57 protein-coding genes (2 of these 57 only partly in view) are annotated in these 54,611 nt (G+C 69.3%); 31 read left to right on the forward strand and 26 right to left on the reverse strand.

All coding sequences use genetic code 11. The features are described from left to right. From GY170_RS07965 to GY170_RS08000, 8 genes are all read right to left on the reverse strand, one after another. On the reverse strand, window positions 1–208 hold the beginning of the coding sequence (locus tag GY170_RS07965) for a DUF4167 domain-containing protein (protein WP_235937815.1). Its footprint begins 296 nt before the window's first position; 208 of the gene's 504 nt are visible here — the first part of the coding sequence; it begins with the start codon at window positions 206–208; its stop codon lies off the left edge, out of view. 319 nt (window positions 209–527) lie between these two features. Further along, window positions 528–1,358, reverse strand: coding sequence for a peptide chain release factor N(5)-glutamine methyltransferase (gene prmC, locus GY170_RS07970; protein ID WP_163891863.1), 831 nt, complete (start codon window positions 1,356–1,358; stop codon window positions 528–530). Beyond that, window positions 1,355–2,410: a peptide chain release factor 1 gene (gene prfA, locus GY170_RS07975; RefSeq protein WP_163891866.1), complete on the reverse strand. Its 1,056-nt coding sequence runs from the start codon at window positions 2,408–2,410 to the stop codon at window positions 1,355–1,357. The genes prmC and prfA overlap by 4 nt, the downstream gene beginning before the upstream one ends. A 29-nt stretch (window positions 2,411–2,439) precedes the next feature. Then, complete coding sequence (locus GY170_RS07980) at window positions 2,440–2,883, reverse strand: DUF1499 domain-containing protein (protein WP_235937816.1); 444 nt, start codon at window positions 2,881–2,883, stop codon at window positions 2,440–2,442. Further along, the gene (gene speB / locus GY170_RS07985; RefSeq protein WP_163891870.1) at window positions 2,880–3,842 is read right to left on the reverse strand and encodes an agmatinase; all 963 of its coding nucleotides are present in this window, start codon (window positions 3,840–3,842) and stop codon (window positions 2,880–2,882) included. The genes GY170_RS07980 and speB overlap by 4 nt, the downstream gene beginning before the upstream one ends. Beyond that, a complete protein-coding gene (locus GY170_RS07990) occupies window positions 3,842–5,221 on the reverse strand; it encodes an aminotransferase (RefSeq protein WP_163891873.1) in 1,380 nt (459 codons plus the stop codon). Before GY170_RS07990 ends, speB begins: the two co-directional genes overlap by 1 nt. Before the next feature lie 47 nt (window positions 5,222–5,268). Then, complete coding sequence (locus tag GY170_RS07995) at window positions 5,269–5,742, reverse strand: hypothetical protein (protein ID WP_163891876.1); 474 nt, start codon at window positions 5,740–5,742, stop codon at window positions 5,269–5,271. 86 nt (window positions 5,743–5,828) lie between these two features. Next, window positions 5,829–6,983 carry a M20 aminoacylase family protein gene (locus GY170_RS08000; RefSeq protein ID WP_163891879.1) on the reverse strand — a complete coding sequence of 385 codons (1,155 nt, stop codon included), beginning with the start codon at window positions 6,981–6,983 and terminating at the stop codon, window positions 5,829–5,831. A 54-nt stretch (window positions 6,984–7,037) separates the two neighbouring features. Here GY170_RS08000 and mazG point away from each other — a divergent pair, with 54 nt between their 5' ends. Both mazG and GY170_RS08010 read left to right on the forward strand, forming a co-directional pair. Beyond that, complete coding sequence (mazG, locus tag GY170_RS08005) at window positions 7,038–7,865, forward strand: nucleoside triphosphate pyrophosphohydrolase (protein WP_163893771.1); 828 nt, start codon at window positions 7,038–7,040, stop codon at window positions 7,863–7,865. Between the two features lie 56 nt (window positions 7,866–7,921). Beyond that, on the forward strand, window positions 7,922–8,914 hold the full coding sequence (locus GY170_RS08010; RefSeq protein WP_163891882.1) for a Fe(3+) ABC transporter substrate-binding protein: 993 nt from the start codon (window positions 7,922–7,924) through the stop codon (window positions 8,912–8,914). A 28-nt stretch (window positions 8,915–8,942) separates the two neighbouring features. Here the strand turns inward: GY170_RS08010 and proS are convergent, their stop codons facing one another. The 5 genes from proS to GY170_RS08035 all read right to left on the reverse strand — a co-directional run bounded on the left by proS (window position 8,943) and on the right by GY170_RS08035 (window position 12,661). Then, window positions 8,943–10,283, reverse strand: coding sequence for a proline--tRNA ligase (proS, locus tag GY170_RS08015; RefSeq protein WP_163891885.1), 1,341 nt, complete (start codon window positions 10,281–10,283; stop codon window positions 8,943–8,945). A gap of 164 nt (window positions 10,284–10,447) precedes the next feature. Beyond that, the gene (locus GY170_RS08020; RefSeq protein WP_163891888.1) at window positions 10,448–11,017 is read right to left on the reverse strand and encodes a putative glycolipid-binding domain-containing protein; all 570 of its coding nucleotides are present in this window, start codon (window positions 11,015–11,017) and stop codon (window positions 10,448–10,450) included. Between the two features lie 152 nt (window positions 11,018–11,169). After that, window positions 11,170–11,649 carry a DUF411 domain-containing protein gene (locus GY170_RS08025; RefSeq protein ID WP_163891891.1) on the reverse strand — a complete coding sequence of 160 codons (480 nt, stop codon included), beginning with the start codon at window positions 11,647–11,649 and terminating at the stop codon, window positions 11,170–11,172. A gap of 61 nt (window positions 11,650–11,710) precedes the next feature. Further along, window positions 11,711–12,181 carry a cupredoxin domain-containing protein gene (locus GY170_RS08030; protein ID WP_163891894.1) on the reverse strand — a complete coding sequence of 157 codons (471 nt, stop codon included), beginning with the start codon at window positions 12,179–12,181 and terminating at the stop codon, window positions 11,711–11,713. A gap of 108 nt (window positions 12,182–12,289) precedes the next feature. Then, complete coding sequence (locus tag GY170_RS08035; protein WP_163891897.1) at window positions 12,290–12,661, reverse strand: hypothetical protein; 372 nt, start codon at window positions 12,659–12,661, stop codon at window positions 12,290–12,292. Window positions 12,662–12,861: 200 nt separating this feature from the next. Here GY170_RS08035 and GY170_RS08040 point away from each other — a divergent pair, with 200 nt between their 5' ends. Together GY170_RS08040 and GY170_RS08045 are read left to right on the forward strand one after the other, a co-directional pair. Then, window positions 12,862–14,025, forward strand: coding sequence for an AI-2E family transporter (locus GY170_RS08040; RefSeq protein WP_163891900.1), 1,164 nt, complete (start codon window positions 12,862–12,864; stop codon window positions 14,023–14,025). A 13-nt stretch (window positions 14,026–14,038) separates the two neighbouring features. Further along, window positions 14,039–14,698: a DnaA/Hda family protein gene (locus GY170_RS08045; protein WP_163891903.1), complete on the forward strand. Its 660-nt coding sequence runs from the start codon at window positions 14,039–14,041 to the stop codon at window positions 14,696–14,698. 24 nt (window positions 14,699–14,722) lie between these two features. Here GY170_RS08045 and GY170_RS08050 read toward each other — a convergent pair whose 3' ends face one another. Next, window positions 14,723–15,010 (reverse strand): DUF2312 domain-containing protein, encoded by a 288-nt coding sequence (locus GY170_RS08050; RefSeq protein WP_163891905.1) that lies wholly within the window; start codon window positions 15,008–15,010, stop codon window positions 14,723–14,725. Between the two features lie 145 nt (window positions 15,011–15,155). On the opposite strand from GY170_RS08050, the gene GY170_RS08055 reads away from it, so the two are divergent. After that, on the forward strand, window positions 15,156–15,371 hold the full coding sequence (locus GY170_RS08055) for a hypothetical protein (protein WP_163891908.1): 216 nt from the start codon (window positions 15,156–15,158) through the stop codon (window positions 15,369–15,371). 101 nt (window positions 15,372–15,472) lie between these two features. Next, the gene (locus tag GY170_RS08060; RefSeq protein WP_163891911.1) at window positions 15,473–15,886 is read left to right on the forward strand and encodes a protein tyrosine phosphatase family protein; all 414 of its coding nucleotides are present in this window, start codon (window positions 15,473–15,475) and stop codon (window positions 15,884–15,886) included. Window positions 15,887–15,902: 16 nt separating this feature from the next. On the opposite strand, the gene GY170_RS08065 is transcribed toward GY170_RS08060, so the two are convergent. From GY170_RS08065 to GY170_RS08085, 5 genes are all read right to left on the reverse strand, one after another. Next, the gene (locus GY170_RS08065; RefSeq protein WP_163891914.1) at window positions 15,903–17,030 is read right to left on the reverse strand and encodes a FliM/FliN family flagellar motor switch protein; all 1,128 of its coding nucleotides are present in this window, start codon (window positions 17,028–17,030) and stop codon (window positions 15,903–15,905) included. Between the two features lie 101 nt (window positions 17,031–17,131). Then, the gene (locus GY170_RS08070; RefSeq protein WP_163891918.1) at window positions 17,132–19,810 is read right to left on the reverse strand and encodes a sensor histidine kinase; all 2,679 of its coding nucleotides are present in this window, start codon (window positions 19,808–19,810) and stop codon (window positions 17,132–17,134) included. Beyond that, complete coding sequence (locus GY170_RS08075) at window positions 19,810–20,100, reverse strand: hypothetical protein (protein ID WP_163891921.1); 291 nt, start codon at window positions 20,098–20,100, stop codon at window positions 19,810–19,812. The genes GY170_RS08070 and GY170_RS08075 overlap by 1 nt, the downstream gene beginning before the upstream one ends. Window positions 20,101–20,104: 4 nt before the next feature. Next, on the reverse strand, window positions 20,105–20,473 hold the full coding sequence (locus GY170_RS08080; RefSeq protein ID WP_163891924.1) for a response regulator transcription factor: 369 nt from the start codon (window positions 20,471–20,473) through the stop codon (window positions 20,105–20,107). A gap of 156 nt (window positions 20,474–20,629) precedes the next feature. Continuing rightward, window positions 20,630–21,913 (reverse strand): short-chain fatty acyl-CoA regulator family protein, encoded by a 1,284-nt coding sequence (locus GY170_RS08085; RefSeq protein ID WP_163891927.1) that lies wholly within the window; start codon window positions 21,911–21,913, stop codon window positions 20,630–20,632. Window positions 21,914–22,146: 233 nt separating this feature from the next. Between GY170_RS08085 and GY170_RS08090 the strand changes: the two genes are divergently transcribed. The 11 genes from GY170_RS08090 (at window position 22,147) to aat (ending at window position 33,185) form a co-directional block, all read left to right on the forward strand. After that, entirely contained in the window at window positions 22,147–23,493 is a 1,347-nt protein-coding gene (locus GY170_RS08090) for a substrate-binding protein (protein WP_163891930.1), read from the forward strand. A 96-nt stretch (window positions 23,494–23,589) separates the two neighbouring features. Beyond that, window positions 23,590–24,621 (forward strand): branched-chain amino acid ABC transporter permease, encoded by a 1,032-nt coding sequence (locus tag GY170_RS08095; protein ID WP_163891933.1) that lies wholly within the window; start codon window positions 23,590–23,592, stop codon window positions 24,619–24,621. Window positions 24,622–24,624: 3 nt separating this feature from the next. Continuing rightward, a complete protein-coding gene (locus GY170_RS08100) occupies window positions 24,625–25,818 on the forward strand; it encodes a branched-chain amino acid ABC transporter permease (RefSeq protein WP_163891935.1) in 1,194 nt (397 codons plus the stop codon). Between the two features lie 9 nt (window positions 25,819–25,827). Beyond that, a complete protein-coding gene (locus GY170_RS08105) occupies window positions 25,828–26,586 on the forward strand; it encodes an ABC transporter ATP-binding protein (protein WP_163891938.1) in 759 nt (252 codons plus the stop codon). Window positions 26,587–26,596: 10 nt separating this feature from the next. Then, on the forward strand, window positions 26,597–27,370 hold the full coding sequence (locus GY170_RS08110) for an ABC transporter ATP-binding protein (protein WP_163891940.1): 774 nt from the start codon (window positions 26,597–26,599) through the stop codon (window positions 27,368–27,370). A gap of 14 nt (window positions 27,371–27,384) precedes the next feature. Then, entirely contained in the window at window positions 27,385–29,352 is a 1,968-nt protein-coding gene (gene acs / locus GY170_RS08115; protein ID WP_163891943.1) for an acetate--CoA ligase, read from the forward strand. A gap of 128 nt (window positions 29,353–29,480) precedes the next feature. Then, on the forward strand, window positions 29,481–29,906 hold the full coding sequence (locus GY170_RS08120; RefSeq protein ID WP_163891945.1) for a GNAT family N-acetyltransferase: 426 nt from the start codon (window positions 29,481–29,483) through the stop codon (window positions 29,904–29,906). A 137-nt stretch (window positions 29,907–30,043) separates the two neighbouring features. Next, window positions 30,044–30,559: a hypothetical protein gene (locus GY170_RS08125; RefSeq protein WP_163891948.1), complete on the forward strand. Its 516-nt coding sequence runs from the start codon at window positions 30,044–30,046 to the stop codon at window positions 30,557–30,559. A 154-nt stretch (window positions 30,560–30,713) separates the two neighbouring features. Next, window positions 30,714–31,214 (forward strand): acetyl-CoA carboxylase biotin carboxyl carrier protein, encoded by a 501-nt coding sequence (gene accB, locus GY170_RS08130; protein WP_163891951.1) that lies wholly within the window; start codon window positions 30,714–30,716, stop codon window positions 31,212–31,214. A 10-nt stretch (window positions 31,215–31,224) separates the two neighbouring features. Then, the gene (gene accC / locus GY170_RS08135) at window positions 31,225–32,577 is read left to right on the forward strand and encodes an acetyl-CoA carboxylase biotin carboxylase subunit (RefSeq protein ID WP_163891954.1); all 1,353 of its coding nucleotides are present in this window, start codon (window positions 31,225–31,227) and stop codon (window positions 32,575–32,577) included. Beyond that, complete coding sequence (gene aat / locus GY170_RS08140; protein ID WP_268960221.1) at window positions 32,547–33,185, forward strand: leucyl/phenylalanyl-tRNA--protein transferase; 639 nt, start codon at window positions 32,547–32,549, stop codon at window positions 33,183–33,185. The genes accC and aat overlap by 31 nt, the downstream gene beginning before the upstream one ends. Here aat and GY170_RS08145 read toward each other — a convergent pair. From GY170_RS08145 to GY170_RS08155, 3 genes are read right to left on the reverse strand one after another with little or no spacing between them, the layout of a single operon-like run. Further along, complete coding sequence (locus GY170_RS08145) at window positions 33,175–33,570, reverse strand: DUF2155 domain-containing protein (RefSeq protein WP_163891956.1); 396 nt, start codon at window positions 33,568–33,570, stop codon at window positions 33,175–33,177. The genes aat and GY170_RS08145 overlap by 11 nt on opposite strands. Next, window positions 33,567–34,019 (reverse strand): outer membrane lipid asymmetry maintenance protein MlaD, encoded by a 453-nt coding sequence (mlaD, locus tag GY170_RS08150; RefSeq protein ID WP_163891959.1) that lies wholly within the window; start codon window positions 34,017–34,019, stop codon window positions 33,567–33,569. Before mlaD ends, GY170_RS08145 begins: the two co-directional genes overlap by 4 nt. Window positions 34,020–34,023: 4 nt before the next feature. Continuing rightward, window positions 34,024–34,404 carry an NADH:ubiquinone oxidoreductase subunit NDUFA12 gene (locus GY170_RS08155; RefSeq protein WP_163891962.1) on the reverse strand — a complete coding sequence of 127 codons (381 nt, stop codon included), beginning with the start codon at window positions 34,402–34,404 and terminating at the stop codon, window positions 34,024–34,026. Window positions 34,405–34,631: 227 nt separating this feature from the next. Between GY170_RS08155 and GY170_RS08160 the strand changes: the two genes are divergently transcribed. Genes GY170_RS08160 through GY170_RS08190 form a run of 7 tightly spaced genes read left to right on the forward strand, consistent with a single transcriptional unit; the run spans window position 34,632 to window position 42,601 of the window. Continuing rightward, window positions 34,632–35,483, forward strand: coding sequence for an alpha/beta fold hydrolase (locus GY170_RS08160; RefSeq protein ID WP_163891965.1), 852 nt, complete (start codon window positions 34,632–34,634; stop codon window positions 35,481–35,483). Window positions 35,484–35,519: 36 nt separating this feature from the next. After that, window positions 35,520–36,773 (forward strand): glucose-1-phosphate adenylyltransferase, encoded by a 1,254-nt coding sequence (glgC, locus tag GY170_RS08165; RefSeq protein ID WP_163891968.1) that lies wholly within the window; start codon window positions 35,520–35,522, stop codon window positions 36,771–36,773. Window positions 36,774–36,814: 41 nt separating this feature from the next. Beyond that, entirely contained in the window at window positions 36,815–38,248 is a 1,434-nt protein-coding gene (gene glgA / locus GY170_RS08170; protein ID WP_163891972.1) for a glycogen synthase GlgA, read from the forward strand. Further along, window positions 38,248–40,350, forward strand: coding sequence for a glycogen debranching protein GlgX (gene glgX, locus GY170_RS08175; protein ID WP_163891975.1), 2,103 nt, complete (start codon window positions 38,248–38,250; stop codon window positions 40,348–40,350). The genes glgA and glgX overlap by 1 nt, the downstream gene beginning before the upstream one ends. A 32-nt stretch (window positions 40,351–40,382) precedes the next feature. Continuing rightward, window positions 40,383–42,014 (forward strand): alpha-D-glucose phosphate-specific phosphoglucomutase, encoded by a 1,632-nt coding sequence (locus GY170_RS08180; protein ID WP_163891978.1) that lies wholly within the window; start codon window positions 40,383–40,385, stop codon window positions 42,012–42,014. Window positions 42,015–42,060: 46 nt separating this feature from the next. Beyond that, window positions 42,061–42,345, forward strand: a complete 285-nt coding sequence (locus tag GY170_RS08185) for a BrnT family toxin (RefSeq protein WP_163891981.1) — start codon at window positions 42,061–42,063, stop codon at window positions 42,343–42,345. Next, window positions 42,320–42,601, forward strand: coding sequence for a BrnA antitoxin family protein (locus GY170_RS08190; RefSeq protein ID WP_163891984.1), 282 nt, complete (start codon window positions 42,320–42,322; stop codon window positions 42,599–42,601). Before GY170_RS08185 ends, GY170_RS08190 begins: the two co-directional genes overlap by 26 nt. A gap of 7 nt (window positions 42,602–42,608) precedes the next feature. Here the strand turns inward: GY170_RS08190 and GY170_RS08195 are convergent, their stop codons facing one another. The 4 genes from GY170_RS08195 to GY170_RS08210 all read right to left on the reverse strand — a co-directional run bounded on the left by GY170_RS08195 (window position 42,609) and on the right by GY170_RS08210 (window position 47,929). Continuing rightward, window positions 42,609–43,559: a magnesium transporter CorA family protein gene (locus GY170_RS08195; RefSeq protein ID WP_163891985.1), complete on the reverse strand. Its 951-nt coding sequence runs from the start codon at window positions 43,557–43,559 to the stop codon at window positions 42,609–42,611. 28 nt (window positions 43,560–43,587) lie between these two features. Further along, window positions 43,588–45,174, reverse strand: coding sequence for an acyl-CoA dehydrogenase family protein (locus GY170_RS08200; RefSeq protein ID WP_163891989.1), 1,587 nt, complete (start codon window positions 45,172–45,174; stop codon window positions 43,588–43,590). Between the two features lie 124 nt (window positions 45,175–45,298). Continuing rightward, a complete protein-coding gene (locus tag GY170_RS08205) occupies window positions 45,299–46,057 on the reverse strand; it encodes an SDR family NAD(P)-dependent oxidoreductase (protein WP_163891991.1) in 759 nt (252 codons plus the stop codon). A 3-nt stretch (window positions 46,058–46,060) separates the two neighbouring features. Then, window positions 46,061–47,929: a feruloyl-CoA synthase gene (locus GY170_RS08210; protein ID WP_163891994.1), complete on the reverse strand. Its 1,869-nt coding sequence runs from the start codon at window positions 47,927–47,929 to the stop codon at window positions 46,061–46,063. A 133-nt stretch (window positions 47,930–48,062) separates the two neighbouring features. On the opposite strand from GY170_RS08210, the gene GY170_RS08215 reads away from it, so the two are divergent. From GY170_RS08215 to alr, 7 genes are all read left to right on the forward strand, one after another. Then, a complete protein-coding gene (locus GY170_RS08215) occupies window positions 48,063–48,836 on the forward strand; it encodes a crotonase/enoyl-CoA hydratase family protein (protein ID WP_163893775.1) in 774 nt (257 codons plus the stop codon). A gap of 11 nt (window positions 48,837–48,847) precedes the next feature. Further along, window positions 48,848–49,339, forward strand: coding sequence for a MarR family winged helix-turn-helix transcriptional regulator (locus tag GY170_RS08220; RefSeq protein ID WP_163891997.1), 492 nt, complete (start codon window positions 48,848–48,850; stop codon window positions 49,337–49,339). Between the two features lie 2 nt (window positions 49,340–49,341). Continuing rightward, window positions 49,342–50,217, forward strand: a complete 876-nt coding sequence (locus GY170_RS08225; RefSeq protein ID WP_163893777.1) for an amidohydrolase family protein — start codon at window positions 49,342–49,344, stop codon at window positions 50,215–50,217. A gap of 21 nt (window positions 50,218–50,238) precedes the next feature. Next, entirely contained in the window at window positions 50,239–51,330 is a 1,092-nt protein-coding gene (dctP, locus tag GY170_RS08230) for a TRAP transporter substrate-binding protein DctP (protein WP_163892000.1), read from the forward strand. A gap of 125 nt (window positions 51,331–51,455) precedes the next feature. Further along, window positions 51,456–51,974, forward strand: a complete 519-nt coding sequence (locus GY170_RS08235) for a TRAP transporter small permease (RefSeq protein ID WP_163892003.1) — start codon at window positions 51,456–51,458, stop codon at window positions 51,972–51,974. Next, window positions 51,971–53,272 (forward strand): TRAP transporter large permease, encoded by a 1,302-nt coding sequence (locus GY170_RS08240; RefSeq protein ID WP_163892006.1) that lies wholly within the window; start codon window positions 51,971–51,973, stop codon window positions 53,270–53,272. The genes GY170_RS08235 and GY170_RS08240 overlap by 4 nt, the downstream gene beginning before the upstream one ends. 374 nt (window positions 53,273–53,646) lie before the next feature. Continuing rightward, a protein-coding gene (gene alr, locus GY170_RS08245; RefSeq protein ID WP_163892009.1) for an alanine racemase crosses the window boundary here: on the forward strand, window positions 53,647–54,611 show its 5' portion. Its footprint extends 76 nt past the window's final position; only the first 965 of its 1,041 coding nucleotides appear in the window; it begins with the start codon at window positions 53,647–53,649; its stop codon lies beyond the right edge, outside the window.

Raw genomic sequence — 54,611 nt, forward strand, 5'->3', positions numbered from 1 at the left:
GCTCCTGCTCCTGCTTCTCGCGGGATTTGTCCATCTCGCGCTGAGCTTCGGCAAGCATGCGCAGGTAATGCTCGGCATGCTGGGCGTAGTTCTCGGCATCCACCCGGTCCCCGGCGAGCTGAGCGTCGCGGTGGAGCTGGGTGTACTTGTCGATGATCTGCTGGGGCGTGCCGCGGACCTTGCCGTCCGGCCCGCTGGAATCGAACACACGGTTGACGATGTTGCCGCCCGAGGGACGATTGTTGCGGTTCTTGTTCCGCGAACGCGATTTCGAAGATCTCATAGGATTACGTGATTTCCAGCCTGATTGCAGTTTCGCGGCCCTCGGCGCCTTATCCAGCGCTGTTCCGGGGCATCGCGATTGTCTGGCGATTGCCAGCGGGGAGTTGCCTCACCTCACCGGTCACCTTGAGTAAACATGGGCGCGCCCGGAGGGCAAGCCTTTATCCGCCTCTGAACCCAGATATGGCAGCAATTTCCCCCGATACAACAGCATAAACGCAGCATCGGCCCCGCGGCGGCGCCGATCAGCCGATCTGCGCCGTCACCACGCGGTCGCGGCCGTCGAGATCGCGGATGATGGCGACCTGCGTGAATCCCGCGCCATAGGCGAGCGCCATGACCTCGCGCCCCTGCCCCGGCCCGATCTCCATGATCAGCCGCCCGCCGGGGAGCAGCCGCTCCGGCGCGCCGGCGGTGATCTCCCGGTAGCTGCCGAGGCCGTCGCCGCCGTCGGTGAGCGCCAGATGCGGCTCGTACTCGCGCACTTCCGGCTCCAGCTCGGGCAGCTCGTCCTGCGCGAGGTAGGGCGGGTTGGCGACGATGAGGTCGTAGTGATCGCCGAGCCCGTCGAACCAGTCGGCGACGGTGAACTCCGTCTTTACGGCGAGGTGCAGCGCCTCGGCATTGGCGCGGGCGACGGCCAGCGCCTCCTCCGATAGATCGGTGCCGAGGCCGCGTGCGCCGGGCATTTCCGCCAGCAAGGTCAGGAGGATGCAGCCCGTTCCTGTCCCGAGGTCGAGCACCTTCTCGAAGGGTCGGGCCAGCGCCGCCTCGATCAGCATCTCCGTCTCGGGGCGCGGGTCGAGCACCTCGGCGGAGACGGCGAACTGGCGGCCGTAGAAGAGTCGGGTGCCGGTGATGTGGCTGACCGGCTCGCGCCGCTCGCGCCGCGCGATACAGGCGCCGAAGGCCTCGGCCGCGTCGGGGGCCACCTGCTCCGGCAGCGCCAGCGTCAGCCGCCCCGGCTCCAGCGCCAGTGCATGGGCGAGGAGGCGGCGGGCATCGACGGCGGGCTGGGCGACGCCGGCGGCGGTGAGGCGGCGGACGGCATCGGTGAGGAGCTCGGTGCCCCTCACGCCTCCATCTCCGCCAGGAGCGCGGCTTGCGCGTCTGCCGTCAGCGCCTCGACGATCTCGTCGAGGTCGCCGTTCATCACCGCGTCGAGCTTGTAGAGCGTCAGGTTGATGCGGTGATCCGTCAGACGGCCCTGCGGGAAGTTGTAGGTACGAATCCGCTCCGACCGATCGCCCGTGCCCACCTGCGCCTTGCGGTCGGCCGAGCGCGTCTCGTCCACGCGCCGGCGCTCCATGTCGTAGAGGCGGGAGCGCAGCACCTCCATCGCCAGCTCGCGGTTGCGGTGCTGGGACTTCTGGGAGGAGGTGACGACGATGCCGGAGGGGATATGCGTGATGCGCACCGCGGAATCGGTGGTGTTCACGTGCTGCCCGCCGGCGCCGGAGGAGCGCATGGTGTCGATGCGCAGATCGTTCGCGTCGATGGCGATGTCGACAGCCTCCGCCTCGGGCAGGACGGCGACGGTGGCGGCGGAGGTGTGGATCCGCCCGCCCGATTCCGTCTCCGGCACCCGCTGGACGCGGTGAACGCCGGATTCGTACTTCAGCCGGGCGAAGACCCCCTGCCCCTCGACGCGTGCGATCAGCTCCTTGAGGCCGCCGATCTCCGTCGCCTGCTCCTCGATGATGTCGAAGGTCCAGCCGCGGGCATCGGCGTAGCGCTGGTACATGCGAAGCAAGTCGGCGGCGAAGAGCGCCGCCTCCTCGCCGCCGGTGCCGGGGCGGATCTCGATCATCGCGGGGCGGGCGTCGGCGGCATCCTTGGGGATGAGGGCGAGCTGCAGCGCGGCCTCCGCTTCGGCGATGCGGCGCTTGATGACGGGCAGCTCGTCCTCCGCCAGCGCCCGCATCTCCGGGTCCGCCAGCATGTCCTCGGCCTCGGCCCGGTCGGCGACCAGCGCACGCCAGGCCTCCGCCGTTTCGTGCACCGGCTTGAGCTCGGCATATTCCTGCGCGAGCTTCACCATCTCGCCGCCCGGCGCGCCAGAGGCCATGCGAGCTTCGAGATACTCGAAGCGTTGGCGGATCTGCTGGAGCTTGTCTTCGGGGATCATCGGGCGGCCTTTTCGTCGGTCCGCCTGAATTACGCTCCCGGCGCCCTCGCTTCAAGCTGGGCGAGCCAGCGCTCCACCCGTTTGCGGTTCACGCCCATGTCGCCGCGGCCGAAGCGCAGGCGGCCATGGATCGTCAGCTTGCCGTCCTCCACCCGGGCCGTGGTGAAATCGGGGAAGCCCCAGAGCGCCGAGCGGCTGACCCAGGTGATCATCCCCTCCGCCGGCGAGCCGGCGACGCGGTGGGTGCGCGGCGTGTCCAGCGCGATGGCGTCGAGGCGGGAGAGCACCTCCGGCCCCGGCTCCGTCACCGGGCGGACGGCGATGAAGGCGCCCTCGGCCGGGTAGTCGCCGGGCGGGGCGTTCGGCGCGGCGATGTGCCATTCCTCCGGATCGGTCGGCGCGAGGCGCACGTAGAGGCCGAAGGCGACGATGACGACGGCGAGGACGATCAGGGCGACGAGGAGCCAGTTCACCGGCGCGTCCACAAAATCAGGCAGAGGATCTCCATCGCCACATGGGCGCCCGCGACAGCGGTGGCGCCGCCGGCATCGAAGGGCGGCGAGACTTCGACGATGTCGCCGCCGACGATGTTGGTGCCCGCAAGGTCCCGCAGGATCGCCGCGGCCTGCCAGGAGGCGAGGCCGCCCCAGACGGGGGTGCCGGTGCCGGGGGCAAAGGCGGGGTCCAGCGCGTCGATATCGAAGGAGAGGTAGGTCGGCCCCTGCCCCACGATCTCCTTCGCTTTGGCCACTGCACCGGCGATACCCCGCTCGTGCACCTCGCGTGCACTGATGACGTTCACCCCGCAGTAATCCTCCGTCTCCGTCCGGATGCCGATCTGCACGGAGCGGGCCGGGTCGACGAGGCCGCTCTTCACCGCCTTGTACATCATCGTGCCATGGTCGATGCGCGAGAAGTCGTCATCCGGCCAGAGGTCGGAATGCGCGTCGAACTGGATGACGCCGAGCGGCCCGTACTTGGCGGCATAGGCCTTCAGGATCGGGAAGGTGATGTAGTGATCGCCGCCGAGTGTGACGGCGCCAGGGACGGAGGAGAGGATCGTTTCCATATGCGCCGTCAGCGCGGAAGGGAACTCGCTGACCATCGCGTAATCGAAGGCCAGATCGCCGTAATCGACGATGTCGAAGCTGCTCAGCGGGTCGAACCCGTCCCAGCCGAAGGGCGGGTCATAGGGCTGGAGGGTGCTCGCCTCGCGGATGGCACGGGGACCGAGGCGGGTGCCCGGGCGGTTTGTCACCGCCTGATCGAAGGGCACGCCGGTGATCGCGAGGTCGGCCCCCGCCAGATCCTTGGTGTAGCGCCGGCGGAGGAAGGAGGTGGCGCCCCCGAAGGCGTTTTCCCCCACCAGTCCACGTGAAGAGCGGGCGGTAAAGGCCTCATCGACCTTGGATTTCGCGTCCTGAAGAGCCATCAGGCGACCTTTTCGCCTTCACGGACCAGTTGGTCGGCCACCTGATCGAGCGACGCGCGCAGTTTGACAATGATTTCCTCGACTTCCGCCTCGGAAATGATCAGCGGCGGCGACATGACGTTGAGGTGGCCCATCGGGCGCACCAGCAGGCCCATCTTCTCGGCGGCGTCGGAGACGCGCTTGCCGATGTCGATCTCGTCGGGGTGCAGCGCCTTCGTCTCCTTGTCGGCCACGTTCTCGATGCAGCCGATCAGCACGTCGCCGCGCGTCTCGCCCACCAGCGGATGATCCTCCAGCGATTTCAGACCCTTCTGGAACAAGGCTCCCACATGCTTGGCATGCGCCAGCAGCCCGTCCCGCTCGATGATCTCGATGCTCTTCAGCGCCGCTGCACAGGCGATCGGGTGGCCCGAGTAGGTGAAGCCATGAGTGAACCAGCGGTCCCCCGACATCTCCTGCCAGAGCTCCTCGGAAAAAATAAGCGCCCCAAGGGGTTGGTAGCCGGAGGTGAGGCCCTTGGCGGAGGTGATCATGTCCGGCACGACGCCGAACTTCGCCTCCGAGGAGAACCACTCGCCCAGCCGCCCGAAGGCGGTGACGACCTCATCCGCGACGACGAGGATGCCGTGCCTATGGCAGACCTCGGCCATCCGCTTGAAGTAGCCTTCCGGCGGGATGATGACGCCGCCGGAGGCCTGAACCGGTTCGGCGAAGAAGGCGGCGATCTTGTCGGCACCCACCTCGGCGATCTTCTCCTCCAGCTCCTTGACCAGGAAGTCGGTGAAGCCCTCGGCGCTCACACCCTCCGGCCGGCGATAGGGGTTCGGCGCCGAGAGGTGGTGGATCGTTTTCTCGAGGTAGCTGAACTCCTCGATCCGGTCGCCATCACGCATCCCGATGGAGGCGGAGGCGAAGGTCGAGCCGTGGTAGCTGGCGTGGCGCGAGAGGATATGCGTGCGCCCCGGGAAGCCCCGGTGATGCTGCACGAACTGCGCCATCCGGTAGGCGCTGTCGACGGCGGTGGAGCCGCCGGTGGTGAAGAGCGTGCGGGTGAAGCCCGTCGGCGCGATCTCGGCGATCTTGGCGGCGAGGCGCGCCGAGGGGGCGTTGCCCATGTCGACGAAGGTGGAGGTATAGGCGAGCGTGCGGGCCTGCTCGGCCAGCGTCTCTGCCATCTCCTCGTTGCCGAGGCCGATCTGCGTGCACCACATGCCGCCCACGGCATCGAGGTATTCTCGTCCATCCTCGTCCCACAGATGGACGCCCTTGCCGCGCGTCATCACCAGCGGGCCATCGCGCTCGGCCTGCTGGAAGTGGGTCCACGGGTGCATGTGATGGTCGCGGTCGAGGGCCGCGAGTTCGGAGATGTTGTTTGTCATGGCTCTCACTTGGCGCCTTGGCAGGCCGAAGGTCAAGTACTGACTGTTTAGTCAATATCGCCGTGCTCGGCATCAAGATCGACTTGCCGTAACACTTGCAAACCTGTTCCTTCGCCGACCACAATTCTCCAACGGCGGAAGCCGACATGGACATTCTGCTTCTCGGAAGAGCAATCCGATATTTCTATCGGATTGGGGCGAGAACTCCGCGCCGGATCCCGTGTCAAAATCGAAACCCGCCCGCCCGACAGAGATATAGCTCCTAATGTGTAATTCCCTAAAAGATCAAAACGGCTATCAGGGTCCACTTCAATTCTCACATTCGGGATCACCAGGCCCTGATCATCAACCTCTTCAGATGTGCCTACATCAACGAATTTATCCGCATCGCTCACAATTACGTAGCGGCGAGTTTTGTTTCCGATCACCAAAAAATCTCGATCTCTGCCGACGCCGAGCACCAAACTATTGACTGGTGCGGAGGTCGCGACCCCTGAATAGCAACCGTTTAGTGATATCATGGTGTGACCTCCATTACCTAAATGACATTTACGACTGCGTATCATGGAGCAGATGTCAGACTCCACTCCATACTGTCAGAACTATTTCACGCGGGCAGCGCCCGCTCGACCAGCCGGGCGAAATAGCTGGCGCCGAAGGGCGCGGTCTCATCTGAGAAGTCATAGGCGGGGTGGTGCACCTCCGCCGTGTCGCCGTTGCCGAGGAAGATGTAGGCGCCGGGCCGGGCGCGGAGCATGTAGGCGAAATCCTCGCCCCCCATTTCCGGCAGCGCCTCGCGGCTCTCCACCCGGCCGACCTCCTCCGCGACGTTGAAGGCGAATTGCGCGCAGTCCGGGTCATTCACCGTCGGCGGCTCCCACTCGATGTAGTCGAGCGTGACCGTCACGCCGAAGGTCGCCTGCACGCCCTCGCAGATCTCCCGGAGCCGCCGCTTCGCCACCGCCTGCGCCTCATCGGAAAAGCTGCGCACGGTGCCGGAGAGCGTGGCGGTGCCGGGGGTGATGTTGTTGGCGGTGCCGGCGTGGAACTGCGTCACCGCCACGACCAACCGGTCGAGCGCGTAGTGATCGCGCGAGAGGATGGTCTGGATGGCGGAATGGAGGGCGACGCCGGCGGTGATCGGGTCTCTCGTCAGGTGGGGATAGGCCCCGTGGCCGCCCCTGCCCTCGATGGTGATGTCGAACTCGTCGATCCCCGCCATGGTCGCCCCGGTGTTGCCGTAGAAGGTGCCGACGGGCGTGCCCGGCATGTTGTGGATGGCGTAGACCTGCTCGACCTTCCAGTCATCCAGCACGCCGGCCTTGACCATCACGTCGGCGCCGGAGCCCCACTCCTCCGCCGGCTGGAAGATGAGCACGGCGGTGCCGGCGAAATTGCGCGTCTCCGCCAGGTATTTGGCGGCGCCGAGGAGCATGGTCGTGTGGCCGTCATGGCCGCAGGCATGCATCGCGCCGGGCACGGTTGAGGCATGGGGCTTGCCCGATTGCTCCTGCATCGGCAGCGCATCCATGTCGGCGCGCAGGCCGATGGCGGGCCCGGGAGACCGGCCGCGGATGATGGCGACGAGGCCGGATTCGGCGATCCCCTCGTGGATCTCGTCGACACCGAACTCCCGCAGCTTTCCCGCCACGAACGCCGCCGTCTGGTGACAATCGAAGCGGGTTTCGGGGTGGCGGTGCAGGTGCTGGCGCCACTCCGCCATCTCGTCGGCGAAGGCGGCGATGCGATTGAGGACAGGCATGGAAATCTCCGGCAGGCTCCGGCATCACGTGACCCAAAGCATTGGGGGATGTCCATGGATGACGCGCTGATCTTCGACGAGACGCCGGACGCCGGCCTGCAGATGCGGCGCCTGCTGGCGATCATGACCCGCCTGCGCGACCCCGAGACGGGCTGCCCGTGGGACATCGAGCAGACTTACCAGACCATCGCCCCCTACACGATCGAGGAGGCCTACGAGGTGGCCGATGCGATTGAACGCGAGGACTGGCGGGCGCTGGAGGGCGAGCTGGGAGACCTGCTGCTGCAATCGGTCTACCACGCGCGGATCGGCGAGGAGGCGGGGCATTTCGACTTCGCCAGCATCGCGAAGACCGTGAGCGACAAGATGGTGGCGCGCCATCCGCACATCTTCGGGCAGGAGAGCCGCGAGAAGAGCGCCTCGCAACAGACGGAAGACTGGGAGAAAATCAAGGCCGCCGAGCGCGCCGGTGCCGGCGAGGCGGGCGTGCTCGACGGGGTGGCGCTCGCCCTGCCCGCCCTGATGCGCGCCGCCAAGCTGCAAAAGCGCGCCGCCCGCGTCGGCTTCGACTGGCCCGAGATCGGCAACGTGCTGGAGAAGCTGCAGGAGGAGGCGGCGGAGCTGGCGGAGGCGCGCGACCGCCTCGGGCCGGAGGAGATCGAGGAGGAGATGGGCGATCTGCTCTTCGTCGCCGCCAACCTCTCCCGCTGGCTGGGGGTGGAGCCGGAGACGGCGCTGCGCAAGGCGAACGACAAGTGCACCCGCCGCTTCAAGGTGATAGAGGATGATTTTCGAGCGAAGGGGCGCAGCCCAGCGGAGGCGAGCCTCGAGGAGATGGACGCGATCTGGAACAAGGTGCGGGCGGCCGACAAGGCCAGTTAAGTATTGCCGAGTCTTTTTGTCGGAGTTATGCGGGCGCCGTAACCAGGGAGACCCACATGACCCGTACTGCCCTCGCCCTCGCGCTGCTGGCCACGCCCGCGGCTGCAGACGTCAACATCTACACCACGCGCCAGCCGGAGCTGATCAGCCCCGTGCTCGAGGCCTTCACCGAGGAGACGGGCATCGGCGTGAACCTCGCTTTCGTCGAGGATGGCCTGCCCGAGCGCCTGCGCGCCGAGGGCGCCCGCTCCCCCGCCGATCTGGTCATGGTGGTCGACATCGCCAACCTCGCCCAGATCGTCGAGACCGGCGCCATCCAGCCCGTGCAATCCGACGTTCTGGAGGCCGCGGTCCCCGAGGCGCTGCGGGACCCCGAGGGCCTCTGGTTCGCCCTCACCACCCGCGCCCGCGTCGTCTATGCCAGCCGCGAGCGCGTGGCCGATGGCGAGGTCACCACCTACGAGGCGCTGGCGGATCCCGAGTGGCAGGGCCGCGTCTGCACCCGCTCCGGCACCCACAACTACAACCTCGCCCTCCTCTCCGGCATGATCGCGCATCATGGCGAAGAATATGCCCGCGACTGGGCCGCCGGCCTCAAGGACAACCTCGCCCGCCGCCCGCAGGGCAACGACCGGGCGCAGGTTCGCGCCATCTGGGCCGGCGAGTGCGACATCTCGCTCGGCAACACCTACTACATGGGCCAGATGCTGGCGGATCCGGAGCAGCAGGACTGGGCGAATGCCGTGCGCATCATCTACCCGGAGTTCGAGGAGGGCGGCACGCATGTCAACATCTCCGGCATCGCGATGACGCAGGCAGCGCCGAACCGGGAGGAGGCGCTGCAGCTCATGGAGTACCTCGTCTCCCCCGAAGCGCAGGCGATCTATGCCGAAGTGAACAACGAATTTCCGGTGCTGGAGGGGGCCGAACTCTCCGATCTCGTGGCGAGCTGGGGCAGCTTCACGCCCGACGACGTCTCGCTCGCCGAGCTGGCCGACCACCGCGGCGCGGCGCTGCGCATCATGGAAGAGGTGGACTTCGACGGCTGATCGCCAGCCGCCGAAGCCCGGCGTCGCCTCAGGCGATGCCCTCGTAGATCTGCGCGAGGCGGTCGATGGCCGCCTCGAGCCCCATCTCCTCGCTCTCGCCGGTCTTGCGGGAGGTCAGCTCGACCACGCCCTTCTCCAGCCCGCGCGGGCCGACGGTGACGCGCCACGGCAGGCCGATCAGGTCCATCGTGGCGAACTTGCCCCCTGCCCGCTCGTCGCGGTCATCGTAGAGCGGCTCGAGCCCCTTGGCCTGCAGCCCGGCATAGAGCTGCTCGCAGGCCGCATCCGTCGCCGCATCGCCCTGGCGCAGGTTCACGATGCCGGCGTGGAAGGGCGTCACGCCCTCGGGCCAGATGATGCCCTTGTCGTCGTGGCTCGCCTCGATGATGGCGCCGAGCAGGCGGGAGACGCCGATGCCGTGGGAGCCCATGTGCAGCGGCACCTTCTGGCCTTCCGCATCCGTCACCATCGCCCCGAGCTTCTCGGAATATTCGGTGCCGAAGTAGAAGATCTGCCCCACCTCGATGCCGCGCGCCGAGCGGCGGCGCTCTTCGGGGATCTCGCCAAAGGCAGCCTCGTCATGCGTCTCGTCGGTGCGGGCGTAGCGGGAGGTGAACTCCTCCAGCACCGCCTGGCACTCGGCCTTGTCGTCATAGTCGATGGCGCGGTCGCCGAAGGTCAGCTCGGTGATCTCGCTGTCATAGAAGACCTCCGACTCGCCCGTCTCGGCCAGCACGAGAAACTCGTGGGTGTAGTCGCCGCCGATGGGCCCGGAATCGGCGCGCATCGGGATCGCCTGCAGGCCCATGCGCTCGTAGGTGCGCAGGTAGGTGACAAGGTGGCGGTTGTAGGCGTGGAGGGCGTCTTCCTTCGTCAGGTCGAAGTTGTAGCCGTCCTTCATCAGGAACTCGCGGCCCCGCATGACGCCGAAGCGCGGGCGGACCTCGTCGCGGAACTTCCACTGGATGTGGTAGAGCGTCAGCGGCAGCGCCTTGTAGGAGCTGACGTAGGCCGCGACGATATCGGTGATCATCTCCTCGTTCGTCGGGCCGTAGAGCATCTCGCGGTCGTGCCGGTCGGTGAAGCGCAGCATCTCGGGGCCATAGGCATCGTAGCGGCCCGATTTCTGCCAGAGCTCGGCCGATTGCAGCGTCGGCATCAGAAGCGGCAGGTGGCCTGCCTTCTGCTGCTCCTCATGGACGATCTGCTCGATGCGCTTGAGCACCTTGTAGCCGAGCGGCAGCCAGGAATAGATGCCGGCCGCCTGCTGGCGGATCATGCCGGCGCGCAGCATCAGCCGGTGCGAGACGATCTGCGCCTCGGCCGGCGTCTCCTTGAGAACGGGCAGGAAGTAGCGGCTGAGACGCATGGCGGAAATGACCCCTTGAAGACGTGCCCGGCAGCTTTAGCGGCGGGCGCGGCGGGAGGGCAAGGGGTGTCTCGGCCGCCCGGCCGGGGGCCGGCGGAGCGGTGCGTGCCGGGCACGCATCCAGTGCGTCCCGCCGGGAGCGCGCCAAAGGCGCCGGCCCGTCCCTACGAGGTTGCGACGCGCCGAAAGGTCTCCGGGTAGTCGAGCACCAGGCCCGCCTCGTCCACCTCCAGCACTGCGGTGAAGCCGCGGAAGAGGCCCTCGTAGCGGTAGCTCTGCCCGGGAGTGAGGCAGGTGTAGCGCTGCTCGGCGCGGCTCGGCAGGAAAGCGCCGTCGATCTGGTGGGGCAGCGGCACGTAGCCGACGACGATCTCGCGGCTCTCACCCGCCGCCAGCCCGAGCCGGCGGATCGGCAGCATGTTGGTGGCCGGCGTCATGCCGATGTCGACGTCGAGGCAGCCCTCCAGCCCCGGCAGCGCCCTGCCCGTCAGCCGGTCATGCCAGTGCCCTGTCCCGTCCGTCTCCACATAGAGCTCTGCCCCGCCGGCATAGGAGACGCGCAATTCGCGGGTGGCGAAGCGGCTATCCGTCCGCACGAGGTAATGGCCGCCGTAGAGCCCGCCGCGCGTCCCCGCCACGGTGCCCTCGAGGAGCAGCCCGTCCGCGGTCTCCCGGCAGACGCAATGCTCCAGCCCCGCGCCATTCCAGTCCTGCCAGCGAACGATCTTGTCCATGGCGCCCTCTCCCTTCCGGGGATGTCCCGAGCGGAGCCTAGAGGCGCCGCCCGGGAAGTGCAAAGGCGTGGTCTGCCGAGCCGAGGCCGGCCTCTCGCCCCGCAGGGCCGCCCCGGGCGAGTCGCCCGGGGCCGCATCATCGACGGGCCTGCTCAGGCGGCGTCGTAGCGCGTGAACACCTCGGTCGAGCCATCCGGCAGAATGAGATGGACGTCGTAGGCGTCTCGCCGGGACTCGGGCCCCATGCCCGGAGAGCCGTAGGGCATGCCCGGCACCGCGAGTCCCACGGCCTCCGGCCGCTCGTCGAGCAGCCGCCGGATGTCGGCGACGGGGACATGACCCTCGATCATGTAGCCCTCGATCTCGCCGGTGTGGCAGGAGATCATGTCGACGGGGATGCCATTCTGCGTCTTGTACTGCGCCAGCGTCGCCCCCCGGGCGGCCTCCACGGTCACGTCGAAGCCCTCCTGCTCGAGAATCTCGATCCAGGCGGTGCAGCAGCCACAGTTGGGGTCCTTCAGAACGTGGATCGCCGGCCCGGCGGCGCGGCCCCGGAGGGGCAGCAGCGCCGAGGCGGCCAAAGCGGTGCCCCCGAAGAGGATGGCGCGGCGTGTGGTGAATGTCCTGATCATGGTGTGTTTCCTTTCGTCCGCCCCTCGGCGGTCGGGCCAGCCGGCCCCCGGGGGCGTGGTCTCAATTGACGGTGATCGGGCCCTGCATGCCGGCCTCCATGTGCCCGGGGATCAGGCAGGCGAACTGGAAGGTGCCGGCGTTGGAGAAGGTCCAGATGAGCTCGCCCGCCTCGCCGGGGGCGAGGCGCAGGGCGTCGGGATCGCGGTGATCCATCTGGCCCATTTGCGCCATCTCCTCCATGTGGGCGAGGTTGCCCTCTTCGGTGCCGAGGACGATCTCGTGATCGAGATCGCCCCGGTTGGTCACGGCGAAACGGATCGTCTCGCCCTCCTCGACCGTAAGCTCGGAGGGCTCGAAGCCCATACCATCGGCGGTCTCCACCATGTCGATCTCGATATCGCGGTCGACCTCGGCGGCCGTGCCGGGCTGGCCGACGGAGTGGGTGTCGTCATGGGTATGGTCGTCCGGGCCGGCGGCGAACGCGGTGCTGGCGGCAAGGGCCAGGGCGGCTGCAAGGATGCGGGTCTTCATTGTGGTCTCCTGAAGGACTGCGCCTCGGTCGGGCGCGAAACGGGATCGCCGGGAACAGCCCGGTGCATGCAGCAGCGCGGGCCGTGGCCCCGGCGAGGGCCTGGAGGGTCAGGAGAGGTGTGTCGGCGGCCGGAGAGGTCGTTCCGCGCGCGCCGGCGGCGATACGGCGGGGCTGGCAGGGGCGTAGACTGTTCTGGTGAGGCGCAGGGGGCGCTCCGCGACGAGCCGCGACACATCGATCCCGTTGCAGGCGTGCAGATCGCAGGACAGGTGCAGGTGTTCCCAGGCGGGCTCGCCCTGACTTTCTGCCGCCGCAAGAGAGCCCTTCGTCGCGGCATCGGCGTGATGAGGCATCAGCGACGCGCCCTCGCAGCAGGCATGTCGCGTCGGCCCGTGGCCCGCCTGCGCCGCGGCCATGACCGCGGCGGGCAGCAGGAGCGCGAGACAGAGCGCCATCAGGAGGCGGACCAGCGATCTCATGACCATCGATCTACCCGCGCGGCCCACCCGCCCGCAAGTCGCCGCGGATCACATCCACGGGGTTCGCCCCAGGGCGCAGCGCGCGTGCCGTGGCCGGGGCACAGCGCCCGGCTTTTCCCCGCAATGCTCCACAGCAACCGCCTTGATTGCCCGGCCCGGTTGCTCCAAGGCTGAAGGCGGATGTCGTGAGGAGGCCGAAGGTGGCGCTGCCCGTTCGCAATCAGCTGATCTACTGGGGGATCGGCGCAATCGTCATCTTCCTGCTCCTCTGGGCGCTCGGCAATGTCATCCTGCCCTTCGTGCTGGCCGGGGCCATCGCCTACCTCCTTGATCCCATCGCCGACCGGCTGCAGCGGCTGGGCTTCAGCCGCATCCTCGCCGTCGTCACCATCACGCTCGTCGCCGTGCTCATCATCGTGCCGGCGCTCGTCCTCCTCATGTGGACGCTGATCGACCAGACGCGGGATCTCATCGCCACGGCTCCGGAGATGTTCGGCCGCCTGCAGGCCTGGGTGGAGGCGCGCTTCCCCGAGCTCGCGGACAGCGAGTCGCAGCTCAGCGAGCAGCTGCGGGGGCTGGGAGAGACGGTCGCCGCGCGGGGCGGCGAGATGCTGCAGGGCGTGATGAGCTCCGCCGCCGGGCTGGTGAACCTGCTGGTGCTGGTCGTGATCGTGCCCGTCGTCACCTTCTACCTGCTGATCGACTGGGACCGCATGGTCGCCCGCGTCAACGACCTGCTGCCGCTCGACCATGCGCCCACCGTCCGCGCGCTGGCGCGGGAGATCGACCGCACGCTGGCCTCCTTCATCCGCGGTCAGGGCCTCGTCTGCCTGATCCTCGGCAGCTTCTATGCCATCGCGCTGATGCTGCTCGGCCTCAACTTCGGCCTCGCCATCGGCGCCTTCGCCGGGCTGATCACCTTCATCCCCTACGTCGGCGCGGTGGTGGGCGGGGTGCTCTCCATCGGCGTGGCGCTCTTCCAGTTCTGGGGCGAATGGTGGTGGATCGGCGCCGTGGCGGCGGTCTTCGTCCTCGGCCAGTTCGTCGAGGGCAACATCCTGACGCCCAACCTCGTCGGCTCCTCCGTCGGGCTGCACCCGGTGTGGCTGCTGCTCGCCCTCTCCGTCTTCGGGGCGCTCTTCGGCTTCGTGGGGATGCTGGTGGCGGTGCCGGTGGCCGCGGCGATGGGCGTCGTCGTGCGCTTCTTCGTCGATCAATACCGCAAGTCGCTCCTCTACATGGGTGTCTCCGCCGCGCCCCCCGTGCACCCCGGTGAGCTGGTGGCCGAGGCGCGGGCAGACGAGGTCGAGGCCGGGCATGTCCCTTCCGATCCGCGCGTGGCGGTGGAGTCGCGGCGCGAGTGATGGGCCGGGCCTGATGCAGAGCCAGCTGAGCTTTCACCTCCCCGGGCTCGTCTCGCAGGGGGCGGAGAACTTCTTTCTCTCCGACAGCAACGCCGCCCTTTGGGAGATGGTGACCGATCCCGCCCGCTGGCCCGCCGGCAAGCTGGCGCTCGTCGGCCCGCCCGCCTCGGGCAAGAGCCACCTCGCGCGGGTGCTGGAGGCCGGCGCGGACGCGCAGGTCATCCCCGCCGCCCGCCTCGCCCCGCTGCCCGATCTGCCGCCGGACGGCACGCTGATGGTGGTGGAGGACATGGGGGGCCTGCGCCCCGAGGGGCAGGAGCCGCTCTTTCACCTGCACAACCACCTCGCCGCCACCGGTGGGCGGCTGATGATGACGGCGCAGGTCCCGCCCCGCGACTGGCCGATCACGCTCAACGATCTGGCGACGAGGGTGCAGGCGGCCTTCGTGCTGCGCATCCCCGAGCCGGACGACGCGCTGCTCTTCGGCCTGCTTCTGAAGCACTTCGCCGACCGCCAGCTGCGCCCGCCGCCGGAGCTGATCCCATGGCTCTCGGGCCGGCTGGAGCGCTCTCATGCCGCGGTAGCTCAGGCCGTCGCCCGGCTGGACGCGGCCGCGCTGGCGGAGGGGCGCAGCCTGACGCTGCCCTTCGCGCGGGAGGTTCTGGAGGGGTGAGGGCGGCCGGCGTGGCCGCCCGGCTCACATGCCGAGCGCGGCCTTGTAGAGCTCCAGCACCGCCTCTTCCTCGGCGATGTCGTCGCTGTCGCGCTTGCGCAGGGCGATGATCTTGCGCAGCACCTTGACGTCGTAGCCGCGGCCCTTGGCCTCGGCCATGACCTCCTTCTGCCCTTCGGCGATGTCCTTCTTCTCCGCCTCGAGGCGCTCGTAGCGCTCGACGAAGGCGCGCAGTTCGGCGCCGGCGACACCGCCCTGCAAGGGCGCGCCGGCCGGGGAGGAGGCGGGGGCGTCGGGGGCGTCGTCTTGCATCTGTCAGGCTCCTTGGCGGGCATCGGGGAGCCCTTGACTAGCGACGCGGCGGCGCTGCCGCAAGTGGGCCGCGGCGGCCCCGACTTGCCAGCGGGGCCCGGCCCGGGTTAGGCGGCGCCAGCAACGGAAGTTTCGGGAGAGCGCCATGGCCATCCTCGTCTGGATCGGCGCCGCGATGGCCGTCATCGGCCTCGCCGGCATCCTCTACAGCCTCGTGCGCGCCCTCGGTGCCCGACGGGCGAAGCTCGATGACGAGGCGATGCGGGCCCGGCTGCAGCCCCTGGTGCCGATCAACATCGGCGCCTTCCTCTTCTCCTTCCTCGGGCTCTGCCTCGTGGTCGTGGGCGTCGTCCTCGCCTGAGGGCTTTCGGGCGAATCGCCGCCGGCCGCGGGATGCCCCCTGCCCGCCTCCCCCCGCGAAGGGGATGGACGGCGGCCCGGCGGCGCGCTAGCCCTGTCGGCATGGACATTCGCCATCTGACAGACACCCACGCCGTCGCCCCGCAGATCCTGCCGGAGGACATGGCGACCTTGGCCGCCGACGGCTTCACCACCGTCATCTGCAACCGGCCTGATGAAGAGAATCCGCCGGAGCTGCAGAGCCCGGCGATGCGCGAGGCCGCCGAGGCGGCCGGGCTGAGCTACCATTACCTGCCGGTCACGCGCCCGACGATCACGGCCGACGTGGCGGCGGAGCAGGCCTCTATCATCGCCTCGGCGGAGGGCAAGGCGCTGGCCTACTGCGCCTCCGGCACCCGCTGCTCGATGATCTGGTCGATCGGCAAGGCCGGCGAGATGTCGGCCGACGAGATCCTCGATCGGACCTCCCGCGCCGGCTACGACCTCTCGCCCATGCGCCCGCTGTTCGGCGGCTGAGCCGCCGGCGCCCGCGCTAGCCCTCCTCTTCTTCGCCGCCGAGGCCCGAGACGCTCATCGGGGCCGGCGCGAAACCGGGTTCACCCGCCGCCGGCAGGGGCGCCAAGCCCGGCCCATCCGCGGTCGGCAAGGGCGGGAGACCGCCAAGGCCGTCACCCGGCAGATCGCCCCCTCCGCCCAGCCCGGGCAGGCCCCCGGGGGCCGCCGGGAACGCGCCCCCGGGCGGCGGCGCCAGGCCGGAGGCCAGCGAGGCGGGCGCGGCCCGGGCGCCGGCCATCGGCGCATCCTGCAGCTCGGCCGGGGCCGGCTCCTCCACTCGCACGGCGCGCAGGCCGGAGGCCTGGCCGAGGCGGGCGCGGGCATGGAGCCGCCCGTCCGCCCCTTCCAGCCGCACCGAGCCGACGGTGACGCCGGGCAAGGGCAGGACCTGCCCCACCTCGAAGGCTGCGACGTCGGCATAGGTCAGCCGCATCCGGTGCAGCACCGCCGTCAGCACGGCCGGGGCGGAGAGGACGGCGCTGCGCAGCGTGGCGTTCCACTCCGGCCCGCTGTCATGCTGGCCGGCAGCCTCCCGCCCTTCGGCGGGCAGCATGAGGAACAGCGCCCCCTGCCGCCCCTCGCCGCCGAAATCCAGCGTCAGCCGCGCCAGCCGGTAGAGCCCCTCGGGCAGAACCAGTCGCGCCGCCTGCGCGCCGGAGAGCCGGCGCAGGCAGGAGGCGCCGTCGGCCCAGCCGTTCAGCGGCGTTTCCCCCGCCGTCTCCACGAGATCGGCGATCAGGCCGTCGATCAGGGGCATGGCCAGCGCCGCATCGGTGGCCGTGATGGGGCGCGGCTCCGCCGGGCGGGCGCGCAGGGCGCCGAGCGTCTGCATCTCCACCACCGCGGCTCGGCTCTCGGCATCGAGCCCGGCAAGGCCTGAGATCATGCCATCGGGGCCGCAGAGGCCGATGAGCAGCCAGTCCTCCCCCAGCGTGTCGAGCGCGGGCTCCAGCTCCAGCAGCTCCTCGCCGACGCCGAGGACGGCGAGGGAGAGGCCCATGGCTGTCTCCGCGGCCCGCGCCATCGACAGGCGCAGGACGCGCGCGACGGAGGGCGGAAACTCCCCCTTCGGCACCTCCCTGCGCCTCGCCAGGCGCCTGAGCATTGGCGTCTCGTCCGTCTGCGACATCCTGTCCGCAATCCCTCGGGGGCGGCACACCCCACCGGCCTGCTTGCTAGAGCAGGTGGCTTAAGGCGAGGTTGACGTCAGGCGCCGCCGAGGGGCCGGGCCGGCAATGTCACGCGGAAGGCGGCGCCCCCCTGCCCCGGAAGGTAGGCGATCTGCCCTCCGAGGCGCTCCATGATCTCCCGGCAGATGGCGAGGCCGAGCCCGGCGCCGCCGGCGCGGGCATGGTCCGACAGGCGCGAGAACTTCTCGAAGATCAGCCCGGCATGCTCGGGCGCGATTCCCGTGCCGTTGTCGATGAAGTCGATCAGCACCGCCTCCCCGGCCCGCCGCGCCTCGATCCGCAGCTCCGGCCGGGCGGAATCGCAGTATTTGCCGGCGTTGGCGATGAGGTTGATGAAGACCTGCGCGAGCCGGTCGTGATCCGTCATCACGCGGATATCCTCCTCCCCCGGCCGGCGCAGGATGCGCAGCCCCTCCGCCCGGCTGCCGGCGGCGCCGAGAGCCCGCTCGATGGTGCGCCGCAGCGGCGCCTCGGCGCGGTTGAGCACCACCTGCCCGTTCTCCAGCACCGAGAGGTCGAGGAGGTCGTCGAGCAGGCGCGTCAGCCGCTCCGCCTCTTCCGAGATGATGGCGGCGTAGCGGCTCTGCACCTCCGGGCCGACGCCGCCCTCGCGCAGGATCTCCGAGAAGGAGCGGATGGAGGTCATCGGCGTGCGCAGCTCGTGGCTGATCTGGCCGAGGAAGGCATCTTTCTGTGCCGAGAGGGAGGTGAGCTTGGCGTTGGCATCGCGCAGGGCGCGGGCCGTGCGCTCCAGCTCGTCGGACTTCGCCTCGAGCCGGGCGGAATATTCCATGATCTGCGCCGCCTCGTCGGCGACGGCCATCAGATCCTCCACCGAGACGGAGACGCCTTCCGTCATCTGCCCCATCATCGCATGGGCCGTCGCCGCGCCGACGGAGCCGGAGAGCTCGCGCTCCAGCGCCTGGATGAACTCGGGGGTGACGTCCGGCAGGTAGCCGGCCTTGCCCTGCGCCGCCGCCGCGCCCTGGAAGATCGCCTGTGCCTCCGCCGCGCCGACGATGCGCTGCGCCATGATGAGCAGATCCTCCGCCTGCGCGGCGCTCTGCCGCCACGTGGTGGCGCCGGCGGCATGCTCGAACACGTTGACGAACTGCGCCCCCTGCAGCCGCTCGACGGGCTGCGGGAAGGTCAGAAGGGAGCCGAGGATGAAGAGGCCGGTGTTGAAGAGCATCGACCAGAGCGTGCAATGCAGGATCGGGTCGATCCCCTCTATCCCGAAGAGCGCCTGCGGCCGCAGCCAGCCGAGGCCGAAGGGCCCCTGCTCCATCACCGAGAGCGGGATGGCCGCGTCGGTGCCGAGCCCGGGGAGGAACAGCGTCCACAGCCAGAGCGCGAAGCCGGCGGTGAGCCCGGCGCCGGCGCCGACCTTGGTCGCCCCCCGCCAGAAGAGGCCTCCGATCATGACGGGAAGCACCTGCGCGACCCCGGCGAAGGAGATGAGGCCGATCGCCGCCAGCGCCTCCCCCCCGCCGGAGAGGCGGTAGTAGAGGTAACCGAGCGCCAGGAGCCCCGCGATGGCCAGCCGCCGGGCGACCAGCACCAGCGCCCGCACGTCGCCCGAGACGGTGGCGCCGGGGCGCCGCAGGCTCAGCCAGAGCGGCAGGGCGATGTGGTTGGAGACCATGGTCGAGAGCGCGATGGTCGCGACGATGACCATGGAGGTCGCCGAGGAGAAGCCGCCGAGGAAGCTGAGCGTCGCCAGCCCGTATTGCTGCTCCGCCAGCGGCACCGTCAGCACGAACATGTCCGGGTTCGAGCCTTCCGGCAGCATGGCGAGGCCGGTGACCGCGATGGGCACCGTGAAGAGCGACATGGCGGCGAGGTAGGCCGGGAAGGCCCAGCTGGCGGTGGCGAGATGGCGCTCGTCGGCATTCTCCACCACCAGCACCTGGAACATGCGCGGCAGCGTCAGGAAGGCGGCGGCGGAGAGGAAGGTCAGGCCGATCCAGCGGCCATGATCCTGCTGCCATTCGGCGATGGGCGAGGCGTCGATGGCCTCCAGCGTCGCCCCAAGGCCGCCGCCGATGCCCCAGACGACGAAGATGCCGAGCGCCATGAGCGCGCCGAGCTTGACCACTGCCTCCACCGCGATGGCCATGACGATGCCGTGGTGGCGCTCGTTGGCATCAAGGTTGCGGGTGCCGAACAGCACGGTGAAGAGCGCGAGGCCCGCCGCTGTCCAGAGGGCCACGCCGCCGAGATCCATCGCCTCGCCGCCGGCATTCTCCGCGAAGACGGCGAAGGAGAGGGTAATGCTCTGCAATTGCAGCGCGATGTAGGGCGTCACACCCACCACCGCCAGCAGCGTCACCAGCACACCGAGCGGGGTGGACTTGCCGAAGCGGGAGGAGATGAGATCGGCCACCGAGGTGATCCGCTGGCTCCGCCCGACACGGACGAGCTTGCGGAGGATCAGCCACCAGCCGGTCATGACGATGGTGGGGCCGAGGTAGATCGTCAGGTATTCCAGCCCCGAGCGCGCCGCGTAGCCGACGGCGCCGTAGAACGTCCACGCCGTGCAGTAGATGGAGAGGGAGAGCGTGTAGACCAGCGGCGAGCGCAGCCAGGCGCTGCGTCCCGCCCGCGCCGCCCGCCGCTCCGCCGCGAAGGCGACGGCGAAGAGGAAGGCTACGTAGGCGATGGCCGCCGCGACGAGGGCGTTGAACGGGGGCATCAGCGCCCCTCCTCTGCCCGCCCCTCGCCCCGGCCCTCGCCCAGCTCCTCCGCCGCCGCCCCGCTGCGGCCGAGCCATGGCGCCAGCAGGCGGGCGATGGCGATGAGCAGCGCCCAGACGGCGAAGATGTAGATCAGCCCCGCCGCCGTGCCCGCCTCCCCCTCCGGCCAGAGGAGCGGCAGCACGAAGAGGATCGAGCCGAGGACGGGCACCATCCGCGCCGCGTCGGCCAGCCGGCGGCGCCTGTAGCTGACGCGCGCCAGGAAGACCGGGGCGGTAGCGCGCGCCATGGCCCTACCCGCCCGCGAGGTCGCGCACGTGGGCGAGGATCTCGGCGTTCGAGAAGGGCTTGGTCATGAAATGCGTGGCCCCAAGGCGCATCGCCATCTCGCGGTCCTTCGTCTGGCCACGGGCGGTGAGCATCATCACCGGCAGCGCCGCCGTCCCCTCCCCCGCCCGCAGGTCGCGCAGGATGTCGAAGCCGGAGCGGCCGGGGAGCATGACGTCGAGGATGAGCAGGTCGGGCGGATGCGCACGGACCCGCTCGGCGGCGGTCTCGCCGTCGGAATGGGTGTGCACCGTCCAGCCATCGCGCGTCAGGATGAAACTGATCGCCTCGATGATGTTCGGCTCGTCCTCGATCAGCAGGACGCGCTTGGCCATAATGATCCCCCCGCGCCGGTCTCCCCGCCGGCTGCGCTGCGCGACTATTGCGGGGAACGGGGGGTAAGTCAAAAGGTCGCAGTCTGGGAGTGCGCCATTGGCGACCCGCCGGGCTGGTTGGGACCAGGGACAGGGGTACCGGTTCTCGGCGTGGCGTCAGGGGGTCGAGGTCATGAGGGAGGGCTCGCGGCGGGCGGGGCAGCGCTCGCGGGGGCAGATGCGGCAAGCGGGCCCGACGGGGGCGGGCTGCGGGCCGTCGGCGGCCGCCGGGCGGACGAGCATGACGGAGGTGAGCGGCGGCGGCGCGCCGAAGCCGGCGGGCGCGGCGGGCGCGGCGGCGGCGTGGACGAGGAGCGGCGGGGCCCGCTCCCCGGGGAGGGAGACGCGCGCCGCGAGGGGCCGGCCGGGCTGGCCGAGCGCCTGGTAGAGCGGCCAGAGCGGGCAGGCGCCGGAGCGGGGCAGCGAGAAGCCGGGCAGCGGGCGCAGGCGCGTCAGCGCGCCGGCGGCATCGCAGATCGCCAGCCCGAAGGCGGGGTGTCCGTCGGCGGGTGGCAGGCAGGCGAGACGGCGGAGGACCACCTGCGCCGGCGCGCCGGTCTCGGCGATGAGCGCGCCCGGCTCATGCGCCGCCTCCAGCGCCTGCGGCCCGAAGCGCGCCAGCGGCAGGGCGGCGGCGTCGGCGGCGTAGCGGCGCGCCCAGGCAAGGGCCAGCGGACGGGTGGCGCGGGAGAGGCCGGGCATGGCCGCCACCGCCTCCTCCGGGGTGCCACCGGCCTCCAGCAGCGGCAGATGCTGGTCCACCTGCTCCAGCGCCGCCTCCAGCTCGTCGAACGGCGTGCGGAGGGCGGCCTCTCCCGGGCCTTCGAGATAGGTCGCCAGCGTCCGGCTCTCCGCCGCGAGGCGCTGGGCATCCTCGAAGATGTTGCGGTGAAAGCGGCCCTGCCAGTCGGCATCCAGCGCCTCGCCCGAGGCGAGGATCGAGGCGGTGGAGCGGATGGCGGTGACGGCGGAGATCACTTCGTGCAGCGAGGCGGCCAGCGCCGGATCATGCGTCAGCCGGTCGGTCAGGGCGGCGAGCTGCTCCTCCAGCGTCTCGATGCGGCCGGCCTGCGCCGCCATCAGGCGCGCCCAGCCGGGGAAGCGGCCGGTCAGATCCTCCGCCCGCTCCTCCTCCGCCCCCGCCTCCGGCAGGGTGCGGGCGGCGGCGCGCAGGGCATCGGCCATCTCGCTGCCGGCGCCCTCTGCCAGCAGCGCCGGGTCGATGCCGAGCTCCCGCGCCAGGCTGTTGAGGAGCGCGCCGCCGATGCTGCGGCGATTGTGCTCGATCAGGTTGAGGTAGGAGCCGGAGATCCCCGTCGCCCGCGCCAGCTCCGCCTGGCTGCGGCCGAGATCGAGCCGCCGCTGGCGGATGCGGGAGCCGGTGAGCGCTCGTCTGGCCATCGCGAATCTCCAAGCGGGAACAGGGGCTTTCTGCACCTGCGGGAAAACTTGTTGACAGATTAACCGCTCCGCCTGTCCACGTCTTTACAAATAAATCCTTTCGTCCTGCAGGCTTGTTGAGAAATTTTCGGTCTCCGCCAATGATACCGGCAGCACTGAGACCAGTGCGCCCGCTGGTGCGGAGGCGAGGAGGCCCCTGCCCGGCGAGCCCCACAAGGGAGGAGAGACAGCATATGACCACACGCAACTTCACGCGACGCGGCGTGATGAAATCCACAGCCGTGACGGCTGGCGGACTGGCGCTTCCGACGATCTTCACAGGCTCGTCCGCGGCCGCCTTCACCAACGAGCCCACCGGCTCCACCGTCACCCTCGGCTTCAACGTGCCGCAGACCGGCGCCTATGCCGAGGAGGGCCTCGACGAGCTGCGCGCCCAGCAGCTGGCTGTCGAGCACCTGAACGGCGAAGGCGACGGCGGCATGCTGAACACCTTCTCCAGCAAGGTGCTGGACGGCACCGGCATCATGGGCAAGCGGGTGGAGTTCGTCACCGGCGACACGCAGACGAAATCCGACGTCGCCCGCGCCACGGCGCAGTCGATGATCCAGAAGGACGGCGCCGTGATGATCAACGGCGGCTCGTCCTCGGGCGTCGCCATCGCCGTGCAGGGCCTCTGCCAGGAGGCCGGCGTGATCTTCATGGCGGGCCTCACCCACTCCAACGACACGACGGGCAAGGACAAGAAGCGCAACGGCTTCCGCCACTTCTTCAACGGCTACATGTCGGGCGCCGCGCTGGGCCCCGTGCTGGAGCAGGCCTATGGCAACGAGCGCCGCGCCTATCACCTGACCGCCGACTACACCTGGGGCTGGACCCAGGAGGAATCGATGATTGCCGCCACCGAGGCCCTCGGCTGGGAGACGGTCGAGACGGTGCTGACGCCTGTCGGCGCGGGGGATTTCTCCTCCTACATCGCCCCGGTGATGAATTCCGGCGCCGACGTGCTGATCCTCAACCACTATGGCGGGGACATGGTGAACTCGCTGACACAAGCGGTTCAGTTCGGCCTGCGGGATCGGCAGGTCAACGGCAACAACTTCGAGATCATCGTGCCGCTCTACTCCGAGCTGATGGCCGCCGGTGCCGGCGAGGCGATCAAGGGCGTCTACGGTTCGATGAACTGGAACTGGCAGCTGCAGGACGAGGGCACCGCCGCCTTCACCCGCTCGTTCGGCGAGAAATACGGCTTCCCGCCGTCCGGCTCGGCGCACACCTGCTATGTGCAGACGCTGCTCTATGCCGATGCGGTCACCCGGGCCGGCTCGTTCAACCCCTGCGCCGTGGTCGAGGCCCTCGAGGGCTTCGAGTTCGACGGCATGGGCAACGGGCCGACGCTCTACCGCGCCGAGGATCACCAGTGCTTCAAGGACGTGCTGGTCATGAAGGGCGCCGAGAACCCGACGACCCCGTTCGACAACCTCGAGATCGTCGAGGTCACCCCCGTCGAGCAGGTCATGTACGAGCCCGATCACCCGATGTTCGCCGGCGGCGACCTCGGCGAGTGCAACCCGGGCGAGTGATGTCGCGGAACGCGGGGGCGGCATCGGGCCGTCCCCGCGGCAACGCAGAGGGGCTGCCCCGGAAAGAGGGCGGCCGCGCCATATGAGGCGGGGGACATGGACGCAATCATCCTTCAGATCCTGAACGGGCTGGACAAGGGCTCGGCCTATGCGCTGATCGCGCTGGGGCTGACGCTCATCTTCGGCACGCTCGGCGTCGTCAACTTCGCGCATGGCGCGCTCTTCATGATCGGCGCCTTCTGCGCCGTCACGGTGCAGCGCCTCATGCAGCTCTCCCACACCGAGATCGACGAGAGCCGGACCGACTTCCTCGGCAACCCGCTGCAGGTCGAGGTGCCGTACCTGGAATCCTGGTTCGGCCCCGAGCTCGGGCAGGCGCTGATCTCCTGGTCGGTGCCGCTGGCGATCCTGCTGGCGATCCCGGTGATGATGCTCGTCGGCTGGATCATGGAGCGCGGGCTTATCCAGCACTTCTACAAGCGCCCGCATGCCGACCAGATCCTCGTGACCTTCGGCCTCGCCATCGTGCTGCAGGAGATCATCCGCCAGTTCTACGGCGCCAATCCGATACCCACGCCCGCGCCCGACGCGCTGCGCGGCTCGGTCGACTTCGGCGTCTGGCTCGGCTTCGGCCCCGGCGTGATCTTCTACCCCGTCTGGCGGTTCGTCTACTTCCTCTTCTCGCTGCTCATCATCGGCGGGGTCTTCGCCTTCCTGCAGTTCACCACCTTCGGCATGGTCGTCCGCGCCGGCATGGCGGACAGGGAGACGGTTGGCCTCCTCGGCATCGACATCGACAAGCGCTTCACGCTGATGTTCGGGATCGCCGCCGCCGTCGCGGGGCTGGCGGGCGTGATGTACACGCCGATCCTCAGCCCCAACTACCACATGGGGATGGACTTCCTCGTCCTCTCCTTCGTCGTGGTCGTCGTCGGCGGCATGGGCAGCCTGCCCGGCGCGGTGCTGTCGGGGTTCCTTCTCGGCATCGTGCAGAGCTTTGCCTCGATGAACGAGGTGAAGGCCATCCTGCCGGGCATCGACCAGATCATCATCTACCTCGTCGCCATCATCATCCTGCTGACAAGGCCGCGGGGCCTGCTCGGCCGGCGCGGCGTGATGGAGGAGTAAGACATGCTGGGTATAGGCAAGCGCGATACCACCATCCTGCTCGTCGTCGCCTTCATGGCGCTGGCGGCCCCGATCATCCTCAACCCCTTCCCGGCGAACAGCGCCATGGCGCAGTTCAACGCCGGCTACCCCGACCTGATGCAGCGGTTCGTGATCTTCGGGATCTTCGCCATTGGCTTCAACATCCTCTTCGGGCTGACCGGCTACCTGTCATTCGGGCACGCGGCCTTCCTCGGCGCCGGCAGCTACGCCGCCGTCTGGATGTTCAAGCTGCTGAGCTTCAACGTCATCCCGGCGGTGCTGCTCTCCATCGTCGTGGCCGCACTCTTCTCGGTGCTGATCGGCTTCATCTCGCTCCGGCGCTCAGGCATCTACTTCTCGATCCTGACGCTGGCCTTCGCGCAGATGAGCTACAACCTCGCCTATTCGGTGCTCACCCCGCTGACCAACGGCGAGACGGGCCTGCAGGTCTACACCTCGGACCCGCAGTACCTGCGCGGCGAGGGGGACCCGATCGTCACCCACCTCTTCGGGCTGGAGATGCGCGCCAAGGAGACGCTGGAGCTGGGGCCCTGGGCCTTCGACTTCTCGGTCGGCTATTACTTCTGCGCCATCCTGATGCTGATCTCCTTCTACATCTCGATCCGCATCTTCCGCTCGCCCTTCGGGCTGATGCTGCGGGCCGTGAAGTCCAACAACCACCGTCTCAGCTACACCGGCCTCAACTCGCGCCCCTATGCGCTGACGGCCTTCATCATCTCCGGCGCCTATGCCGGGCTCGCCGGCGGCCTGCTCGCGGCGATGGACCCCCTGGCCGGCGCCGAGCGCATGCAGTGGACAGCCTCCGGCGAGGTGGTGCTGATGACCATCCTCGGCGGCGCCGGCACGCTGATCGGGCCGGTGCTGGGCGCGGGCTTCATCAAATATTGCGAGAACATCTTCTCCAAGATCAACGAGAACGTCCTGCACTCCTGGTTCGCCGCCCTGCCCGACGGGCTGGAGACGGGCCTCGTCTGGGTCGCCTCGAAGTTCGTCGGCGAGGGCTGGCACCTGACGCTGGGCCTGATGTTCATGCTCGTCGTCATCTTCCTGCCCGGCGGGCTCGTGGAGGGTGGCCAGCGCATCGGCCGCGCCCTCCGCCGTCGCCGCGGGCAGGACGAGCCCGGCCGCAGCGCCGCCAAAGAACCCGCGGAATAGGAGCGAGGCATGGGCATTCTCGAAGTCAAGGGCGTCAACAAGAACTTCGGCGGCCTCAAGGCGCTGCAGGACGTCAACCTCTCCGTGCAGGAGGGCACCGTCCACGCCATCATCGGGCCGAACGGCGCGGGCAAGTCGACGCTGCTCAACGTGCTCGTCGGCAAGCTGCGGCCCGACACCGGCTCCGTCATGTTCGACGGCAAGTCGGTGCTGGGGAGGAAACCGCACGAGATCAACCAGATGGGCATCTCACGCGTCTTCCAGACGCCGGAGATCTTCACCGACCTCTCGGTGCTGGAGAACGTGCTGATCCCCTGCTTTGCCCGCCGCGACGGCGCCTTCCGGATGCATGCCTTCGAGAGCGTCGCCCACGAGGGGACGATCAACGAGGAGGCGGAGCAGATCCTCGCCGACGTCAACATGGCCGACAAGCGCAACCTGCACGCCGGCTCCCTCAGCCGGGGGGACAAGCGGCGGCTGGAGATGGCGATGTGCCTCGTCCAGCAGCCCAAGCTCCTCCTCCTCGACGAGCCGACCGCCGGCATGGCGCGGGCCGATACCAACAACACCATCGACCTGCTGAAGGAGATCAAGGAGACGCGCCCCATCACCATGGCGATCATCGAGCACGACATGCACGTCGTCTTCTCCCTCGCCGAGCGCATCACCGTGCTGGCCCAAGGCACGCCGCTGGTCGAGGACACGCCCGAGAACATCAAGGGCCATCCCAAGGTGCGCGAAGCCTATCTCGGCGAAGCACAGGTGTGAGGAAGAACGCATGACCCATGTCGAGCATCTCAAGGGGCCGCAGCCCTTCGACAAGACCCGCAACATGGCCGCGACGGCGCCGAAGTTCCTCTCCGTCTGGGATATCCAGGCCTATTACGGCGAGAGCTACATCGTGCAGGGGGTGTCCTTCGACATCCACGAGGGCGAGATCCTCGCCCTCCTCGGCCGCAACGGCGCCGGCAAGACATCGACGCTGCGCACGATCGCCCGGCTCGGCAACCCGAGCCTGAAGCACGGCGAGATCTGGCTGGACCACGAGCCCCTGCACAAGATGAAGAGCCATCAGGCCGCGCAGAAAGGCATCGCGCTGGTCCCGGAGGATCGGCGCATCATCTCCGGCCTGACGGTGGAGGAGAACCTCAAGCTCGCCCAGATCAACCCGCCCATCGGCTGGTCGCTGGATCGCATCTACGAGCTCTTCCCCCGCCTCGGCGAGCGGCGCCGGCAGGAGGGGGTCACCCTCTCGGGCGGCGAGCAGCAGATGCTGGCCATCGCCCGGGCCCTGGCGCGCGATATCAAGGTGTTGCTCCTCGACGAGCCCTACGAGGGCCTCGCCCCCGTGATCGTGCAGGAAATCGCCAAGACGCTGGAGCTGATCCGTGATCAGGGCATCACCACGATCATCGTCGAGCAGAACGCCGTCGCCGCTTTGAAGCTCGCCGACCGCGCGGTGATCCTTGACACCGGGCAGGTGGTGTTCGACGGATCGGCGCAGGACGTGCTGGATGACGAGGGCCTGCGCGCCCAGTATCTGGCCATCTGATACGGGAGGACAACATGGCAGACGGTGACAAGGTGGCGGGCAGGACTTTCGCCCCTTCGGCGGAGATGACGGCCGGCGCGCATGTCGACAAGGCCCGCTACGACGAGATGTACGCGGCCTCGGTGAACGACCCCGAGGCGTTCTGGGCCGAGGAAGGCAAGCGCCTCGACTGGATCGAGCCCTACACGAAGGTGAAGAACACCAGCTTCGAGTTCGGCAACGTCTCCATCAAGTGGTACGAGGACGGCACGCTCAACGTCGCCGCCAACTGCATCGACCGCCATCTGGAGACTCGGGCCGACCAGACCGCCATCATCTTCGAGCCCGACGAGCCGGACGGAGAGGTACAGCACATCTCCTATCGGGAGCTGCACGAGAAGGTCTGTCGCTTCGCGAATGTCCTGCTCAGCCAGGGCATCATGCGCGGCGACCGCGTGATCATCTACCTGCCGATGATCCCCGAGGCGGCCTATGCCATGCTCGCCTGCGCGCGGATCGGTGCCATCCATTCCGTCGTCTTCGCCGGCTTCTCGCCCGACGCGCTCGCCAACCGCATCAACGATTGCGGCGCCAAGGCGGTCATCACCGCCGACACCGCCCCCCGCGGCGGCAAGCGCACGGCGCTGAAGTCGAACACCGACGCCGCGCTGCTCCATTGCTCCGACAAGGTGCGCTGCCTCGTCGTCAAGCACACCGGCGACCAGACGACGTGGATCGACGGGCGCGATGTCGATGTGAAGGCGATGATGGAGACGGTGGCCCCTGACTGCCCCGCCCGCCCGATGAATGCGGAAGACCCGCTCTTCATCCTCTACACCTCCGGCTCCACCGGCAAACCCAAGGGCGTGGTGCACAGCTCGGGCGGCTACCTCGTCTATGCCGCGATGACGCAGCAATACACCTTCGACTACCACGACGGAGACGTCTTCTGGTGCGGCGCCGATGTCGGCTGGGTCACCGGGCACACCTACATCCTCTACGGCCCCCTCGCGAACGGCGCGACGACGCTGATGTTCGAGGGCGTGCCCACCTACCCCGATGCCAGCCGCTTCTGGCAGATCATCGAGAAGCACAAGGTCACCCAGTTCTACACCGCCCCCACCGCCATCCGCGCGCTGATGGGCCAGGGGACGGACTTCCCCGCCCGCTGCGACCTGTCTTCGCTCAAGGTGCTCGGCACGGTGGGGGAGCCGATCAACCCCGAGGCCTGGGCCTGGTACGACAAGAACATCGGCAAGGGGCAGCTGCCCATCGTCGACACCTGGTGGCAGACGGAGACGGGTGGGCATATGATCACCCCCCTTCCCGGCGCAACGCCCACCAAGCCCGGCTCGGCCACCCTGCCCTTCTTCGGCGTCCAGCCCGTGGTGCTGGAGGCGGAAAGCGGCAAGGTGGTGGAGGGCAACCCCGCGGAGGGCGTCCTCGCCATCGCCGACAGCTGGCCGGGGCAGATGCGCACCGTCTGGGGCGATCACGAGCGCTTCGAGTCCACCTACTTCCAGCAGTACAAGGGCTACTACTTCTCGGGCGACGGCTGCCGCCGCGACGAGGATGGTTATTACTGGATCACCGGCCGCGTCGACGACGTCATCAACGTCTCCGGCCACCGCATGGGCACGGCGGAGGTGGAGAGCGCCCTCGTCGCCCATTCCAAAGTCGCCGAGGCGGCGGTCGTCGGCTACCCGCACGAGGTGAAGGGACAGGGCATCTACGCCTATGTCACGCTGATGAACGGCGTCGAGCCCTCGGACGAGCTGCGCCGCGAACTCGAAGGCTGGGTGCGCACCGAGATCGGCCCCATCGCCAAGCCGGATCTGATCCAGTGGGCGCCCGGATTGCCGAAGACACGGTCGGGAAAGATCATGCGCCGCATCTTGCGCAAGATCGCCGAAAACGATTACGGCTCCCTGGGTGACACGTCGACGCTGGCCGACCCCTCCGTGGTGGACGACCTTGTCGACAACCGGATGAATCGGGGCTGACGCCCTGCCAAAGGATGAACCGGGGCCCTCCGCCTCGGCTCATGACGCCGGCCACCTCCTCGGCCGGCCCTCCCCGCCGCCGCCGGTTCGCCGGTGGCGGCGACCTCGTTTCGAAGAAGGTCGCTCCCATGATCGAGATCCGCCGCGCCACCCTCCCCGAGGGCCAGCCCCCCGCCGCCCCCGTCATGCGCATCCTCGAGGCGCTCGACACCCACGCTGCCGGCCACGGCATGTCCTTCGAGAGCGAGGAGATCGTGATGGAGGCCTGGGACGGCGAGACATGGGCCGGCGGCATCGACGCCATCTTCGGCAAGGCGTGGGTCTTCGTGAAGCTCCTCGCCGTGGCCGATGGTCGCCGCGGCCAGGGGGTTGGCACGAAGCTCCTCGCCGCGGTCGAGGAGGAGGCGCGCACCCGGGGGCTGACGGGCATCTGGCTCGACACCTTCGCCTTCCAGGCCCCGGCCTTCTACCGCCGCGAAGGGTTCGAGGAGATCGGCTCCATCCCCGAGTATTTCGCCGGCCAGTCCCGCCACTTCTTCCAGAAACGGCTCTGAGGCGGCGCCCGCGCCGCTCCGGCAGGGCAACGACCCGTTTACCAGTCCCGCATATTGGCTCCGCCGATTCACCTCCCGTTTACGCGGGGGGCGCAGGCTCGTCTGTGACACAAAACCAGACGACCCGGAGTATCCCGATGGATATCGCCCCACCCCCGGGCGCCGGCTCCCCCGCCCCGCAGCCGGCGCCGGATCTGCGCCCCACCGCCGGCGCCGCCGCCATCGCGCGCGACACGCGCCCCGAGATGCCCATGGCGCTCCTGCCCGTGCTTCCCGTCGCCCCGGTGGGCACGACGGAGGCCGGCACCGCCGCCCGCGCCCGCCTTGCCGGGCTGGAGACACTGCGCCCCATCGCCGCGCCGGAGCGGGTGCTCAAGCCTTTCGGCATCAACATGCTCCCCGATCTGGAGGCCCGCCAGCGCGAGGCCGCCGCCCGCGCCGAGGCCGAGGCGGAGCGGCAGCAGACTGCCGCCGCCGCCGACGGGCGCGCCGGCGAGGCGGAGGCGGCCCTCGCCAAGGCCGAGGCGGAGGCCTCCCGTGCCGCCGCCGTCGCCGCCGAAGCCCGCGAGAGCGCCGATGCGGCCGCCGCGGCCATGGCCGAGCGCGACCCGCCCTCCGAGAGCGCCGGCCCGGAGGACGCCCCGGCGGCCTGAGGGCGGCCGCCCGGCGCCGCTCCGCCCCTCCGGAGGGTCCGGAAGCCCCTGCTTTCCACAGCTAGCCCGATGGCGTATAAGCCCCCCAAACTGCGGGGCGGCGCCTGAGCGCCTGCCACAGCAGCAAGGGCAGAAGACAAGCCGTGAGGGACAGATGAGCGAACATGACCAGCACGAGGGCGACGTGGAATTCATCCGCGCCCTGGCGGAGCTGCTGCGGGCCAACGATCTGACGGAGCTTCAGGTCAAACGCGACTACGGCGAGAATGACAGCCTGAATGTCCGCGTCTCGCGCCACATGCAGCTCAGCCCGCAGGTCAGCACCCCCGCCGCGCCCGCGGCCCCTGCGACCCCGTCCCCTGCCGCCGCCCCCGCGCCGTCCCCGGCCGCCGGCCTCGACGACAGCGATGCCTCGTCCCATCCCGGCGCCGTCACCTCGCCCATGGTCGGCACCGCCTACACGCAGGCCGAGCCGGGCGCCGCGCCCTTCGTCTCCGAAGGCCAGCAGGTGAAGGAGGGCGACACCGTCCTCATCATCGAAGCCATGAAGACGATGAACCAGATCCCCGCCCCGCGGACGGGCACCGTCAAGCGCATCTTCGTCGAGGACGGCTCGCCCGTCGAATACGGCGCCCCCCTTATGATCATCGAATAAGGCTCACCCCATGTTCGACAAGATCCTCATTGCCAACCGCGGCGAGATCGCGCTGCGTGTGGTGCGGGCCGCGCGGGAGATGGGCATCCGCTCCGTCGCCGTGCACTCCACCGCCGATGCCGACGCGATGCATGTGCGCATGGCCGACGAGGCCATCTGCATCGGCCCACCGCCCTCCGCCGCCTCCTACCTCTCCTTCCCCGCCATCCTGTCGGCCTGCGAGATCACCGGCGCCCAGGCGATCCACCCCGGCTATGGCTTTCTCTCCGAGAACGCCGCCTTCGTGCAGGCGGTGGAGGATCACGGGCTGACGTTCATCGGCCCGACGGCGGAGCATATCCGCATCATGGGCGACAAGATCACCGCCAAGGAGACGATGAAGGCGCTCGGCGTGCCCTGCGTCCCGGGCTCCGACGGCGGCGTGCCGACGCTGGCCGATGCCAAGCGTGTGGCAGCCGAGATCGGCTACCCCGTCATCATCAAGGCCACCGCCGGCGGCGGCGGGCGCGGCATGAAGGTCGCCCGCTCCGAGGCGGAGATCGAGCGTGCCTTCCAGACCGCCCGGTCGGAATCCAAGGCCGCCTTCGGCAACGACGAAGTCTATATCGAGAAGTACCTGACGACGCCGCGCCACATCGAGATCCAGGTCTTCGGCGATGGCAAGGGCAAGGCCGTGCACCTCGGCGAGCGCGATTGCTCGCTGCAGCGCCGCCACCAGAAGGTGCTGGAGGAGGCCCCCGGCCCCGCCATCACCGAGGAGCAGCGCGCGCGGATCGGCAAGGTCTGCGCCGATGCCGTCGCCAAGATCGGCTATATCGGCGCCGGGACGATCGAGTTCCTCTTCGAGAACGACGAGTTCTACTTCATCGAGATGAACACCCGCCTGCAGGTGGAGCACCCGGTGACCGAGGCGATCTTCGGCGTCGATCTCGTCCGCGAGCAGATCCGCGTCGCCGCCGGCGAGCCGATGAGCTTCGGGCAGGAGGATCTCTTCATCCGCGGCCACGCCATCGAGGTGCGCATCAACGCCGAGAAGGTCCCCACCTTCTCCCCCTGCCCCGGCCAGATCACCCAGTATCACGCGCCCGGCGGGCTCGGCGTGCGGATGGACAGCGCCCTCTACGACGGCTACCGCATCCCGCCCTATTACGACTCGCTGATCGCCAAGCTCATCGTCCATGGCCGTGACCGGCCGGAGGCGCTGGCGCGGCTGGGCCGTGCTCTCGGGGAGCTGATCGTCGACGGGGTGGACACGACCGTGCCGCTCTTCCACGCTCTGCTCGAGAATGAGGATATCCAGCGCGGTGACTACTCCATCCACTGGCTCGAAAAGTGGCTGACAGAGGCTTTGCAACCCGGCTGAGCGCCGAGCGGCTGCTCGGTGCCTATGCCGCCGGCATCTTCCCGATGTCGGAGGGGCAGGACGACCCGGAGGTCTTCTGGGTCGATCCGCGCTTTCGCGGCGTGATCCCTCTGGGCGGCTTTCACATCTCCCGCTCGCTCGCCCGGCGTATCCGCCGCGGCGGCTACGAGGTGACGGCGAACCGGGATTTCGGCGGCGTGCTCGCCGGCTGCGCCGACCGCCCGTCCACCTGGATCAATGCCGAGATCGCCGGCGCCTACGGCGCCCTGCACGAGGCGGGGCATTGCAGCTCGGTCGAGGTCTGGCAGGACGGGGCGCTGGTCGGCGGCACCTATGGCGTGACGCTCGGCGGCGCCTGGTTCGGAGAGAGCATGTTTTCGCGCCGTGCCGATGCCTCGAAGCTGGCGCTGGCGCATCTCGTCCATCGGCTGCGGCTCGACGGGTTCACCCTTTTCGACACCCAGTTCCTGACGCCCCACCTCGCCAGCCTCGGCGCCGTGGAGATCCCGCGGATGGTCTATCGCCGCCGGCTCGCCAACGCCCTGCGCCTCGATGCCCGCTTTCGCGGCCCGGCGAAGGGCATGCCGCCGCCTCCGCTCACTCGGTGAGCGGCGCCTCCTCGGCGGCCGGCGCGAGCTCTGTCAGGCAGGACAGGGCCCAGACGTCGTAGCGCGGGTGGTCCATGGGGTTGAGCGCCGGCGCGCTGGCGATCATCCAGCCGCGGAAGACCGGCTCCGGCCCGTTCTGGTAATGCACCACCAGCCACTCGAAGGCGTCGCCCGAGGGGTTGTTGCTGGGGTAGCGACACTCGCCGAGCGTGATGGCGAGGTGGCCGTACTCCGTCGTCTCGCCGGAGCGGAGCGTCAGGTCCGTCACCGCGCCGGTGATCTTGTCGAGCACCCGCACCACGCCGCCCGGCGCCTGCGAGACCACCTGCTGCGCGGCGACCGGCCCGGCGACGAGCGCCAGCGCGAGGAGGAGCGCGGCCCTCACGGCGCCTCCTCCGAGCCGCCGCCGATATAGGTGATCAGCAGCTGCAGCAGGCTCACGGCGCCCTGCGTGTCGTAGATCTGCCCGCCCTCGGCGAGGTTCTCCAGTTCGCCGCCCGGGAAGATCTCCACGAAGGCGCCGCCGAGCAGCCCGTCGGAAGAGATGACGGCGCTGGAATCGGTGGGCAGCGGCACGCCGCTGTCGAGCGACAGCTCGGCCACGGCGCGAAAGCTCTGCGGATCGAGATCGAGGCCGGAGACGCGGCCGATCTTCACGCCTGCCATGCGCACATCCGTCCCCGGGCCGATGCCCTCGACGGAGCGGAAGGAGGCGGTGACGGCGTAATCGCCATCCGTCCCGGCGGAGACGCGATCGGCGCCCCACCAGATGAACCCGGCCCCGACCAGAAGCACCAGGGCCCCGGTCGCCACCTCTGCCGGCGATTCCCTCATGCGGTTACTCGGGGCTCCAGCTCTCGTAATCCGTCCGCTCGGCGGGGGAGCGGCGGAGCGAGCCCGCCGGCGCATAGGCGGCGGGCGTGCCGGTGAGGTTGGGGATGTGCGGCTTTTCCCACGTCTTGTGGGGCAGCGGGCGCACGGAGGGCGGATCGTCCCACGAGCGGTGCAGCCAGCCGTGCCACTCCGGGCTCACCCGGCTCGCCTCGGCATAGCCGTTGTAGATCACCCAGCGCTTCGAATCGTCCTTGTTGTGGTAGTAGACGTTGCCCTCGGCATCCTCGCCCACCTTCACGCCGCGGCGGGCGGTGAAGAGCTGGGTGCCGAGCGTCTGCCCGTTCCACCAGGTGAACACGCGGGAGATGAAGGTCTTCAGGCCCATGGGCGCCCCTCGATTTGGCTTGCCCCTCTCATGCCGCATGCGGGCAGAAACGTCCAGCACGGGCTGGCCCGGGCGCCCAATGCCCGCCGATCACGCCCGCGCGACAAAAGGCGCCCGCGGGCGCTGTTGTCGCCGCGCGATCCGGCCTATGGTGCCCGGACGAGCGATGCGGCGCGGGGGAAAGATGAGCCAGAGCATGGTGATGGCCGATGGAAGTGGCGCCTGAAATGCCCCGCTTTTCCGCCGCAGACGGTATCGAGCTGCACTACCTCGAGGAGAGTCCCGCAGGCGGCGGCACCGGCGCCCCGCCGCTGGTGATGCTGCCCGGCTGGTCGATGTCCGCCGGCGCCTTTCGCGCCCAGCTCGGCCATTTCGGCCAGAGCCGCCGCTGCATCGCGCTCGACCCGCGCAGCCACGGTGCCTCCACCGACACCACCTCGGGCAACGATTACGCGACGCTCGCGGGCGATGTCGCCGCCCTGGTGGCCCATCTCGGCCTCGGGCGCATCGCCCTGATGGCCTGGTCCTTCGGCTCCGTCGCCGCGTGGGAGTTCGTGGCCCGGCAGGGCACCGAGGCGCTCTCCAGCCTCATCATCATCGACGAGCCGCCGGCCCCGATGCTCGGGGGCCCGGAGGACTGGACGTCGATCAAACCCGCCGACGTCGCCGCCTTCCAGCGCGACGGGCTGGTGAGCGATGCCGCCAAGCGCGCCCTCTTCGAGGGGATCGCGCGCCACTACTACCCCGATGACCCGGCGGAGGCGGAGTGGTTCGCCTCCCTCGCCGATGGCTGCCCGCACTGGGCGGCGCTCCTCTACAACGCCGACGGCATGTTCGCCGATTGCCGCGCCGCGGCCCGCGCCGCCGATGCCGCGCTGCCGACGCTGACCTTCATCGGCGACTACGCCGCCGAGCGCGCCCTGCCCTACATGGCGCGGGAGCTGCCCGGCACGCAGACCGCGGTGCTGCCCGGCCATTCGATGCACATCACCCATCCGGGCGCCTTCAACGCGCGGCTGGAGAGCTTCCTCGCCGACGCCGAGGAACGGGCGGGGCAGGCCGCGAGTTCGCAAGCATAAGCCCGGCAAATCGGGCAGTTCAGGGAGGAGAGACGGATGGAACCGAGACTGACACAGCGCTCCATGGCCTTCGTTCTGGCCGGGGGGCGCGGCTCGCGCCTGCGCGAGCTGACGGATTACCGGGTCAAGCCGGCCGTCTACTTCGGCGGCAAGGCGCGGATCATCGATTTCGCCCTCTCCAACGCCATGAATTCCGGCATCCGCAAGATCGCCGTCGCCACGCAGTACAAGGCCCACTCGCTCATCCGCCACATGCAGCGGGGGTGGAGCTTTTTTCGCGCCGAGCGCAACGAGTTCCTCGACATCCTGCCCGCCTCGCAGCGGATGGACGAGACGAGCTGGTATCGCGGCACGGCCGATGCGGTGACGCAGAACATCGACATCGTCGACAGCTACGGCGTCGACTACATCGTCATCCTCGCCGGCGACCATATCTACAAGATGGATTACGAGATCATGCTCCGCCAGCATGTGGAGACGGGGGCCGATGTGACGATCGGCTGCCTGACCGTGCCGCGGATGGAGGCGACGGCCTTCGGTGTCATGCATGTCGACAAGAGCGACAGGATCACCTCCTTCCTCGAAAAGCCGGCCGATCCGCCGGCCATCCCGGGGGAGCCGGACAAGGCGCTCGCCTCGATGGGGATCTACGTCTTCTCCTGGCCCTTCCTGCGCGACCTGCTGCGCCGCGACGCGGAGGATCCGAACTCCTCCCACGATTTCGGCAACGACCTGATCCCCGAGCTGGTGACGAACGGCAAGGCCATGGCCCACCGCTTCGACGACAGCTGCGTGCGCGCCCCCGGCCGCCCCGCCTACTGGAAGGATGTCGGCACCGTCGATGCCTTCCACCAGGCGAATATCGACCTCACCAACTTCGACCCCGATCTGAACCTCTGGGACCGCGAGTGGCCCGTCTGGACCTATTCGGAAAGCGCGCCGCCCGCCAAGTTCATCCATGACGAGACCGACAGGCGCGGTGTCGCCATCTCCTCCATGGTTTCGGGCGGCTGCGTCATCTCCGGGACGGAGGTGCGCAACTCGCTGCTCTTCACGCAGGTGCATACCAATTCCTTCGCCGTCCTCGACCACGCCGTGGTCCTGCCCTACGTCACCGTGCACCGGTCGGCGCGGCTGCGCCGGGTGGTGATCGACGCCGGCGTCGAGATCCCCGAGGGGCTCGTCGTCGGGGAGGATCCGGACGAGGATGCCAAGTGGTTCCGCGTCAGCGAGCGCGGGGTGACGCTGATCACCCAGGCGATGCTGGACAAGCGCGACGCCGCGAGGTGAGGCAAGCGCCGGCCCGGGGCGGGCGGAGAGGAACGGAAGCGATGAGAGACGTGCTCTCGGTGGCATCGGAATGCGCGCCGCTGGTCAAGACGGGCGGGCTGGCCGACGTGGTGGGCGCCCTGCCCTCGGCGCTGGCGGCGCATGAGGTGCGCGTCCGCACCCTCCTGCCCGGCTACCCGGCGGTGATGACGGCGCTCGGCTCCACCTCCGGCACGCTCTGCGAGGAGGAGGAGCTCTTCGGCGGCCCGGCCCGCATCCTCGCGGGGGAGGTGGCGGGGCTGGACCTCCTCGTCCTCGACGCGCCGCATCTCTTCGCCCGCGAGGGCTCCATCTACCTCGGCCCCGACGGTGCCGACTGGTCCGACAATGCCGAGCGCTTCGCCGCCCTCTCCTGGATGGCGGCGCGGATCGGTGGCGGTTGCCTGCCCGGCTGGACGCCGCAGGTGATCCACGCGCATGACTGGCAAGCGGCGCTGGTGGCCGACCACCTCGCCATGCAGGGCGTCACGGGCATCGGCACGGTGCTGACGATCCACAACATCGCCTTTCAGGGCCTGTTCGAGGCGCACCGGCTGGAGGATCTGCGGCTCGACCCGGCCCGCTACCACAGCGAAGGCTTCGAGTACTGGGGCAAGGTCAGCGCCCTGAAGGCCGGGCTGACGGCCTGCGACAGGCTCACCACCGTCTCCCCGGGCTATGCCAACGAGCTGATGCGCCCCGAGTTCGGCATGGGGCTCGATGGCGTCATGCGCGCCCGCCGGGCGGAGCTGACCGGCATCCTCAACGGCATCGACGAGGCGGTGTGGAACCCGGCGGAGGACAGCCTGATCCCCGCCCCCTACAAGCGCCCGCGCGGCAAGGCGGCGAACAAGGCCGCCCTGCAGGCCGAGTTCGGCCTGCCGGAGGCGGAGGGGCCGCTGTGCATCGTCGTCTCCCGCCTGACCGAGCAGAAGGGCCTCGACCTGCTTGTCGAGGCGCTGCCTGTCCTGCTGGAACGGGGCGGCCAGCTCGCCCTCCTCGGCACCGGCAACCGCGATCTGGAGGCGACGCTGACGGAGTGGGCGGAGACGCAAGCCAATGTCGCCGTGCAGATCGGCTACGACGAGGCGCTCTCGCACCGGATGATGGCGGGCGCCGATGCCATCCTCGTCCCCTCCCGCTTCGAGCCCTGCGGGCTGACGCAGCTCTACGGGCTGCGCTACGGCACGCTGCCCGTCGTGGCGCTGACGGGCGGGCTGGCCGACACGGTCATCAACGCCTCGCCCGCGGCGCTGTCCAAGCCTGTGGCAACCGGGCTCCAGTTCTGGCCGGCCGATGCCGAGGCGCTGAAGAATGCGCTTGCAAGGCTCTGCAATCTCTACTCTTCTCCGTCAACCTTCCGGCAGCTGCAGAAGAACGCCATGGCGCAGCCGGTGGGCTGGAACAGCTCCGCCGCGGCCTATGCGCGGCTCTATGACGAGGTCTCTCCCGCCTGATGCCGGGACGCTACGCGATCAAGCCGGGCCGGGCCTTCCCGCTCGGCGCGACATTCGACGGGGAAGGCGTCAACTTCGCCGTCTTCTCGGAACATGCCTCGCGCATGACGCTGTGCCTCTTCTCCGACGACGGGCGCGACGAGACACTCAACATCGACCTGCCGGAGCATGACGGGCACGTCTGGCACGGCTACCTCACCGGCATCCGCCCCGGCCAGCATTACGGCTACCGCGCCCACGGCCCCTACCGGCCCGACGAGGGGCACCGGTTCAACCCGCACAAGCTGCTGATCGACCCCTACGCCAAGAAGCTCTCGGGCCACCCGCGCTGGCACGACGCGCTGATGGGCTACGACGTCAGCGCCATGCACAAGGACCTGACGTTCGACACCCGCAACTCGGCCCCCTACATGCCGCGCTCGATCGTCGTCGATCCCTGCTTCTCATGGGGTAATGACCGGCCGCCGCGCACGCCGCTGCACGAGACGGTCGTCTACGAGGCGCATGTGAAGGGGCTGACGGCCGCCAAGCCCGGCACGCCCTACCCCGGCACCTACCTCGCCCTCGCCTCCGACCAGGTGATCGACCACCTGCTCAAGCTCGGCGTCACGGCGCTGGAGCTGCTGCCCGTCCACGCCTTCATCGACGACCGCTTCCTGCTCGACAAGGGGCTGAAGAACTACTGGGGCTACATGTCCATCGGCTTCTTCGCCCCCGAGCCCCGCTACATGGCGACGAAGGAGATCGGCGAGTTCCAGCACATGGTCGCGCGCCTCCACGCCGCCGGGATCGAGGTGATCCTCGACGTGGTCTACAACCACACCGCCGAGGGTAACCAGCTGGGGCCGACGCTCTCCTTCAAGGGGCTCGACAACGCCAGCTACTACCGGCTGGCGGAGACGCCGCGCTACTACATCAACGACACCGGCACCGGGAACACGCTGAACGTCGACCACCCGATGGTCCTGCGCATGATCATGGATTCGCTGCGCTACTGGGTGGAGATCATGCATGTCGACGGCTTCCGCTTCGACCTCTGCTCCACGCTCGGGCGCACCGAAGAGGGCGGCTTCGACCGCGGCGCCGCCTTCTTCGATGCGCTCCGGCAGGATCCCGTCCTCTCCCGCGTGAAACTCATCGCCGAGCCCTGGGACATCGGGCCCGGCGGCTACCAGCTCGGCGCCTTCCCGCCGCCCTTCTCGGAGTGGAACGACAAGTTCCGCGACGAGGTGCGCAGCTTCTGGCGGGGCGACGGCGGCATGGCGCCGCGGCTGGCCAACCGGCTCACCGGCTCGGCCCAGCAGTTCGACCATGACACCCGGCCCGCCACCTCCTCCGTCAACTTCCTGACGGCGCATGACGGCTTCACGCTGATGGATGTCGTCTCCTACGGCTCGAAGCACAACGAAGCGAATGGCGAGGAGAACCGCGACGGCCATTCGGAGAACCTCTCCGACAACATGGGCGTCGAGGGGCCGACGGAGGACAAGAAGATCCGCGCCGCCCGGGCGCTCCGCCGCCGCAACATGCTGGCGACGCTGCTCTTCGCGCAGGGCACACCGATGATCCTCGCCGGCGACGAGCTCGGCAACAGCCAGCAGGGCAACAACAACGCCTATTGCCAGGACAACGAGATCGGCTGGGTGGACTGGAGCGGGGTGGACGAGGACTTCCTCAAGTTCGTCCGCCAGCTCGTCGCCTTCCGCAAGGCGCACCCGATCCTGCGGCAGAAGCGCTTCCTCCATTCCCGCCCCCGCCTGATCGACGGCAAGCCCGATCTCTTCTGGCGCCGCCCCGATGGCGCCGTGATGGGCGAGGAGGATTGGGCCCGCCCCGAGCTGCGCACCATCATCTGCGAGATGCGAACCGCCTCGGGCACGCCCGATTATGCCGCTCTCGAACATGCGATCCTGTGCGTCTACAATAGCGGCGCCGGCGTCAACGTCACCCTGCCCGCCCCGCCCGAGGGGCGCCGCTGGGTTCGCCATATCGACACCGCCCGCCCCTATGCCGGCCCCAAACCGGCGCGGGAGACGGCGCGGGTGCGTGAAAATTCCGTCGTGGTCTTCGTGCAGGAAGAGGCGACGACGCCAAAGAGCTGACGGCGGTCACAACCAGCAAGAGGAGCCGCGCCATGGAGATCATCGAGACCCGGACCACCCCCATCGAGGGGCAGAAGCCCGGCACCTCGGGCCTGCGCAAGAAGACCCACGTCTTCATGGGCCCGCACTACCTGGAGAACTACGTCCAGTCGATCTTCGACGGTATCGGCGGGGTGGATGGAAAGACCCTCGTCCTCGGCGGCGACGGGCGCTACTTCAACGACCGCGCGGCGCAGGTGATCCTGCGCATGGCGGCGGCGAACGGCGCGGCGAAGGTCATCGTCGGCGTCGGCGCCCTGCTCTCCACCCCCGCGGCCTCGAACCTCATCCGCAAGCGGGGCACCGATGGCGGGCTGATCCTCTCGGCCAGCCACAACCCCGGCGGGCCGGAGGAGGATTTCGGCCTCAAGTACAACGGCCCGAACGGCGGCCCGGCGAGCGAGGGCGTCACCGACCGCATCTATGCCGCGACGCAGACGATCACCGGCTACAAGATCGCCGAGGCGCATGACGTCGACCTCTCCGCCCCCGGCACCCACCGGATCGGGCCCATGGAGGTCGAGGTCATCGACCCGGTGACGGACTATGCGGCGCTGATGGAGGAGCTCTTCGATTTCGACGCGCTCCGCGCCCTCTTCTCCGGCGGCTTCACGATGACCTTCGACGCCATGCACGCCGTCACCGGCCCCTATGCCAAGACGATTCTCGAAGGGAAGCTCGGCGCTGCCGCGGGGACGGTCATCAACGCCGAGCCGAAGCCCGATTTCGGCGGCGGCCATCCCGACCCGAACCCGATCTGGGCCAAGCCGCTGGTCGACCGGATGATGGGCGGCGATGCCCCCGATTTCGGCGCCGCCTCCGATGGCGACGGCGACCGCAACATGATCGTCGGGCGCGGCATATACATCACCCCGTCGGACAGCCTCGCGGTGCTGGCGGCCAACGCGCCCCTCGCGCCCGCCTATGCCGGCGGTCTGGCGGGCGTCGCCCGCTCCATGCCCACCTCGGCGGCGGTGGACCGGGTGGCCGAGAAGCTCGGCATCGATTGCTACGAGACGCCGACGGGCTGGAAGTTCTTCGGCAATCTGTTGGACGCGGGGCGCGCCACGCTTTGCGGCGAGGAGAGCGCCGGCACCGGCTCTGACCACGTACGCGAGAAGGACGGGCTCTGGGCCGTGCTCCTCTGGCTCAACATCCTCGCGAAGAGCGGCAAATCCGTCGCAGAGCTGATGGCAGATCACTGGCAGACCTACGGGCGCAACTACTACTCGCGCCACGATTACGAGGATGTCGACGCCGGCGTGGCGAACGAGATGGTGGAGGAGCTGCGGGGCCGGCTCGCCGAGCTGCCGGGGCAGGAGCATGGCGGCCTGACGGTCGAGAGCGCCACCGAGTTCTCCTACGACGACCCGGTGGACGGCTCCCGCTCCGCGCGGCAGGGCCTGATCATCGCCTTCGAGGGCGGCGCCCGCGCCGTCATCCGCCTCTCCGGCACCGGCACCGTCGGCGCCACGATCCGCCTCTACCTCGAGCGACTGGAGACCGACCCCGCGAAGCTCGACGCCGACCCCCAGGACGCCCTCGCCCCGGTCATCGCCGCCGCCGAGAGCATCGCCGGCATAAAGGAGCGCAGCGGCCGCGAGGGCCCGAACGTCATCACCTGAGGCGAAGGCTGGCAATGTAAGACGTTCTGCCTTACATTGCCAGACGATGCTTTTCGAGTGGGACGCGGCCAAATCTGACGCCACCCGCGCGGCCCGCGGCTTCGGCTTCGAGGAGGTGACAGCCGTTTTCCTCGACCCGGGCCGCGTGACCTTCCAGGACGACCGGAAGGACTATGGCGAGGTCCGCTGGACGGCATTCGGGCTGATAGAAGGCCGGCTATTTGCGGTCACCTATACTTGGCGGGGCGAGGCCGTTCGCATTGTCTCTGCCCGAAAGGCGAACGCGCGAGAAAGGAAGCGTTACGATGGCAACCAAGACCTTCCGACTTGACCCGGACAATCCGCCCAGCCTGAGTGACTCAGCAAAGGCACGGCTGGATGCGACACCCGATGACGAGATCGATTATAGCGAGATCCCCGACATGGGTGACGTCGACTGGCAGCGCCCCGCGCCCAAGCCGACCGTGACGATGCGGCTCGACGAGGACGTGATCGCCTTCTTCAAGCGCGAAGACCCGAAGGGCTACACAAGGCGCATGGCTTCGGTGCTCACCGCTTTCGCGCGGCACAGAGGCGGCGCCGACTGAGTCCCGCTCACAACATCCGCTGCCACCGGAAGAACGCCCATGTGAGCACCGCCGAGCCCACCATGGCCGCCACCGCCACCGGGTAGCCCCATGGCTCGTCCAGCTCCGGCATGAACTCGAAGTTCATCCCGTAGAGCGAGGCGATCAGCGTCGGCGGCAGGAAGATCACGCTCATGACGGAGACGATCCGCACCGTCGCCGACTGGTCGAGGTCGATCATCCCCAGCGTCGTGTCGGTGATCAGCCCCAGCCGGCTGGCGAGGAAATCGGCATGCACCTCCAGCGCGTCGATATCGCGCTGGCGCGCCTTTACCGCGCCCTTCACATGCCCCTTCGCCGTCGACCGCCGCGCAAGGAAGAAGCCCAGCACCCGCTCGACGCTGAGCAGCCCCAGCCGCACCCGGCTCATCGCCTCGCCCTGTCGGCCGAGCTCCCGCAGCATCTCGCGCAGGTCGCCCTCCTCGCGCTCCTCGTCCTCGTAGACATCGCGCGCCACGGCATCTAGCACGCGGCCCACCGCCTCCAGCAGGTCGGCCTGCCGGGCGATGATCTCTTCGATCAGCCCGAGGAAGAGCATCTCCACGCTCTCGGTCCCGACGGAGCTCTGCCCGGCGCGGGGGCCGAAGGTCTCGAACGGCTGTGGCGCGTGGTAGCGCACCGTCAGCAGCCTGTCCTCCGTCAGCACGAAGGAGACGGGGCCGGAGACCTGCGAGCGATCCGGCATCCGGCCGGAGAGCATGGCCGTCATCACCTCCGTCCCGTTCTGGGTGTAGAGGCGGTTGGAGATCTCGATCTCCTCCATGTCCTCGTGCGTCGGCACGGGCAGGCCCAGCGCCTCGACCGCCGCCACCTCCTCCGGTTCGGGGCAGAACAGATCGATCCACAGGGCCTCCTGCAGCGCCGCGTTGTCCGCGCCGCGGATCAGGCCCACGCCGTCCCGGCTCCAGGCGTTGAGCATGTCGCCTCCTTCGTGACTTTGGCCCCAGTCAGTCGATGACGGGCCCGGCGTCAAGGGCAGCGCGCGCCTCGGCGGCGTGAAGGGCGAAGCGTTGCGGCAGCGCACGGCGAAGCGTCTCGGCGCTGGCGGGGTCCACCGCCGCGATCCGCTCCGCCAGCCAGCCGGTGACGGCGGCCCAGCCGGCGCGCATCACGGCATCGGCGGCGGCGAGCCGCGCCGCCTCCGGCGCCGCCGCCACCTCCCCGGCGAGGCCTGCGAAGGCCTCGGCCCCGGCCTGGGCGACGAAGACGTCGAGCCCCCGCCGGTCCCGCACCAGCCGCCGCTCGGTGAAGTCGATGGCCTGCATCCCCGACGTGCCTTCGTAGATCGCCAGCACGCGCGCGTCACGCAGCATCCGCTCCAGCGGCCAGTCGCGGGTATAGCCGGCGCCGCCGAGCACCTGGATGGCCCGGTGCGGCACGTCGAAGCCCGTCTCCGCGCCAAAGGTCTTCACCAGCGGCATCAGGAAGGCGGCCAGCGCCGCCGCCTCCTCCCGCTCCGCTGCCTCCGGTGCCCGCTGGGCAAGGTCGATCTGCACCGCCAGCTCGAAGACGGCGGCGCGCAGCAGCTCCGTCCGGGCGCGCAGCTCCCGCAGCTGGCGGGCGACGTCCGGGTGCCCCGCGATGGGCACCGGCGGCGCCGCCGGGTCGCCGCCCTGCCGGCGCTCCTCGGCATAGGCCTCGGCGATATCCGCCGCCGCCATCGCCAGCCCCAGCCCCTGCACCCCGGTCTGCAGGCGCATCAGCTCGATCATGGCGAAGAGCTGCGCGAGCCCCCGCCCCTCTTCCCCGATCAGCTGCGCCTCCGCCCCGTCGAAGGCGAGCGCGCATGTGGGGGAGCCGTGGAGGCCCATCTTCTCCTCGATGCGCAACAGGCTCACGCCCGCCTCGCCCCGCCGCGCCGGCACGAGGAACAGCGACAGCCCCCGCGTCCCCGGCGCCTCGGAGGTCCGCGCCAGCAGACAATGGCCGATCACCGGGGCAAGGTCGTGATCGCCGAAGGAGATCCAGATCTTCTGCCCCGTCACCCGCCAGCCATCGCCGTCCCTCACGGCCTTCGTGGCGATCCGCCCGACATCGGAGCCCGCGCCGGGCTCGGAGATGCAGATCGTCGCCGCCCGCTCCCCGGAGATCAGCGCCGGCACCCACTCCGCCAGCGCCTCGCCGCCATGCGCCGCCAGCAGATGCCCCGCCGAGCGTGCCGCGCCCGGCGCCATGCCGAAGGCCGGCGCCGCGGCATCGAAGAGCGATTCCGCCGCCGCCTGCAGCGCCACCGGCAGGCCGGCGCCGCCGACCTCCTCGGGCAGGTCCAGCCCGATCCAGCCGCCCTCCGCCATGGCGGCCCAGGCCCCACCGAACCCCTCCGGCAGTACCACGTGCCCGCCCTCGACGCGCGCGCCCTCCCTGTCGGACGCCTCGCCGACCGGCGCCAGCATTTCCGCCGCCAGCCGCCCGGCGGCGTCGAGCACGGCCCCCGCCGTCTCGTCATCCACCGCGCCCAGCGCGCAAAGCCGTTGCCACCCCGGCGTTACGCCCAGCATCGCCAGCGACCGCCGCTCCGCCCCCGCCCAGTCCATCAGAGCCGCCGCCAGTCTTCAGGCGCCCCTGCCCTCGCTTTTCCCGAAATATCCTCGGGGGGGCTGGCGCAGCCAGCGGGGGGCAGACAGCCCCCCTCCTCCGCCCGCCACCCGGCGCCGGCGCTCACTTCGGCGCGAGCCGAGTTGCGGCATCCAGCCGGATGACCTCACCGTTGAGGTAGTCGTTCTCCACCACGTATTTCACCGTGTGGGCGAACTCGGCCGGGTCGCCCAGCCGCGAGGGATGCATGATCGTCCGCTCCAGCGCGTCACGGGCGTCGTCGCCGAGCTCTTGCAGCAGCGAGGTGTCGAAGACCCCCGGCGCGATCGTGTTCACCCGGATGGCGAAGCGCGCGAACTCCCGCGCCGCCGGCAGCGCCATGGAGACGATGCCGCCCTTCGACGCCGCGTAGGCCGCCTGCCCGATCTGCCCCTCGAAGGCGGCGACGGAGGCGGTGTTGACGATGGCCCCCCGGCAGCCGCGCGGCCCGTCGGCGAGGCTGATCTGGTGGGCGGCGATGCGCATGACGTTGAAGGTGCCGATCAGGTTCACCCGGATCACCCGCTCGAAATCGGCCAGCGGCATCACCCCGTCGCGGCCGACGATGCGGCTTGCCCCGCCGATGCCGGCGCAGCTGACGACGATGCGCGGCACCCCGTAGGCATTGCAGGCAACGTTGAAGGCGGCGCGCACCAGCTCGGAGGAGGTGACATCCACCGCCAGCCCGTGGCCGCCGATCTCCTTCGCGAGGTCGATGGCCCCGCCCTCGTTGATGTCGAGGATCGTCACCTTCGCGCCGGCCTCGGCCAGCATCCGCGCCGTCGCGGCGCCGAGGCCGGAGGCCCCGCCCGTCACCAATGCGCTCGTCCCGTCGATCTGCATGCGTTACCTCGCCTTTGCCTCGCGCGCCGGTGTCCCGGCGTGAATCACCTCCGGCCCCTCGCCGTAGAGCGCCTCCACCGCCGCGCCTCGATGACGCAGTACAGCGCGTTGGTTGACGGACCCTTTGTCCGTCACCTCCCCGGCGTCGAGCCGGAGCGGCTCCGTCAGCACCAGCGCCCGCATCACCCGGCTGGAGGAGCCGGTGGCGTCCTGCGCATGCTTCCCCAGCAGCTCAGCGAGGCGAGACATCACGGCGGGGTGCGCGAAGAGCGCCTCGTCGGTCAGCGAGCCACCGCCCTCCACCAGCTTTTCCATGCCGGGGCGGAAGGGGATGAGCAGCGCGCCCAGCTCCTCCTGATCTTCGCCGGCAATGACGGCATCGCGGATCAACCCGTCCATCGCGTCGATCAGCTTGGCCCTCAGCGCGCCCACGGCGACCCATGTGCCGGTACGCAGCTTGAAGTTCTCGGCGATGCGCCCGTCGAAGAAGAAGCCCTCCTCCGGCTTGCCCGGCACGGCGAAGCGCAGCGCGTCGCCCATGCAGTAGTAGCCCTCCTCGTCGAAGGCATCGGCGGAGAGCTTTTCGGCCCGCCAGTAGCCCGGCGTCACGTTCGGCCCCTTGAAGCGCGCCTCCAGCTTGTCGCCGGAGGGGACGAGCTTGAGCACCACGCCCTGCGCCGGCACGCCGCAATTGCCGGGCCCCGGCTGCGGCTCGGTGCAGAAGATCGCGAAGGGCGCCGTCTCGGTGGAGCCGAGGCCGGCGCTCATCAGCACCTTGCGCCCGATGGTCTGCACCGCCAGCTCCTCCAGCCGCCGCCAGGTGTGGCCGGCCATGCCGGCGCCGGCATAGAGCAGCATCTTCACGCGGGAGAAGAAGGTCTCGCGCAGGGCGTCGTCCCTCTCCATCGCCTCGATCAGCATCTCGAAGCCGGCGGGGACGTTGAAATACCACGTGGGCGCGATCTCGCGCAGGTTGCGAATCGTCTCCTTCATGCCGTCCGGCGTCGGCTTGCCGGCGTCGATGTGGAAGGTGCCGCCGTTATAGAGCGCGATGTTGAAGACCTTGGTGCCGCTGGCCACGTGGTTCCACGGCGCCCAGTCCACCAGCACGGGAGGCTCGCCCCGCAGCCAGGCGTAGCAGTCGAGCACCTGCTCCATGTTGGCGCAGAGCATCCGCTGCGTCTGGATGACGGCCTTGGGCGAACCCGTGGTGCCGGAGGTGAAGAGGAACTTGGCAACCGTGTCGGGCCCCGTCGCGGCCCGCGCCGCCTCCGCCGCCTCGGTCGCGGGGGTCCCCATCAGCTCCGCCCAGCGATGCGTCACGCGGCCGGGCACCTCGCCCTCCATCGCGATGACCGGGACGTCCGCGTCGAAGACGGCGGAGATCGCCCTGGCGAAGGGCCCCGCCTCCTTCACGAAGACGGCGCCGGGGGTGATCTGCCCCGCGATGTCGCGCAGCTTGGCATAATCCTGGCTGACCAGCGCATAGGCCGGCGCCACCGCGGCAGATGGGATGCCCACGTATTGCGCCGAGAGGGCCGCGACGGCGTGCTCCAGCGAGTTGCCGGAGAGGATCATCAGCGGCCGCTCGACCGTGAGCCCGAGGTCCAGCAGCGCCGTGCCGACCCTCGCCATTGCCTCCGCCAGCTCGCCATAGGTCATCGAGACCCAGCCGCCATCCGCCGCCCGCTCCTTCATCCAGGGGCGGCCCGGGGCCACCTCGGCCCAGTGGAGGATCCGGTCGGACAGCCGCTCGGGGTAAGGGCCCAGAGGGTCCTCCCGCCAGACGAGCGTGGTGCCGTCGGGGCGTGTCTGCGTGCCGATCTTCGGCTCCCACAGCTCCACCGCGCGCATCGGCGCCTCATCGGACATCGCAAGCCTCCCTCTCTCTCTCCTCGGCGCGAACTATCGAACACGCGGAATTAGTTTACAAGGAAAATACCGGCGTCTAAGGTCGCCGGGACAAACGATGGAGTGACGGGTGAGCGACGGTACCGCCGACAGCATGGTGACTTACGAATTGCGCGGCGACGTCGCGCTGATCGGCCTCAACAGGCCCGAGAAGCGCAACGCCATCTCCGACCGGTTCGTGGGCCAGATCGAGCAGGCGGTGCTGCGCGCCCGGGCCGAGGCGAAGGCCGGCGTGATCCATGGCCACGGCAATCACTTCTGCGCCGGGCTCGACCTCGCCGAGCACGTCCAGAAGACGCCGCTCGAAGGCGTCGAGGGCAGCGGCAAGTGGCATGACGTCTTCACGCTGCTGGAGTTCGGCTCCCTGCCCTGGTTCTGCGCCCTGCACGGCGCCGTCGTCGGCGGCGGGCTGGAGCTGGCGAGCGCCGCGCATGTGCGCGTGGCGGACGAGAGCGCCTTCTTCGCGCTGCCCGAGGGCACGCGCGGCATCTTCGTCGGCGGCGGCGGCTCCGTCCGCACGGCGCGGCTGATGGGCGTGGCGCGGATGACCGACATGATGCTCACCGGCCGCTCGGTCGATGCCGAGACGGCGGAGCGGTGGAACCTCGTGCAATACGTCGTCCCCGAGGGGCAGGCGCTGGAGACGGCGGTGGAGCTGGCGACCAAGGCCGCCGCCAACGCCGCCTTCTCCAACTACGCCGTCATCAACGCCCTGCCCCGCATCCAGGCGATGAGCCGCGATGACGGGCTCTTCGTCGAGAGCTTCATCTCCTCCTTCTCGGCCACGACGCCGGAGGCGGAGGAGCGGCTGCGCGCCTTCCTCGAAAAGCGGGCCGGCAAGGTCACCGCGCCGAGCCGCCGGGCATGAGGGGCTGATCGATGGGCGCGCCGCAGATCACCCCCGTGGACGAGCGAGACGAGCACGTCGAGCATGTCGAGCTCGGGGCCCTCGCCACCTCGCTCGGCTTCATGCTGCGCATCGCGCAGCTGCGCAACTTCGAGCGCTTCTATGCCCGCTTCGGCCATCTGGATCTCAAGCCCGGCGAGTTCTCGATCCTCTGGGTCGTCAACCTCAACCCCGGCATCCGGCAGGGCGTCCTGGCGCACAAGCTGCAGGTGAAGCCCGCACACATGACGAAGATCATCCGCCGGCTCGAGGGACAGGGCATCATTGCCCGCCACATCCCCGACGGCGACCGCCGCTCGGTGGAACTGTCGCTGACGGAGCGGGGCCTCGCCTTCGTGGAGGAGCGGCAGGCCGATTTCTTCGGCGCCGACAATTACAACGACACCGACCTCACCCCGGAGGAGAAGCGCCAGCTCGCCGCCCTGCTGACCAAGTATTGCGGCACATCGGAGTGGCGCAGATGAGCATGAATATCGACGACCTGCGCGCCATCGACATCCACACCCATGCCGAGGAGCCCTGCTGCGGCCACCGTGACGACGGCTACGACGAGTTCCAGGCCGGCATGGCCAATTACTTCAAGAACCCCGCCGGCAAGGAGGGGATGCTCCCTTCCGTGCAGGACACCGCCGCCTATTACCGCGAGCGCAAGATCGGCGCGGTGATCTTCCCGGTGGATTCCGAGCGCGAGACGGGCTTTCGCCGCTATTCCAACGAGGAGGTGGCGACGATCGCCGCCGAGAACAGCGACGTGCTGATCCCCTTCGCCTCCATCGACCCGGCCAAGGGCCGCGCCGGTGCGCGCGAAGCACGGCGGCTGGTGCGCGAGTTCGGTGTGCGGGGCTTCAAGTTCCACCCGACCATGCAGGGCTTCTATCCCAACGAGCGCTGGTGCTACCCGCTCTACGAGGCCATCGCCGAGGAAGGCGCGATCACGCTCTTCCACACCGGGCAGACGGGCGTGGGCGCGGGGATGCGCGGCGGCATGGGGATGAAGCTGAAGTATTCCAACCCGATGTATCTCGACGATGTCGCGGTGGACTTCCCCGACATGCCGATCATCGCGGCCCACCCTTCCTTCCCATGGCAGGAAGAGGCGCTGGCCGTCGCGACGCACAAGCCGAACGTCTACATCGACCTCTCCGGCTGGTCGCCGAAATACTTCCCGCCGATCCTCGTGCGGTACTGCAACTCCATCCTGCAGGACAAGATGCTCTTCGGCTCCGACTGGCCGGCGATCACGCCGGACCGATGGCTCGCCGATTTCGAGAAGCTGGAGATGAAGGAAAGCGTGATCCCGAAGATCCTGAAGGAGAACGCGAGACGACTATTGAAGCTTTGAACGCAATCCAGGGAGGACCACATGTTCAAAGAGAAAGTGATCGGGCTGATGACGGTCGCGGCGATGCTCGGAGGAAGCGCCGCCGTGGCTCAGGAACTGCGGCTGGCTCCGGCCGCGCCGCCAGCCCACCCCGCCTACTACATGTACGAGCACTTCGCCGAATTCCTCGCCGAGGAATCAGGTGGAGAGATGACCGGCACCATCCTCGGGCCGGAAGTCGTGGCCCTGCCGCAGGTGAAGGACGCGCTGCAATCCGGCCTCGCCAACGTGGCGAACGGGCTGCCGCTCTACTTCGCCGCTGACTTCCCGCAGACGGGCGTCGCCGGTGACCTCGCGCTCCTCGGCCGCGATCCCCATGCCATGGCCTGGGCGATGACGGAGTTCGGCGTCAACTGCGAGCCCTGCCAGGAGGAGTTCAAGAATTTCGGCTCCGTCTTCCTCGGCGCCGGCTCGTCCGACGTCTACGTCCTGCTGACGACGACGCCCGTCCGCACGGCGGAAGACCTGCAGGGCCTGCGCCTGCGCTCCGGCGGCGCCCCCTACTCGCGCTGGGCAGAGCATTTCGGCGCGACGCCGGTGAACATCGCCGTCGGCGACCAGTTCGAGGCGATGAGCCAGGGCACCATCGACGGCACCATGGCCTCCATCGTCGACATGCTCTCCTACCGGCTGATCGACGTGGCCGAGTACGTCACCATGATCCCGCTCGGCACCTACCACGTGACGTCCAACTTCACGACGTCGCTGGACACCTGGGAGGGGATGAGCCTCGAGCAGCGCGAGCAGTTCGTCGCCGCCGCCAACCGCGGTGACCCGCAGCTGACTGACCGCTGGGCCTTCCAGCTGCCGGCCGAGGCGACCGAGGCCGTCGAGGCGAACGAGAACATCGAGGTGATCCAGCCCGATCAGGCCTTCCTCGATGCCTCCAACGCCTTCGCGGAAGAGGATATCGCCACCCGCACCGGCGAGAACGAGCTGGCCGCCGACTTCGCGGCGCTCGTCGACAAGTGGACGGCCATCGTCGAGGAGGTCGGCAATGACCCCGAGGCTCTGGCCGCCCGTGCCCAGGAGGAAATCTGGGCCAACGTCGATCTGTCGACCTACGGCATGTAAAGCGGCTGCCCCCGGCCCGCCACGCGCGGGCCGGGGGCCTTCACGGGGCCATGAGCCCAAAAGGGCTCAAGCCTTCACGGGGCCAGGCCGTCAAGGGGCCAGGCCTTCAAGGGGATAGGGACGACATGCAGGCGCTGGCGAAGCTGGCAGGAGGGGTGAGCCGCGCGCTCGCCTACGTGGGCACGGCGGCGGTGGTGGCGATGATGCTGCACATCTGCCTCGACGTGGCCCTGCGCAATCTCTTCAATATCGCGATGAACACGACGCCGGAGATCGTGGCCCGCTACTACATGACCGGCATCGCCTTCCTGCCGCTGGCCTGGCTGGAGCTGCGCCGGCAGATGATCTCCGTCGAGCTTCTGGAATTCGCCATGACCGACCGGCTGCGCCGCCAGTCCGACGTCGTGGTCATGATCGTCGCCTCCCTCGTCTACGTCGCCCTCGCCTGGGGCGCCTGGCCCAAGGCGCTGAAGGAGGCCCGCTCGGGCACCTTCGTGGAGCTGGTGAGCCTGCAGTTCGAGGTCTGGCACAGCTACTTCATCCCGGCGGTGGGTTTCTCCCTCGCCGCCGTGGCCTGTCTCTTCACCGCCTGGGGGCTGGTCAGCCCCCGCGCCGCCGATGCGCTGGGGATGGCCCGGGAATGAACGTCGAGGTCGGCCTCTGGGGCATCGCCATCCTGGCGCTCCTGCTCGTCCTGCGCCTGCCGGTGGCGCTGGCGCTCATCACCGTCTCCTTCGGGGGCATCTGGTCGCTGATCGGGCTGAACCCCGCCATCGGCATCCTTGCCAACACCCCCTATTCCTTCGTCGCCAGCTGGACGATGTCGGCCGTGCCGATGTTCCTGCTGATGGGCTTCATCGCCTTCCACACGGGCATGACCGGCGGGCTCTTCGAGGCGGCCAAGGTCGTGCTCTCGCGCCTGCCCGGGGGGCTCGCCATCTCCTCCATCTTCGCCTGCTCGGGCTTCGCCGCCGTCTCCGGCTCCTCGCTCGCCTGCTCGGCGGCGATGGGGCGCATCGCCATCCCCGAGATGGTCAAGGCCGGCTACCGCCCCTCCATCGCGGCGGGATGCATCGCCGCGGGCGGCACCATCGGCGCGCTGATCCCGCCCTCGATCCTGATGATCATCTACGGCGTCATCGCCGAGACCTCGATCACGCAGGTTTTCGTCGGCGGCATCTCCATCGGCGTCATCACCGCCATCTCATACTGCCTTGTGGTGCTGGCGATCTGCTGGCTGCGGCCCGATGTCATCCCGTCGCGCACCGAGATGTCCGACCATCAGGGTGTCAAGGCGCTCGCCAAGGTCCTGCCCGTGGCACTGCTGGTGCTTCTGGTCTTCGGCGGCCTCTTCTCGGGCCTCTTCACGGCGACGGAGGCGGGGGCCGTCGGCGCCTTCGGCACCGTCCTGCTCGCCGCCGCGACGGGGACGTTGAACCGCACCGCCATCAAGAACTCCCTGCTGGAGACGGTGACGACCACCGGCTCGCTCCTGATCATCGGCATCGGGGCGACGATGTTCACCCGCTTCCTCGGCATCTCGGGCCTGTCGAACTTCATCGCGCAGGCCGTGGCGGGGGCGGATCTCAGCTACCTCGGCCTGATGCTGATCATCGTCGCCATCTACCTCGCCCTCGGCACCTTCATGGAGCCCTTCGGCGCCATGCTCGTCACCCTGCCCGTCTTCCTGCCGGTGCTGGAGGCGCAGCAGATCTCGCTCGTCTGGTTCGGCGTGCTGGTGGTCAAGCTTCTGGAGATCGGGATGATCACGCCGCCGGTGGGGATGAACGTCTTCGTCATCAAGAACGTGGCGGGCAAATACGTGAGCGTCACGCAGGTCTTCGCGGGTGTCCTGCCCTTCATGCTGGCCGACCTCCTCGTCGTCGCCCTCGCGATCGCCGTCCCCTCCATCGTGCTCTTCCTGCCGGCCCTGATGAACTGAGCGGGGCTCCGCCGCCCCTCTCGCACCGCTGGCAGGCGCAGGGCGAGCGCCTGCCCGTGGGGTGGCGCTTCGACGGCGCCGCGGTGCGCTTCATGCCCGCCAAGCCCCTCCCCGCGGCCCGCTGAGCACCAAGCTCCGCCAGAGCGCCAGCCCGCGGGACGGGCAGGCGCTCGCCCTGCGCCTTTGGCGCGTACCGGGCGGGGAACAGCTCGACCCGGGCACCGAAAGGGGCGACCCTTAGACGGGGCTTCAGCCCGGCATCCCCGGCGCCCCTCCCAGGGCCGACCCCGGCGTGCCGGGGACTGCCGGCGGGGGTGCGCCCGCGCCTCCGGGCCGGGCTTGACGGGGCCGCCCCACCTGTCAGAAGGAAGCCCATGAGTACGGGCCTTCTGACCATCCGCCTCGACGCGATTGCCGATAACTGGCGGGCGCTTGCTTCCATGAGCAAGGGCGAGACGGGCGCTGTGGTCAAGGCCGATGGCTACGGCCTCGGCGCCAAGCAGGTGGCGCGTGAGCTGGCCCGGGCCGGCGCCCGCTCCTTCTTCGTCGCCGTCGCGGAAGAGGCGGTGCCCTTGCGCGCCATCCTCGGCGAGGAGGCGACGATCCATGTCTTCTCCGGCCACATGGCCGGCGATACCGAGATGATCCGTGACCTCGGCCTCGTGCCGCTCATCAACTCCATCGACCAGCTGACGATGCACGTGGAGGCCCTGCCGGGCCACCCCTTCGGCATCCAGCTCGATACCGGCATGAACCGGCTCGGCATGGAGTGGGAGGAATGGTCCGCCGTGGCCGAGATCGCCCTCGGCGCCGGCGCCTCTTTGCTCATGTCGCACCTCGCCTGTGCCGACGAGCCGGACCACCCGATGAACCCCTACCAGCTCGACCTCTTCCGCCAGATGACAGACGGCACGAACGTGCGGCGCTCGCTGGCGGCGACGGGCGGCATCCTTCTCGGGCCCGATTACCACTTCGATCTCACCCGCCCCGGCATCGGCCTCTACGGCGGCCTGCCCTTCGAGGAGGCGCAGCCCGCCGCCCGGCTGGACCTGCCCGTGGTGCAGTGCCGCACCCTCACCGCCGGCGAGGTCGTGGGCTACGGCAACACCTGGCAGGCGGAGCGGGAGACGCGGCTGGCCACGATCAACTGCGGCTATGCCGACGGCATGCTGCGCAGCGCCTCCGGCGGCGGCCTGACGCTCTGGTACGACGGCGCGCCCTGCCCCGCCGTCGGCCGCGTCTCGATGGACCTGATCACCGTCGATGTCACAGATCTCGGGCGTGACCCGGAATACCTGTCGCTGATCTGCCCGGAATCGCGGATCGACGACGTGGCCGA

Source organism: Pseudoroseicyclus tamaricis, from assembly GCF_012070395.1.
Lineage (GTDB): Bacteria > Pseudomonadota > Alphaproteobacteria > Rhodobacterales > Rhodobacteraceae > Pseudoroseicyclus_A > Pseudoroseicyclus_A tamaricis.

Bases quoted from the DNA above. Each gene is read 5' to 3' on its own strand.
- prfA (WP_163891866.1), bottom strand. From the start codon at position 2,410: ATGATCCCCGAAGACAAGCTCCAGCAGATCCGCCAACGCTTCGAGTAT.
- speB (WP_163891870.1), bottom strand. From the start codon at position 3,842: ATGGCTCTTCAGGACGCGAAATCCAAGGTCGATGAGGCCTTTACCGCC.
- GY170_RS07990 (WP_163891873.1), bottom strand. From the start codon at position 5,221: ATGACAAACAACATCTCCGAACTCGCGGCCCTCGACCGCGACCATCAC.
- GY170_RS07995 (WP_163891876.1), bottom strand. From the start codon at position 5,742: ATGATATCACTAAACGGTTGCTATTCAGGGGTCGCGACCTCCGCACCA.
- GY170_RS08000 (WP_163891879.1), bottom strand. From the start codon at position 6,983: ATGCCTGTCCTCAATCGCATCGCCGCCTTCGCCGACGAGATGGCGGAG.
- mazG (WP_163893771.1), top strand. From the start codon at position 7,038: ATGGATGACGCGCTGATCTTCGACGAGACGCCGGACGCCGGCCTGCAG.
- GY170_RS08010 (WP_163891882.1), top strand. From the start codon at position 7,922: ATGACCCGTACTGCCCTCGCCCTCGCGCTGCTGGCCACGCCCGCGGCT.
- proS (WP_163891885.1), bottom strand. From the start codon at position 10,283: ATGCGTCTCAGCCGCTACTTCCTGCCCGTTCTCAAGGAGACGCCGGCC.
- GY170_RS08020 (WP_163891888.1), bottom strand. From the start codon at position 11,017: ATGGACAAGATCGTTCGCTGGCAGGACTGGAATGGCGCGGGGCTGGAG.
- GY170_RS08025 (WP_163891891.1), bottom strand. From the start codon at position 11,649: ATGATCAGGACATTCACCACACGCCGCGCCATCCTCTTCGGGGGCACC.
- GY170_RS08030 (WP_163891894.1), bottom strand. From the start codon at position 12,181: ATGAAGACCCGCATCCTTGCAGCCGCCCTGGCCCTTGCCGCCAGCACC.
- GY170_RS08035 (WP_163891897.1), bottom strand. From the start codon at position 12,661: ATGAGATCGCTGGTCCGCCTCCTGATGGCGCTCTGTCTCGCGCTCCTG.
- GY170_RS08045 (WP_163891903.1), top strand. From the start codon at position 14,039: ATGCAGAGCCAGCTGAGCTTTCACCTCCCCGGGCTCGTCTCGCAGGGG.
- GY170_RS08050 (WP_163891905.1), bottom strand. From the start codon at position 15,010: ATGCAAGACGACGCCCCCGACGCCCCCGCCTCCTCCCCGGCCGGCGCG.
- GY170_RS08055 (WP_163891908.1), top strand. From the start codon at position 15,156: ATGGCCATCCTCGTCTGGATCGGCGCCGCGATGGCCGTCATCGGCCTC.
- GY170_RS08060 (WP_163891911.1), top strand. From the start codon at position 15,473: ATGGACATTCGCCATCTGACAGACACCCACGCCGTCGCCCCGCAGATC.
- GY170_RS08065 (WP_163891914.1), bottom strand. From the start codon at position 17,030: ATGCTCAGGCGCCTGGCGAGGCGCAGGGAGGTGCCGAAGGGGGAGTTT.
- GY170_RS08070 (WP_163891918.1), bottom strand. From the start codon at position 19,810: ATGCCCCCGTTCAACGCCCTCGTCGCGGCGGCCATCGCCTACGTAGCC.
- GY170_RS08075 (WP_163891921.1), bottom strand. From the start codon at position 20,100: ATGGCGCGCGCTACCGCCCCGGTCTTCCTGGCGCGCGTCAGCTACAGG.
- GY170_RS08080 (WP_163891924.1), bottom strand. From the start codon at position 20,473: ATGGCCAAGCGCGTCCTGCTGATCGAGGACGAGCCGAACATCATCGAG.
- GY170_RS08085 (WP_163891927.1), bottom strand. From the start codon at position 21,913: ATGGCCAGACGAGCGCTCACCGGCTCCCGCATCCGCCAGCGGCGGCTC.
- GY170_RS08090 (WP_163891930.1), top strand. From the start codon at position 22,147: ATGACCACACGCAACTTCACGCGACGCGGCGTGATGAAATCCACAGCC.
- GY170_RS08095 (WP_163891933.1), top strand. From the start codon at position 23,590: ATGGACGCAATCATCCTTCAGATCCTGAACGGGCTGGACAAGGGCTCG.
- GY170_RS08100 (WP_163891935.1), top strand. From the start codon at position 24,625: ATGCTGGGTATAGGCAAGCGCGATACCACCATCCTGCTCGTCGTCGCC.
- GY170_RS08105 (WP_163891938.1), top strand. From the start codon at position 25,828: ATGGGCATTCTCGAAGTCAAGGGCGTCAACAAGAACTTCGGCGGCCTC.
- GY170_RS08110 (WP_163891940.1), top strand. From the start codon at position 26,597: ATGACCCATGTCGAGCATCTCAAGGGGCCGCAGCCCTTCGACAAGACC.
- acs (WP_163891943.1), top strand. From the start codon at position 27,385: ATGGCAGACGGTGACAAGGTGGCGGGCAGGACTTTCGCCCCTTCGGCG.
- GY170_RS08120 (WP_163891945.1), top strand. From the start codon at position 29,481: ATGATCGAGATCCGCCGCGCCACCCTCCCCGAGGGCCAGCCCCCCGCC.
- GY170_RS08125 (WP_163891948.1), top strand. From the start codon at position 30,044: ATGGATATCGCCCCACCCCCGGGCGCCGGCTCCCCCGCCCCGCAGCCG.
- accB (WP_163891951.1), top strand. From the start codon at position 30,714: ATGAGCGAACATGACCAGCACGAGGGCGACGTGGAATTCATCCGCGCC.
- accC (WP_163891954.1), top strand. From the start codon at position 31,225: ATGTTCGACAAGATCCTCATTGCCAACCGCGGCGAGATCGCGCTGCGT.
- mlaD (WP_163891959.1), bottom strand. From the start codon at position 34,019: ATGAGGGAATCGCCGGCAGAGGTGGCGACCGGGGCCCTGGTGCTTCTG.
- GY170_RS08155 (WP_163891962.1), bottom strand. From the start codon at position 34,404: ATGGGCCTGAAGACCTTCATCTCCCGCGTGTTCACCTGGTGGAACGGG.
- GY170_RS08160 (WP_163891965.1), top strand. From the start codon at position 34,632: ATGCCCCGCTTTTCCGCCGCAGACGGTATCGAGCTGCACTACCTCGAG.
- glgC (WP_163891968.1), top strand. From the start codon at position 35,520: ATGGAACCGAGACTGACACAGCGCTCCATGGCCTTCGTTCTGGCCGGG.
- glgA (WP_163891972.1), top strand. From the start codon at position 36,815: ATGAGAGACGTGCTCTCGGTGGCATCGGAATGCGCGCCGCTGGTCAAG.
- glgX (WP_163891975.1), top strand. From the start codon at position 38,248: ATGCCGGGACGCTACGCGATCAAGCCGGGCCGGGCCTTCCCGCTCGGC.
- GY170_RS08180 (WP_163891978.1), top strand. From the start codon at position 40,383: ATGGAGATCATCGAGACCCGGACCACCCCCATCGAGGGGCAGAAGCCC.
- GY170_RS08185 (WP_163891981.1), top strand. From the start codon at position 42,061: ATGCTTTTCGAGTGGGACGCGGCCAAATCTGACGCCACCCGCGCGGCC.
- GY170_RS08190 (WP_163891984.1), top strand. From the start codon at position 42,320: ATGGCAACCAAGACCTTCCGACTTGACCCGGACAATCCGCCCAGCCTG.
- GY170_RS08195 (WP_163891985.1), bottom strand. From the start codon at position 43,559: ATGCTCAACGCCTGGAGCCGGGACGGCGTGGGCCTGATCCGCGGCGCG.
- GY170_RS08200 (WP_163891989.1), bottom strand. From the start codon at position 45,174: ATGGACTGGGCGGGGGCGGAGCGGCGGTCGCTGGCGATGCTGGGCGTA.
- GY170_RS08205 (WP_163891991.1), bottom strand. From the start codon at position 46,057: ATGCAGATCGACGGGACGAGCGCATTGGTGACGGGCGGGGCCTCCGGC.
- GY170_RS08210 (WP_163891994.1), bottom strand. From the start codon at position 47,929: ATGTCCGATGAGGCGCCGATGCGCGCGGTGGAGCTGTGGGAGCCGAAG.
- GY170_RS08215 (WP_163893775.1), top strand. From the start codon at position 48,063: ATGGTGACTTACGAATTGCGCGGCGACGTCGCGCTGATCGGCCTCAAC.
- GY170_RS08220 (WP_163891997.1), top strand. From the start codon at position 48,848: ATGGGCGCGCCGCAGATCACCCCCGTGGACGAGCGAGACGAGCACGTC.
- GY170_RS08225 (WP_163893777.1), top strand. From the start codon at position 49,342: ATGAATATCGACGACCTGCGCGCCATCGACATCCACACCCATGCCGAG.
- dctP (WP_163892000.1), top strand. From the start codon at position 50,239: ATGTTCAAAGAGAAAGTGATCGGGCTGATGACGGTCGCGGCGATGCTC.
- GY170_RS08235 (WP_163892003.1), top strand. From the start codon at position 51,456: ATGCAGGCGCTGGCGAAGCTGGCAGGAGGGGTGAGCCGCGCGCTCGCC.
- GY170_RS08240 (WP_163892006.1), top strand. From the start codon at position 51,971: ATGAACGTCGAGGTCGGCCTCTGGGGCATCGCCATCCTGGCGCTCCTG.